This window comes from Myxococcales bacterium, assembly GCA_012517325.1.
Classification (GTDB): domain Bacteria; phylum Lernaellota; class Lernaellaia; order Lernaellales; family Lernaellaceae; genus JAAYVF01.
Genome location: JAAYVF010000006.1, coordinates 57672 through 115342 on the forward strand (window position 1 = coordinate 57672; position 57671 = coordinate 115342).

Here is a 57671-nt window from a genome sequence, read left to right on the forward strand (position 1 = left end):
GAAGAACGTCACCTGGAAGAAACGGCGCCGGATCGCGGTGGCGGATTGGCCCGAGTTTCTGCACGATGGTTCGTGCCGGCCGCCGGCGAACCCGGCGTGGATCACGCTGGCCGATTCGTTCGAGGACGCGGTCTGCCGCTTCGGCGCGCATCCGGTGGTTCAGGTGCAGTACATTCGCGAGCCCTACGTCAGCGAATTGGACGATTATTGTCGCATAACCTTTGATCGCTGTCTGACTTTCCGATCGGTGCGCGGCAGTTACGAACTCGTCGCGAACGAGAATTTGACTTACTTCGACAATACCGTGGATACCGCCTTTTGTTCGTGCGAGTCGCCGGTGATCCTGGAAATCAAAACGGAAACCAACGTGCCGATCTGGGTGCTCCGGTTGATCCGCCGCTTTGAGTTGATCCAACGAGGATTTTCCAAATACTGCAATGCGATCGAGGCCGCCATGGGATACACGGCTTGTTCGCTGCGCCGGCTCGCTTAGGCTGAATGCTGAAGAGAAGACGGATCAATAATTCGTGTACGCGGTCACCCGCAATTCCCGCCGCGCGGCGTCCAGCACCGCCAGAATGAAATCGTTTTGATCGCCGGTTTTGTCCAGGCATTCCCGCTTTACGGCATGCAACAAATTATCGCCGGCGGTCAGGCAGCGATACCAACCCTGTTGCGCGTCCAAGGGAAGACGCGGCGCCTGCCACGAAGCCAGGATTTCGTCGGCGCCGGGAATCGGGCGGATCTGTTCCGGCCGGTTCTGCTTCTGATACTGCTCGTTGAGGGTTTGCAGTCCCCGTTGTCGGCTCGCGACGCCGAGCATTTTTACCAGCAACTCGCGCGGCACGGGCAGGGGACGCCACGACGTTCCCTCGGTCGTTTGTCGGCGGAAAGCCTCGAATTGCGCCGGATCGAACCCGAAAGTGGCCTCGATGGTCAAACCTTCGCGGCCGAACCAGCCGGCCTGATCGGCGGGCGGCGAGGCTTGCAAACCGAGCAAGCGGACCTCCGACGGAATCGACAGACTGCGACGCAGGACCGCTTCGTCCGAGAGCGGATGACCGCAACCGCAGACAAAGCCGGCGAACAGAAACGCGAGCAGAAGCAAGGTCCGTGATGGCCCGATTTGCATTTTCACCTTCCTGGGCGCGGCGGCCGCCGGCGCGTCGAAATAAAAGGAGCCTCCGGCGACGGAGGCTCCCCAGTCATTCCGCGAAGAAACCCTAGTACCAGCAGCCAATCGCGGCGGTGAAGAACGCCTGATCCTCCTCGTCCATGAGGCCGCTGCGATCCAAGTCGCCGCCGTCGCACCAACTGTTGTCGACGGTGCAGGCGATGGAATTCGGCGGGCCGTAGGTCGCCCAGGCGGACTCAAAGAGCGTCTGATCCGCGCTATCCACGAGCCCCGAGGCGTCGAGGTCGGGCCGTTCGCAACCCAGCGCGGCCCACTCGCAATCCAGCACGTTCGGCGCGAGCACGCAGGCCGGCAACATCTTCCAGAGGTCGAGGCCGCCGAACCACTGGTGCGAAATGTTGGCGATCTCATGGAAGTCGCCGTCGAGCCCCACCGCTTCGTAGTTGTCGCCGAGGCGGCGCAACGGCTTATCGGCCTCGGTGGGGAAGCGCTCCCAGTACCGATCGTAGGTCAGCGGCCGATCGGCGTAGCCGTCCAATTCGGCCAGGATGCGTTCCCAGATGTACTCGTCGGTCATCAGGCCGCGCAGGGAAGAATCGGGGCGGTTCAACACCGCTTCGAAGCCTTCGTTGTAGTTTTCCTCGTTGACGAAGTCGAACGGGTCGAAATCGGCGTTGCCGACGCCGCCGATGTGGGCGTACAGCGCGGCCATGGTCAGGTAGTGTTCGGCCTGATTGGCCGCGTTGGTGTTCGGCGGATCCTGCGCCATGGCCCAGTCATAGACCAATTGCGAAGCGCGGCGCTGGATTTCGACGATGTGCCAAAGCGTTTCCTGCGAGGCGTGAAGCAATTCGTCCTTGCCGGCGGTGATGCGAGCGTAATAGACGACCGCGAAAATCGCCATTTCCGGCTGATCCAGCGCGTCAGCCAGATCGAGCAATACCGGCCATACCTCGTCCGGGTAGAGTTCCAGCACGGTGGCGATCAGATCCCACAACGGCACACCGAAAACTTCCAGGGTCAGGAACGAGCCGAAGGGCAGACCGACGAAAAAGTCGTCGATGTTGTGGCAGGTCTTGGTGATTTCCGGTGGCTGCAGGCCGAGCAGTTCGAACAACGCCTTGATGCCCAGAATCTCGTAGGAGCCGGGTGTCTCGACCGCCTCGTCGGGCGAGCTCAGACCGGTGGTCGACATCGCCTTGGCCATGTAGGACATCTGGCACATGTTCATCGAGCCCAGCCACTCGGGTCCTTCGTCGGTGCCGTCCGGCCGCAGTTCGCCGGCGACGATCAGGTGATCGGCGTCGTAAGGCTCGAACTCGCCGACGGTCATCAGGTTGTAACCGTTCTCGACGACCGAATCGCCGACCCGTTTACCGGAATTGCAGGCGCGTTCCGCCGAGGCGCGCACGTCGGCGTCGGCGTTCGGATCGTCCTTGGCTTCGCAGGCGGCGAAATAACCCATGGCGAAATCCGGGAAGTTGTCGCGCGAATTGTGGTTGCCCCAGAAATAGCCGGCGAAGGTGCCGAGCTGCGAAACCATGAAGGACGAGCAGCAGTTGGAAATGCGCAGGTAGTTGGGCATTTCCGCGAAGACAAAGGTCACCGCGTAGTCGGCCGGGTTCAGGATCGGCTCGATGTGGAAATAGGTGTCGGTCGGGTCGGCGCGCACGTTGTACACGCCGTCGGCGAAGAAGGCGTCGACGATTTCCGCCTCGAGGGAGGGATCGTACGCTTCGGCCGGATCGATGGGATCGCCGTCCTTGGTCCGCGTAATCGTGCCGGTCAGGCCGTCGATGTTGATGGTGAAACCGGGCCACCATTCGCGGCAGGTCAGGCCGGGGATGCCGGAGATTTCCTCGGCGACCGCCAACCCCTCGAACTGCCGGATCAGGGTCAAGGCCTGGTCGCGCCGGCCGAAATATTTATAGGCCTGGTAGACGTTGAACGCCGACCAGCCGAAGTCGTTGTTGTCCACGGGATGCAGCGCCACGTCGTAATTCGTGCCGCTTTTCGCGATGGCCGTCGAACCCAGCGTCATCGCGGGAACGACGTCGCCGACGAGCTTGAAGCGGTTGTAGGCCGGCAAAATGCGGGAAAGGCGTTCTTTGTAGTAAAGCCGGAACGCGTCCGCCTTGGCGTTCGGGTTTTCCCAGACCGTGAACGGCGTGGTGTCGTTGTCGTCATTGTCGTCGTTGTCGTTGTCGTTGTCGTCGTTGTCGTTGTCGTCGTTATCGTCGTTGTCATCGTCATTGTCGTCGTTGTCGTCATTGTCGTCATCGTCGTCGCCCGGCGGCGGCGTGAAATCATCGTTGTCGTCGTCGTCCGTCGTGCCCGGACGATCGTCGTCATCGTCGCCCGTGCTGCCGCAGCCGGCGAAAAACAACGCGAGAAGAACCAGAAGGGCGAATCCCCGGAAGATTTTTTTTCTCGACATGGCCGTTTCCTTGGATTTGGGTTGGCGTCATCCACAACCGCAGCCGGATTCGTCGCGGTCCGAATCGGCGGCCGACGATTGCCCATTCGGCGTATCATCGCCGTTATCGTTGTCGTTGTCATCATCGGATATCGCGTCGTCATCCGCGGCGTCGTCGTCGGTAGGCTGATAATCGGGATACCGGACGACGAAATTCCGTTCGTAGAGGTCGCCCAGCATCAGCCAGGGTGCGAGCCCGTAATACTCGCCCCGGGTCAAGTCCGCCCACGCCAGGCACTCGGCGCAGGGCGGGCGATGGAAAGTCTGCGTGTAGCCGCCCTCGTAGACGCGATAAAAAGCGAACCCTTGCGGGTATTCCTTGGTTGCCGGCGTCTCGACGTAGGGCACCCAGCCGGTGCGATCGTCGAAGTTGAGCCGCGCCCGGTGGCTGTGCCCGGCGAACAGGCCGACGAAATTCGGGTAGTTCGCCAGCAATTCGGTAAACTGCCGGCAATCGGCCGGATTCACCGCGTAAGCCAGCGCGCCGTGCAAGGCGAACGTGTGGTGGCTGAAAATCATCACGCGCCGACCGGCGTCGCGCGCATCATTTAATACATCCGCCAGCCAGGGGAATTGTTCGTCGGAGAGGTCGCCGCTGCCCAGTTCGTTGTTGGTGTCCAAGATGATGAACCGCAACGGGCCGTGGTCGAAGTAGTAATAGGTCGGGTCGATCCCGAGCACTTCCTTAAAATAGTCGTGCCCGTCGCGCGGGCGGTCGTGATTGCCGCGCGCATAATAAAGATCGGCGTCTAGTTCGCCGAAAATGGCCTGCGCGTCCGCGAATTGCTCGGCCTCGGCGGTCGAGGTGACGTCGCCTTTGTGAATGACGAAATCCGGCGCCAGCTCATTGATCGTCGCCACGGCCGCTTCGTTGGTGAAAAGCCAGTAGGGCCGGTCGGGATCGTCCCAGGTGAATCCAGGCGTCAACACCAGACCGCCGATGACGATCAGGCCGGCCGTTTCCTCGCCGACGTGCGTGTCGTTGAGCGTCACGAATGAAAAGAGGTAGTTGCCGGGCGGCGCTTGTTGCGTGTGAACCCAACCGGGCGAAAACGGATTTTCATCCGCGCTCGCCGGCGTGGTATCGAGGGAGGTCGAATAAAAATAGGTCGTATCGGGTTCCAGATCGTCCACCCAGACCAGATGCATGGCTGTCAGTTCGGCTGACTCTTCCCAGGGAGTCAAATCATCGGGATCCGCACTGTAATACAGAATCGACAGTGTCGGTTCGTCGGTTTTCCAGGCGACCGCGAACCCGTTTTCGCTGACCGAAAGCAGCTCTTCGTACTCGACTTGAGCGCCCAGAGCCAAAAAGGGGAGCAATAAAATAGCGCAAAAGACACATTTCCCGACACATCGTTTGATTGTTTCGATCATCCAAGAATTGAAACTTGATTTGAATGATCAGTCAAGAATTAAACGTGTTAAAAAACGACGATTGAGTTTCAAAAGCGCCATTTTCCGTTATAAAAAGAGCATGATATATAATATCAAGCACGACTTGATTTGTCGTTGGCCAAATGCCGATCTATTTAGAAAATGCACGAAAAATGCGAGAAAAAGAAAGAAAATAGAATATTGAAGACGATAGCTATATGAAAATAAATTCATGGATAAAAAAGAAGTAAGAAGAAAGAACAATGAGTGAATAGATAAAGAATAATAGAAAATGAAAATGTGGAAAAATAAAAATGCGAAATGAATGAACGTTGCCATGAAAAACAAGATAAATTAGTGTGACATGGCATTAAATATAAAAAAAGAAAAAAGAATTAATAAACACTAACATATTGAAAATATACAGGAATACAAATTTAAGTAAGGCAGAATTAAATTTCTATTGACAAGCAGTACACACATAATCTATTTAATGGCCGCACAAGGATTTGAATGAGTCTTCAGTGAGATATGTTCTTTCATGTAAATGGATCATGGCGCGCGATGGCTTGATGTCATCTTTGAAAATGCCTGAAGGTGAAAAACAACCGCCCGAAGGCGTTTGTTGACGGTTTCTACTGAATTAAAGCCAAGCAGTTACAACTTTGGTCATTCGCCAAGTCCAAAAAATGAACAACTAAGTGAATAACACCGAGTGTTTGCGACGGCCGATGCGGCCAACGGCCTCAATCTTTTGCGCCAGCATTCGTGTGTTGGGGTTTTCTTGCTTTTAAGGCTTATTTATCTCTTAAAAGAATAATTAAGCATGCAATGTTATGGGTTCCGGAAGAGGTGTCTAACAGCTTGAAATAAAATGGTTAATGTCAATCCGTTACATTTGATCGGTAGAGGTGTTGAAACAACACTGTTGATAAATTTGCGCCCACGCCGATCGGTGTCCTGTTTAGCCCCTTTTAATCCATACGACTTCTCCGAAAATAAAATCAATATAATAATCATATCTCATTATTTATACGAGGGTTTTCGCAACAAACCGGGAGGCGGGAGGGGAGAATGAAAGTCCTTTATACGATCATCCTGACGATTTTGACCATTTGTTTGCTTTCCATATCGGTTTATGCCACCGAACCCTGGTGTCAAGGAGTCCCGGGAGTCTGTATTACCAATGTTACTTCGACTGCATTTTCGGTATCTTGGACTACCTACGGTGTCGATGAGGAAGGCTATGTACGCTGGGGCACCAATCCCGGTTCCATCATAAACACCGCCTATGATGACCGCAGTGAGACCGCCTCCGAAGAAACGCACCATGTGACGATCCGGTATCTCTCTCCCGGGTGGACCTATTATTTTCAGGTCGTCTCCGGCGGATTGACTTATTCCGCTGCCGGTGGATCGCCATGGCAGCAAACCACCGGTGTGTCGCTGGCTCCGTCCGGATCGCCCGATACCAGGGCGATTCATTTTTATCAAAGCAATGGTTCGTCTCCAGCCGTCGGCACCCTGGTTTACGTCGTACTGAAAAACAACGACGGCGGCGGCACCAGCGGCACCAGCAACGTGCTTTCTACCGTGGTCACCGACTCGGCCAACGGCGGCATCTGGCTGTTTGACATCAGCCGTTTCCGAAATATCGGCTTGAGCGCCTATTTTCAATATTCGGCCTATGATTTGATTCAAATATTGGCCGACGGCGAGAGCGACGGTTACCAATTCGTCGAGCAGGAAGTCGGCGAGGTGCTCGACGACGTGGTGCTCGACGCGTGCGCCGGCTGCTATTTCTACGCCACCGGCGCCTGCTATCATCCCGATCAGACGAATCCGTCCAACGCCTGTCAAATCTGCAACACGGCGATCACCCGGGTGAACTGGTCGATCAGCCCTGCGACGGTGGTCTGCCGGAACTCCACGGGCATCTGCGACACCACCGAATATTGCACCGGCGCCACGATGGTTTGCCCGGTCGATTCGTTCGAGCCGACCAGCAAGGTCTGTCTGGACGCGAGCGGCCCATGCGATCTGCCCGATCATTGCGCCGGCACCAGCAATGCCTGTCTGCCGGAATACAAACCCCCAACAACCGTTTGCCGCGCCAGCACCGACAGCGAACTATGCGACAAAACCGAATATTGCCCAGGCAATGCGAACACCTGTCCGACCGATGAATTCTTCCCGTCCACCAAGGTCTGCAATGCGGCCAGCGGCGATTGCGATCTGGACGATCATTGCTCCGGCAGCGGGGCGACCTGCGTTGCCGAATACAAGGCGAACACGACGGTTTGCCGCGCCTCGGCCGACGGCGAGCTGTGCGATAAAACGGATTATTGCACCGGCACCACCGCGGTCTGCCCGACCAACGAATTCTACCCCTCGACCAAGGTCTGCGCCGCAGCCAGCGGCGATTGCGATCTGGATGACCATTGCACCGGTTCGAGCGCGGTCTGCACGCCCGAATATAAAGCCAATAGCACGGTCTGCCGCGCCTCAACGGACGGCGAACTATGCGACAAGACCGATTACTGCACCGGCAGCGCGCCGGTTTGTCCCGCGAACGAATTCTACCCGGCGTCGAAAGTCTGCCTGACGGCGAGCGGTGATTGCGACCTGGACGACCATTGCTCCGGCACGAACGCGAACTGCGTCGCGGAATACAAGGCCAATACCACGGTCTGCCGGGCCTCGACCGATGGCGAAGTCTGCGACAAAACCGAAAACTGCACCGGTTCGACCACGACTTGCCCGGTCGACGCGTTCTATCCGGCTTCCAAGGTTTGCGCCGCGGCGAGCGGCGATTGCGACCTGGACGATCACTGCACCGGCACGAACGCCACCTGCACGCCGGAATACAAGGCCAACACGGTCATCTGCCGCGCCTCGGTCGACGGCGAGGTTTGCGACAAGACCGATTATTGCACCGGCGGCGCGCCGGCCTGTCCCGCCAACGAGTTCTACCCGGCGTCAAAAGTCTGCCTAGCGGCGAGCGGCGACTGCGATCTGGACGATCACTGCACCGGTTCGAGCGCGGTCTGCACGCCCGAATACAAGCCCAACACCACGGTCTGCCGGGCGGCGCGGGACGCGGGGGCGATCGACCTCGATTGCGACGCGACGGAAAACTGCACGGGATCCTCGACCACCTGTCCGGTCGATGCCTTCCTGGCCAACGGCACGACCTGCAACGACGCCAATCAATGCACGAGCCCCGACGCCTGCAACGGCGCGGGCACCTGCGTGGGCACGCCGCATTCCGGTCCCTTCATCCAGGCAGTGGCTCCCGCCGCGGGCGCTTCATTGGCCGGCGGCACGACGGCCAACATCACCTGGAATTACGGCGTCTGCCCGAGCGGCGCCAACAACGGCGTCGACACGATTCACATTTTGGCGTCCGTGGACGGCGGGGCCACGTATCCGATCGAGGTGGCTGCCGCGGCGCCCGACGATTCCGGCTCCTACGCCTGGACTGTGCCGGCCATCAAGGAAACGGACTTGCGGCTCAAGTTGGAGGCCAAGAGAGGCACGACCACCACCGGCAACGATACCACCGACGGCGACTTTGCCGTCGAGATGCCGACGGATTTGAACGCCAGCATCAACCTCAACGACGAAGTCGTGCTGACCTGGACCGGCGGCCCGGCCGACGTGTACCTCGTTCAAGGCCAATACGACAACGAAGCCACCGGCTGGGCCCTCTTCGCGGAGGACGTCACCAGTCCGTGGATCGATGACGTGACGCCGAGCGGCAGCGACGTCTACTATCGCCTGACCAACGCCAACGGCACCGCTTATAGCGCCGAATTGATTGGCAAAACCTACAGCCTGCTGAATTACGGTTACGCCCTGGTGACGATGCCCTTCGAGCCGGCGACGGCGATGCACGCCCAGGATTTGCTGGATCTATACAACACCGACGGCGACTACGCCTCCGTGCTGATCCGCTGGGACAACGGGCTGCAATACTGGGACATCCACTACGACGCCTATCCCAGCTACAACAACTTCGCCGTCGGCGTCGGCGCCGGGTATTTCGTCAAGATCGAAGCGCCGGTGGAGCGGATTCGCGCCGGCCGGGTCGTGCAGGAACCCTTCACCACGCACTTGGGTTATGACTACGCGCTACTGGGATTCCCCACCGGCGAATGGCTGACAGCGCAGAGCGTACTTGGCGCGATGACCGGCTTCGGCGGCGTCGGCCATTCCATCTACAAATGGATTTCCTACAGCCAGACCTGGGACGTCCACTACAACCAATACCCGGGTTACAACAACTACGCGATCGAAACCGAGGATGGCTATTTCGTCCGCAATGACGCGGCGAGCGTCGACTACAAATACAATCCGCTGGAGATCGCCACCTCATCGACGCGCACCAGCATGACGATTTCCTGGGTCACGACCCTGCCGACCACCGGCTGGATCCTCTACGGGCCCTCGACCGGCGCCGTGTCCACCTTGGCGGCCGAGGACTTGGCCGGTTTGTTCGATCTGGATACCTCGCACCAGGTGACAGTCAGCGGTTTGACGGCCAATACCACCTATTACTTTGACCTCGTCTCTTCCGGGGCGGTTCGCACCAATCGCGGCGCGCACTACTCGGTCAAGACGCAGCCGTAAGGAATCAGGCAGCGAAAAAAGGAGCGAAAGATGTCTCGTGCAAAAACTATCGCGGTCCTCTTGGTTCTTCTCGGGGTCGGATTCGGCCTGGCCATTCCGGCGGCGGCGGCGCCCGAGGATCCCTGGTGCCAGGGCGTGGCAGGCATCTGCGTGACGAACGTCACCTCGGCGGCCTTCTCGGTGTCCTGGACGACGCTCGATGCCCCGGTCGACGGGATCGTCTATTACGGCGACAACCCCGGTTCGATCACGACGCCGGTCTGCGACGACCGCGGCTGCGGCTCGGACTCGGCCCATCAATACGAGACGCACCATGCCACTATCAAGGGTCTGGCCGCGAACAGCACTTATTATTTCCGCATCGAATCGGGCGGGGTGCCCTATCCGAGCGGCGGCGCATACTGGATGCAGACCACCGGAAAATCGCTGACGCCAGGCGCGCCGGTAGGGCGGATGATCAGCATTTTGCTCGATGACAACCCCCGCGAGGGCGCTCCTGATTCACTGGTTTACCTGAAGTTGATCAACAACGACGGTTCGGGATCGACCGGCGAAAGCGCCGTGTTCTCGGTGGTCATCACCGACCCGGACGGCCTGGAAAGCTTTTCGATCGACCGCATTCGCACCGCGAACAGTCAGGCCTTTTTCTCCTTCTCCGACAACGACCTGATTAAAATCTACGCGGACGACGAATCCTCGGGCTACGGATCCTATCAAGGGGCGGCCGGCAACGATTTCCCCGATATTTTGCTGGAAGCGTGCAGCGGCTGCTACATCTACGACGGCGTGACGAAAACCTTCGGCTGCTTCGCTTACGGCGGCACCGACGCTTCGCACGGCTGCCAGTATTGCTACAACAACGCGCCTCACGTCTGGTCGATTCGCGGCAGCGGGTATGAGTGCCGGGCCGCGGCGGGCGTTTGCGACGTCGCCGAACTATGCACCGGCACCGCCATTGATTGCCCGACCGATGCCTATCAGCCGAGCACCACGGTCTGCCGGGTCGGCTCGGGCGATCTGTGCGACCCGAGCGAAAACTGCCCCGGCACCGGCGTCTCCTGTCCCGCCGATACGATCCTGCCGTCGACGACGGTCTGCAACGCGGGTTCGGGCGACCTGTGTGATCCGGATGAAAAGTGCACGGGCATCGCGGGCCAGACTTGCCCGACCGATGCCTACCAACCGTCGACGACGGTGTGCAACGCCGGTTCGGGCGATCTGTGCGATCCCGATGAAAAATGCCCCGGGGTTCCGGATCAGGCTTGTCCGACCGATACCATTACCGCGGTGAACACGGTCTGCCGCGCCGGTTCGGGCGACCTGTGCGATCCCGACGAGAAATGCACGGGCATCGCCGATCAGGCATGTCCGACCAATACGGTTCTGCCGTCGACGACGGTTTGCAACGCCGGTTCGGGCGACCTGTGCGATCCGGACGAAAAATGTCCGGGAGTGGCGGGGCAGGCGTGCCCGACCGATACGTACCTGACGGCCGACGCCGTCTGCCGGCCCGGTTCGGGCGACCTGTGCGATCCGGACGAAAAATGTCCCGGCGTCGCCGACCAGGCTTGTCCGGCCAATAGCGTGCTGCCTTCCACCACGGTTTGCCGGACGGGTTCGGGCGACCTGTGCGACCCGGACGAGAAATGCTCGGGCGTCGCCGGTCAGGCTTGTCCGAGCGATACGGTTCGTTCCGCGGCGACCGTCTGCCGCACGGGTTCGGGCGACTTGTGCGACCCGGACGAAAAATGTCCCGGCGTCGCCAAAGAGCAATGCCCGACCGACACGGTGCTGCCGTCGACCACGGTCTGCAACGCCGGTTCGGGCGACCTGTGCGACCCCGATGAAAAATGCACCGGAACCGCCGGCCAGAGTTGCCCGACCGACCGCATCGAACCGTCGACCACGGTCTGCAATGCGGGTTCGGGCGATCTGTGCGATCCGGACGAAAAATGCACCGGAGTGGCGGATCAGGCTTGCCCGACCGATCGGATCGAGCCCTCGACCACGGTCTGCCGCGCCACGGCCGGCATCTGCGACGTTCAGGAACTTTGCTCGGGCGCGGCCGATCAGGCGTGCCCGGCGGACGCCAAACTCGGCGGTGAAACCACTTGCCGCGCCTCGGTCGCCTACTGCGATCTCGCGGAAGTCTGCGACGGTTCCAACAATGCCTGTCCGACCGATGTCTTCCGCGCCGCCGGCACAACCTGCGACGACGCCAACGCCTGCACCAGCGGCGATCAATGCAACGGCGGCAGCGTTTGCGCCGGTACGGCCGATCCGGGCGCGTATTTGCAGGTGTTGACACCGGCCCCGGCGGGAGTGTTGGCGGGCGGCATCGCCACCCCCATCACGTGGAATTACAACCACGGCGCGACCTGCGATATCGGCACCTATCACTACGACAATGTCCGCCTCTCCGCCTCGATCGACGGCGGCGTCACCTATCCGGTAATCATCGCCAACTCGGCCACCGACAACGGCACCTACAACTGGGCGATTCCGCCGATCAATGAAAGCCTCCTGCGCATCAAGGTCGAACCGCTCAAGGCCGGCGTCGTCAAGGGCACCGACGCCACCGACGACAATTTCGCGGTCTACATGCCGACCAACCTGGTGGCGACCAAGGATTACGCCGGCGACGTCGTGTTGACCTGGTCCGACGGCCAGCAAGCGGATGTCTATTACGCCTATAGCCCCTACGGCAACAGCGGCTGGTCCTATCGCGGCACCGCCACGTCGCCGTACACGGATCTGGGCTCCGCCACGGAAGATCACATCTACTTCCGCCTGAAAAACAAGGACGGTTCCTGGTATTCGCCCGAGGTCGTCGGCAAGGAAACGGTGATGCTGACCCAGGGCTTCAACCTGATCAATCTGACCTTCGAGCACGAAGGCACGAAGGCTCAGGATTTGCTCGACGAATTGAACGCGGGCGGGGTGCTGCGCGCCAAATCCGTGATCCGTTGGGATCCCGGCGCCCAGTGGTGGGACATCCACTACAACAGCTACCCGACCTACAACAATTTCACCTTGCAGATGGGGATGGGCTATTTCGTCGAGGTGTTGCAGGCGGTGAACTGGACGCTGGTCGGTTCGATCGTCAAGGAACCAATCCATTTCGCGCTCGGCTATGACTACAACCTCCTCGGGCTGCCGACCGGTGAATGGTCGAAGGCGCAGAACGTGCTGGACGCGGTGGATGCGCAGGGCGGCGTCGGTTACGCGATCTACCGGTGGGTGTCCTATGCCCAATGGTGGGATGCGCATTTCCGTCAATATCCCTCGGCCAACAACTTCGATATCGACAACGCCGAAGGCTATTTCATTCGCAACGACACCGCGATTCCGAGCTTCAAGCTCAACCCGATGCAAATCGCCGCGATCCCGGAAAGCAGCCCGCGCGGCTTCACGGTTTCGTGGAAAACGGTGATGAACGCCACGGGCTGGTTGCGGTACGGCACCGCTCCCGGTGCGCTCAACAATTACCTCGAAGTCGACGCGTTCGACCTGGCCACGGTGCACGGTGTCACGGTCCCCGTAGCGACGGGCGGCACCTATTACTACACGCTCGTGGTTTCGGGCATCGAGTACGACGACCGGGGAGTCCCGTTCCAAGTAATCGTCCCCTAAGGGGCGAGGGGAGCGTGAAGGTGAAAGGGAAAATGCAGGTTTTCGCGCGGATCATGTACCTGCCGTCGGATTCGTTGCGCGCCCGGCTCAACGGTCTCACGCCGGTCTGTAGTCACTGCGGTCAATGGCGCGACCAAAACGGCCATTGGCGCGACGTGACGATCTACGTACAGAAAGACGAAAACCCGCAATTCACCCACGGCATCTGCCCGGCGTGCCTGAAGAAGCATTTCCCCGAGGTCTACGCCGAAATGATGGCCGAGAAGCGCACGTCCGAAGCGGATGAACTGCGTCGAAAGATTGAGGAAGGTCAAACCAGGGAGGCCCGCGAAAGCGGTAAAAAACGCGGGCCTTCCGTTGAATTGTGAGCGGTGACATGCGGCAGGCAAACAACCAACGATTCGCTCCCACGCGAAGCCCCATGTCCCGGAATGTTTGGGCAATCTTTGCGGGAAGGATGAAGGAAGATGAAGACCGTTAAAATGCTGGCCCTTCTGATGTTGGTGGCCGCCGTGGCCGGCGCCGCCGTCTCCGGCGCGCTGATCCTGGCGGAAAAGGGCGTGATTCACGTCGATTCGCTCGCGGTTTCGGCTCCCGGGCTGCAAAACTCGGTGGCGGCTACCCAACCGGCGAATCAAGCGACGGTCCGCAAGGTGCGGTTCATCGACCGTATCCGCGGCCTGCGCGACGTTTTCAAACCGGTCAAGGAAGACCCGCAAACTCCGCCACCCCTGGAGGCGGCGCTGGGCGACTGGGTCGAATATTCCTCCCTGCCGCTCGCCAGCATTCCCCACAAAGCTTATTACCCGACTGTCATCTATGACGCGGCGGGGTTCGGCACCGCCACGCCTCTTTACCGGATGTGGTACGACGCCGCATCGAGCTGCGAACTCTATTCTTCGACGGATGGAATCACCTGGACCCGCGTCGGCTCGCTTTCCGGGTTGTCCGGCAATCAGGCCCATACCACGGTCAAGTATTTCTCCTCCGGTTTCACCGGCGCCAACAGCGGCACCAATCCGTCGTCGGCGACGATGAAATATCGCATCTGGTATTGGCATGATCTCGCGTACGCGATCACCGATATTTATTACGCGGAATCCGCCGACGGCTTGGTCTGGTACAACGATCAGCCTTTGCAGCAAGGCTCGGTAAAGGTGGTCGGTGAAAGCGGTGAATACAGTTCCGCTACCTGGAATCGCGGATCCTACGGATCGGTGGAAGTTCTTTACAATGCATCCGCGACCAATTCCGGCACCAATCCATACGATTATACCTTCGCCATGTATTACGACGGATCGAACGGCGGCAAGGAAAGCATTGGTCTGGCCTATTCGGCCAACGGAATTTTATGGACGCCCTATGATTCCGACGCGGACGGTTACGCGGACCCGGTACTGGCTGGGGCCGGCTATCAATGGAACGGCACCTGGGATTGCCCGGCCGGCTGCGCCTGGGATTGCGGCTATGTGTCGCGACCGACGGTTTTCAAGACCGCGACCGGCTTCGAGATGTGGTACTCGGGCGGCATTACCACGATGAACTTGGGCATCGGCCATGCCGTTTCCCGAGACGGCTTGGTATGGACGCGTGATCCGCGTGGGGCCATCTTCACCGTAAGTGACGGCGTCGCCTGGCGTGACGACCGCACGTATGCTTCCTGGGTCGTCAATGTAAATGGCGCACTCAAGATGTGGTTCTCGGGGCGCGATTACGAATCGCCCAACGAGTACCGCCTCGGTTTGGCGACTCCCGCCAACTGGACTTTCTTTGTCGATGGGTCGTGGTCGGGGAAAAGCGATGGCGAGGAAGTCGTCGCCGGCAGCGGCAAATATTACGGCTTCAACGCGTTTTCCAGCATTCAACGGGCGATCGACGTCGCCGCCAATGGCACGACCATCCAGATCGCGGCCGGAACGTACACGGAATTCGTCAACGTTAACAAATCAGTCACCTTGATCGGCGCCGACCAGAACGATCCCACCGCCGATCCAATGATCACCAATCAATCGTTGACGATTATTCAACCGCCCGCTACCGGCAGCGCGACGACCGATGCGGTTTTAAAAGTCGTTGCTTCGAATGCCACGATTTCACACCTGACGGTCACCGGCGATAACGGCGGGTTGCATGCCCGGTACGGGATTTACGTCGTCAACACGGGCGGACTGGGCCTGCATGACATAGTGGTACAGTACTGCACGGCCTACGGGTTTTCCAATGTTCCGTCCGGCGGCGATTACTACACCAGCGACTCGTCCAGCGGCAATACGCAGGGCGGGGGCATTTATGTCGAAGGCATATCGTCACCGTTACCGACGGCAATCACGCTGGACCGGAATATCGTCCACGACGTCTATTTTGGCATGTATCTCGACACGAGCGACGGCACGATCAGCAACAACTACGTTTACAACAGCGAAGCGGCGATCAGCACTTGGGGTATCGGCACCGGATCGACTACCCGGTACCTGATCGACAACACGATCGAAAACAGCGGTCGCGCGCTGTTGGTCAACGGAGTCAACAGCGGCAACCCGGTCGTCTTTTCCGGCAATAAAGCCACCAACGTCGTGCGCGGTCTCGAAGCGCGGTACTCGCGTCAGTTGATCACCATCGAAAACAATGAAATCCAGGCGACGACGACGGGTATGTTGTTGAAACCACAAGACATCGCCGATGGCTATCTGATTCGCAACAATACAATTACGGGCACCAACGCCGTCGGATCCATCGGGATCGACGCGTATGCCTACAATTCCATCTTCGGCACCGTGCTGACGGCGGTGGTCGAAAACAACGATCTGTCTGGTTTCGAAACGGGCATTCGCGCCTTTAAAGATCCTTCCTATATCGCAACCCGGACCATCGAATTGACGATCGGCGGTGCGGCGGGAAAAACGAACGTCATTCGTGCGACGGGGGGCGACAACCACTCGCTGCTTCTCCAGAACTGCAACAACGCAATCACGGCAACCTACAATGATTGGGGCGCCTATCCGGAATCCCGGATTCTCCATCAGGTCGATAACGGCGCGTTGGGACTCGTGACCTTCAATCCGTGGGCCGGCGGTTGTTACGTTGACGGAAATTGGTATGAGAACGGCGACGGAAACCCCGTGAATCCTTGCCAGGCCTGCAATTCGTCGCTGGACATTACCGTCTGGTCGAATGCGGCCGACGGTATCTCCTGCGAAGGCCTGCTGTTCTGCGCCGACGGCGAGACTTGCTCCGCCGGCGTTTGCGGCGGCGGCACGCCGATCGTCTGTTCGGATGGCGTGGATTGTACCGTCGATAGTTGCGACGAGGCGACGGATTCTTGCGAATCGACGCCGAACAACGCAGCTTGCAATGACGGCAATCCATGCACCGATGATGTCTGCGACATCGAAAACGGCTGTATGCTCGTCATGAACACGGCTTCTTGCGATGACGGTATTTACTGCAACGGCACCGACACCTGCAGCGGCGGCTCCTGCCACAGTGCCGGCAATCCTTGCCCGGAAAACGGCAATGTATGTGACGGGATGACTTCCTGCGATGAAGCCGGGGACCAGTGCGTCACTTCGGCCGCGCCGACCTGCAACGACGGCCTTTACTGCAATGGCGTGGAAACCTGCGATCCGGCTTCCGGTTGCGTCGCCGGCACGCCGCCGGATTGCGCGATCGACGATCACATTTCCTGCACCATCGACGCCTGCGACGAAGCGACGGATCAATGCGCGCACACGTACGATCCGGCGGTGAATCCTTGCGTGGTCTCCGCGGGCGGTAGCATCCAGACGGCGATCAATATCGTCAATCCCGGCACGACCATCCAGGTCGCGGCGGGTACCTTTGCCGAAAGTCTGACCATCAACAAGAAAATCATTCTGGAAGGCGCGGGCAGCGGCGACGATCCGGCGACCGCCACGATCATCGACGCGCCGGGAACCGGGACCGCGGCGCAAAAGGGCGCTTTCATCCGCGCCAGCGGAACTTCGGCGAGCGATCGGCTGACGGTGAAGGATCTGCGGTTCACCGACTCCTACGCCGGCATCTATTTCGACACGTCGGTCAGCCACATCGCCATCGATAACGTCGTGGCGACCGCCGGCGTCAACGGGCTCGAATTCGAGGCCGCCGGCGGCACCATCATCACCGTCACCGACCTGGCGGTCAGCGATTCGAGCTTCGATCACAACATTGAAGCCAACTCAGGCATGGGCATTCGGGTTTCCAAGCGGGCCACGATCGACGGCCTGCAGATCACCAACTCCCACTTCGATTTCAACAATCGCGGCTGGTACGCCCAGCGCACCACCACCGACGGCGTGACCGACATCACCAATGTGCTGGTGGAAGACTCCACTTTCGACAACAACGGCTACAAAGCGATCAACCTCGAAAAGCTGAGCAACGCGACATTTAGTCGGATTTCCGTCGACAGCTCCGGCGCCTGCCCAATCTGGTACAACGCAACACAACCCTGCAATGAATTTGCGGCGGGCCTGGAACTGAACCTGAAATACGCGAATTACGCGAACATCACCGTTGAAAATTCGACCTTCAACGCATCCGGCATGATGAGTTCGACGAGCGGCGCCGCGTTGGCCTTCAAGGCGCGCGACGACGGTAGTTACAGCGGCGCCAATGCCGCCACGCTGAGCAACGTCACCGTGCGCGGGAATTTCTTCAGCGGCAATCAAAATGCGCTCTTCCTCGGCGAACCCGGGAAAAACAACCTGACCCCCACGAACGTGGTCATCGAGCACAATTCCTTCACGGGCAGTCTGGCCAAGGAAATTCAGAACAATTGCCAGACGACGCCCAACGCCAGCGCGAACTGGTTCGGCGAAACCGACGGCGTCCTGGTCGCGGGTAAGCTGGCGGGTACGCTCGATTACACGCCGTGGCTCGATACCGGCGACGACCAATCGACCGCCCCGGGCTTCCAGGCCGATCTGTCTGTTTTGCATGTCGACGATGCCGGTGCGCAACTACCGAGCACGCTCGGCCGGATCAGCGAAGCGGTCGACCTGGTGTACCCGGGCGGCTCGGTGAGTGTCGAGGCCGGAACCTATGCCGAAAGCGTGGCGATCGCGAAATCACTGACTTTGACCGCTCCCGCTGGCGCGGCCAATACGTTTCTTACCGGCGCTTTGAACTCGGCAAGCCATCATTTTTATATGATGACGATCGACGCCGATGACGTCACCGTCGACGGTTTCGATATGAGCAACGCCGCTTTTACCGGAGGGTGGTATGCCTGGGCGATTTGGATCGGTTTGAATTCTGATTTGGATAACATCCCGACCAACGTCCGCGTCACCAATTGCGCGATCCATGATATCGGCACTTCGACTCGAGTTGATTCCACCAACGGCTATGGCCCCACCTACGGGCTCAATATTACCTTCGGAAAGCACATCGAAATCGACCATAACGCGGTTTACAACATTGCCAGGCAAAATCAGGAAGCGATCGCGATCGGCGCGGAAGCGTGGGATGGGACGCTGGAACTGTGCGGCACGGACGAGGTCAATATTCATGACAATGTCCTGCATGATATCGCCGGCGCCAGTTCCTATGGCATTTTTGTGCATACCGATTGTGCCGATACCGCGGTCAGTAACAATACGCTCACACTCGCGCCCACCAATCCCGTTGTCGGCATCATGGTCAATGACCAATGGACTCCCGGATCGGTGATCCTGGCCCACAATTCCGTATCCGGATCCCAATATGGTCTTCAGCTTTCGGCGATGCACCCGGTAACCTTGGTGGGGAACACCGTTACGGGCGCCAATGTCGGTATCCAGGTGAATTCCAACAACACCGTCGCGCCGACCATTCACGATGGCAATATTCTCGGGAATACCGCGTATGGCATTAAAAACCTGGCGAGCACGATGGTCGATGCCCGGAACAATTGGTGGGGCGATCCGAGCGGCCCCTATCATTCTCCTGACAACGTCACGGGAACGGGAAATCCAGTCACGGATCTGGTTGATTTCGGAAGCTATCTGAGTTCCGCCTATTCCTGCAGCCCCGATACCTGTCCGACGGGCACTTGCGAAATCGGCAGTTCCTGGTATTTCGCCGGCGAAACCAATCCGATTAACAGTTGTTTATTCTGTGACCTTGCGGCTCCCACGGTTTGGACCCCCAAGGCGAATGGCGCTTTATGCACCGACGACAACGCCTGCACCTCGAACGACACCTGCCAGGCGGGTGTCTGCGCGAGTGGGATACCATTGAATTGCGACGACAGCAATCAATGCACGACAGATACCTGCGTCGCGACTTCCGGTTGTGTCTTCACTCCGAAATCATGCCCGGGCGCGGAAACTTGCGATTGGGTGACCGGCGATTGCGAATCTTGCGCCGCCGGCGGCTGCGCGATTGACGGTGTCTGTTACCCCGACGGCACGACCAAGCCCGACAATATTTGCCTGGTGTGCAATGTGGCGGCCAATCCGAACGGTTGGACGAATAACAACGGCGCCGTTTGCGCGGATGACGCTAACGAATGTACCGAGGACACGTGTAATGCGGGTTCCTGCACTCACCCGAATAAAACGCTCGGCACCGCCTGCGGCACCGACTTCGTCGATTGTACCGATGATGTCTGCAACGGTTCGGGCGCCTGCACGCACGCGGCTAAATCGCAAACGCCGCCCTGGACGGTTTGCAACGTGACCCATGGCGGCAGTATCCAAAACGCCATAAATGCGACTCCGGCGGGCGGTACGGTTAATGTCGGCGCCGGAACCTATCCGGAAGCCTTGACCATCGCCAAAGCGCTTACTCTCCAAGGCGCCGGCATCGATCAATCAATAATCGATGACTCGGCAAACGCCGCTACGAAAACGGCCTTGGCCATTTCCGGCACGCTGACCGGCGATTTAACCGTCGATGGCTTCACCATGAAAATCACCTCCGCCTTCAACTGCGGCGATTACGTTTTCGGCATTACGGCCAAGGCGGATACGCACACCATCTATCTGACCCATAATAAATTTTTGGGTTCCAACCGTTGCGATGCCGCGTTGTACGCTTACAACCGCAGTGCGAACATCGTTTTTCAATACAACACGGTCACGAACGTTGGCTTTCAACCGCTGCTGTATGAATTGTATACCGGCGCTACCGATACCAGTCATAATTCCTTCGAAATGGGGGCTTATGGCATCGGCGTCATTTACATGACCTACAACGGAGTGAACGTCAGCGCCAAGCAAACCTTTAACGACAACACCTTTGATCTCTACACTCCATCTCCGGTCAACACGAACCCGTATGCCGGAGTGACTTTTATCGGCGGTTACTATTCCGTCGCGAATCGAACCGGCGGCTATTCGAGCATTGAGATCAAAAACAACAGTTTTCTCAATGCGCCGACCAACGTCAACGGAATCCGCTTGCGCAACGATAACAATGGCGATGGCCGTTCGGCCGCGCTCTCGGGTATCGATATTGAAGACAATCTCTTCGAGGGAAGCACCGACCCATCGGTGGTCAATAATCACGGAATCTATTTAGCCGGTTACATGCACGACATTCTGATCAAGAACAATAAAATTTCCGGCATGAACGATGCGGCGATCTATGGCATCCAGTCGCCTTATGGCACCACCGCCAATGTTCCGGGCGCGGCGATTGCCGCAAATCTCAATAACCTGGCCGACAACGCCTCGATCGTGACCTGGCCGGCCGCGACGACGGGCGCCGGGATGTTGGATCTCTCCGGCAACTGGCTTGGTTCCGATGATCCCACGATCGTTGCGTCTTTCTTCGATGTCGATCCGAATCTCGATTACACGCCGTGGCTCGATACCGGCGACGACCAATCGACTGACCCCGGTTTTCAGCCCGATCTGACCTATTTGCACGTCGGCGCCGCCGGCGCGCAGAGCGGTACGACCGGTCGCATCCAGGAGGCGATTGGTCTGGTGAGCGAAGGCGGCACCGTCGAGGCCCACGCGGGGTTGTATGACGAACGGATTCTGATCAAGAAAGCCTTGACCTTGCTCGGCGCCACGCATGGCGTCCCCAAGAAAGGCTATCCGATCCCGACCGGCTATGCCTACGATCCGGCGGTCGAAACCATCCTCAATCCCAGTACGGACATCATGTGGCCGGTAATCGGCATCGGCGGGTATGCGGCGATCGGCAACGTCAGTGCGACGTTGTTTTCTTTCGGCGGCAAGGTGACGCTCGATGGCCTGGTGGTCGAAAGCCAGGTCGCAGGCACCGGCGGTACCTATCCGCAGTACCGCGACTTGATTCAGATCGCCCAACACACCTCGGCGACTTCCGGTTTGGAAATCACCAACTGCGTCCTGGGCCCCAACACCAACGCCGCGCAAAACGGCACCTATGGGCGCAGCGGAATCTGCAACGCCGGCCCGACTTACGGCCACCTCAAGCTTCTGGTCAACAACAATAAAATATTCGACGCCAAGGGCGACGGTTGCGGCATCATGTTGGTCGGCCCGTACGGACCGACCTACCACGGCGGCACGGTGTACGCCGGTCACTACGCGGGTTCGATTATCGAAAACAACGAAATCACCGGCAATCACCGGTCGGGCATCGAATTGGCCGGCGGCGTACAAGGCACCGTGGCCGATCCAATGATCATCCGCGACAATATGATCACGAATATCGGTTGGCGCGACGTCTCCGAAAACGGAATGCTCAAGTATGGCAACGGCCTCACTTGCCAGCGCGCCGGCAGCGACAAGCTCAACGCCGATGCCGCGGGCTGCAAGTACCTGCTCGTGGAAAACAACGAAATCCGCGACAACGAAAAGAACGGCATCTACCTCGGCCCGATGAATGGTGAAATGACCTTCACGGGGAACTTGATCCAGAACAACGGCTCGGGCGCGGGCGGTTACCTGCGGTGGGACGGGGTGCGCCTCGACTTGACCGAGTTGTATTATTCGACGGCCAGCAACGGCGGCATCGGCGGGACGCCGGTCGGCTATCAAGGCGTAGCGTTCCCGGTCAATCTCGTGTTCCAGGGCAACAACATTCTGGATAACGACGCGACCCGGCCGACGCCCGCCAAATACGGCATTAAAGTTGTTCAGGTCGCGACGAATCCGGCCGGCGCGGTGGTCGCCACCGGCAACTGGTGGGGCGATTACACCGGGCCGTATCACGTTTCGACCAATACCGCCGGCCTCGGCAGTCCGGTTACCGATTACGTGCTGTTCGGCGTGGCGTCAAATCCGGGCGATCCGACCCAGGAGTGGAGCAAGGCGCCGAACGGCGGGCTGGAATGCCCCGGCTGCCTGATCGCCGGCGTCTGCTATCTCGTCAGCCAGACCGATCCGCTCAACGTCTGCCTGATCTGCGCAACGGCCGGAGCGCCGGCGTTCGCCCCGAACGACGGGGTTTCCTGCGATGACGGCACGGTTTGCGACGGCGCGGATGTCTGCAACGGCGGCACCTGCTCGTTACACGTCAATCCGCTCGATTGCGATGACGGCAACCTTTGCACCGACGACTCCTGCGAGGCGACGGCCGGCTGCCAGCATGCCGACAACACCGATCCCTGCGACGACGGCGACGCCTGCACGGTCAACGACACCTGCGACGGCGGCGCCTGCGCGAGTGGCACGGCGCGTAATTGCGACGACGGCCTCTATTGCAACGGTGCGGAAACCTGCGATCCGGCTGTCGGCTGCGTCGCGGCTTCGCCGATCAGTTGCGGTTACCTCGACGATCACATTTCCTGCACGATCGAGGAATGCGACGAAAACACCAACCAGTGCGTCACCCGTTACGACTCGAGCGTCAACCCCTGTGTCGTTACCGCGGGCGGCAAGATCCAAGATGCGATCAATATCGTCAATCCCGGCACGACGGTTCAAGTAGTCGCGGGAACGTTTGCCGAAAACCTGACGATTAATAAGTATCTCATTCTCGACGGCGCCGGCAGCGGCGCCGATCCGGGAGTCGATACGATCATCGATCCGTCAAGCGGCCACGGCATCACCATTGTTTCCGCCGGCAGCGGCGCGAGCGCGACCGATCGCACCGTCATCAAAGATTTACGGGTCACCGGCGCGGCGCAAGGCGTGCGTTTCGACTCGAACGCCACCATCAAATGGGTGACGCTCAATAACGTGGCGACCGTCGGCAACACCGAGCCGGGCATCAACCTTCGCGAAGTGTCGACTTACGAGGATCTGTTGTTCGAGGATGTCGTTTCGACCGGCAATTCCGCCGGCGTTCAGATCCAGAGCACCGCGACGGTCCTGGACGGGCTCACCGTCGACGGCGCTACTCTCTCGAACAATACTATCGCCGGCTTCTTGGCGCTCGGCGGAACCCTGACGAACGTCGCGATTAAGAATGCAACCGTTCAAAACAATGCGTCGGGGGTGGGCACCGACGCCGATATCGTTCTGACGGGATTCAACGGCAATCTCGAAATTTCGGATACGGCCGTCACGAGCAACAACGCCGAATCGGCCATCCGTGTATCCGGTAACGGCACGCTGGCCCCGGCGGGCACCATGTCGTTCAAAAACATCACCATCACCGGCCTGCAAGCCATGGTCGGCACCTATCCGTCGGCAGCCCTGGTGTTGACGCGGTACACCGACATGGCGGCCGTGTCTTTCGAGAACGTCATTCTCGATTCCTCCGCACCGGCGGGCCTGTTCCTCGGCACTCTATATCAGGCGACGACCCCGCCGGCGCTCGACCTCGACGGGGTGAGTTTCAGCGGCGCCTATCCGAAGTACATCCAGCTTGGGCGCCATGGCAATTCGACCAGTTACAGCAAAGCCAATGCGACGGTTGACGCCACCGGTGCCGTCTTTACCGGCGTCACCGATCCGTTCGCGATCGAAGACAAAATCGATCACCAATTGGACGATGCGGAACTCGGCCTGGTCACCTGGGTCGCCGACAACCTATACGTCACTCCGACCAGCGGCAGCATTCAGCGCGGCATCAATGCGGCTGGTGCGACCGGTTGGACGGTCAACGTCGCTTCCGGAACCTTCACCGAACGGTTGAATGTAAGTAAAAGCGTCGAACTGCGCGGCGCACAGTACGGCAACGACCCGACGCCGGTCGGAGAGCGCGATAATCCGCTGGTGGAGTCGATTCTGACGGATGTTGGGATGAGCGTGGTCAATCCAAATGTGCTGGTGGAGATCCCGCTCGGCGTTTCCGGCGTGAAGATCGATGGGTTCACACTGAAAAGTATTCATACCAGTCCCTACGCCGACTCCTGCATTGTTCGGGCCTGGGATGACGATCTTTCGATCCTCAACAACATCTTCGATGGTTGGCTGGGAATTCTTTACAAAGGCCATCCCAATACCGTCGGAGTCGATTTCGCGCAAAATCGCATGACCATCAATAAAAACGGCATCGTGGCGAATCAAGGCACCTTCAACAAGGTGACAATTGAAGGCAACACTTTCGCGCTCACCGGTTCCGGAGACGCAGCCGATGCGGCAGGCATCAACTTGAGTACCTGCGATGCCTGCACGGTTCACGGCAACAAAGCCAATGGTTTTACCGGCAATAACGGTCTCGGCGGCAGCGGCAACACCAACCTGACCATTACCGACAACGATTTTTCCGGCAATAAAACCGGAATAAATTTGTGGGGCACCACCAACCAGGTCACGATTCAAAACAACAAGCTTGACAACAACACATCGCGCGGCATCGCCGTCAAGGGAAAGAACATCACGATCGTTGACAACCAGATAACTGGTTGCGGCGACGCTGGTGTGTACATCAGCGAGAATGTCGGCACGACCGAAAACGTGGCCATTCACAATTCCAATATTTTCGGCAATGCCAATTACGGCGTGCAGGTCGATTTGACCAAAAGCTCGCCGGTCAGTGTTGACGCCACCAGCAACTGGTGGGGCAACTACACTGGTCCGCGGCATCCGAGCAATCCGAACGGACTGGGCGACGCGGTAACCGATCGCGTGAACTATGGCACCGTGCTGGCAAAACCGGCCGGCACTCTGCCGTGTCCTGGCTGCGAAGTGGCCGGCGTCTGCTATCTCGTCAGCCAGACCGATCCGCTCAACGTCTGCCTGATCTGCGCGACGGCCGGCGCGACGGCGTTCGTCCCGAACGACGGGGTTTCCTGCGATGACGGCACGGTTTGCGACGGCGCGGATACATGCAGCGGCGGCACCTGCTCGTTGCACGTCAATCCGCTCGATTGCAACGACGGCAATCCCTGCACCGACGACGCTTGCGATATGGTTGCCGGCTGCGTGAATGTCGCCAACGCGGCGTCTTGCGATGACGGGGTCTGGTGCAACGGCGCCGACACCTGCGAAAACAAAACCTGCACGGTCCACGCCGGTGATCCGTGTCCCGAAAACAGCAATGTCTGCGACGGCATCACCTCCTGTGACGAAGGCGCCGATCAGTGCGTGACGACCGCCGCGCTCACCTGCGACGACGGCAACCCCTGCACCGACGATTCGTGCGCACCGACGACCGGCTGCACCTTTAACAACGACGACACCAACACCTGCGACGACGGGCAGTTCTGCACGGACAACGATGCCTGCACGGCCGGCGTCTGCGGCGGCACGGCGCATAGCTGCGACGACAAGGTGACGTGCACGGACGATGCCTGCAACGAAACGAACGACACCTGCGATTACACGGCAAACGGCCAGGATTGCGAAGTCGGTTCGGGCGGCAACATCCAGAACGCGCTGGATGCCGCAGATCCGGGCGACGTGGTTCTGCTGGCCGACGCGATCTTCCCCGTCGACGATCCGCTCGTGATCAGCAAATCGCTGATCCTGCGCGGGCAGGGGACGGGAACCACCACGATCGACGGTGGCGCCAATCCGGGCGACTACGGTCAGACGTGCGACGCCGGCGGCGTCGGCGACAACTGGCCGCGCGGCATTCTGGTCACCGCGAACAACGTCACCATCGATCACCTGAAAATCAAAAACTTCCAAGGCGACCGGACCAATTGCTACGGCTACGGTGTGCTGGCGCGCGGCGCGGAAAGCTACAGCGGGGTTCCCGGTGGCACCATCCTCACCGGCTTGCACCTGCATGAGGTGGAATTCGTCGATACCACCCTGGGCGCGCGGCTGAGCGAAACCGACGGGGCGATCATCGAGGACAGCACGTACGAGGTGATCAACGGCGAACCGGCCGACAGCTTCCACTTGAATTACAGCACCAACGCGTTGATTCAAAACAACACCCTGACCGACGGCGACATCTGGGTCGCCAAGGGTTCGCACAACGCCCGCATCCTGAACAACCACATCACCGACGCGCCGGCCAACTGCATCTGGGCCGGCGTCAACTTCACCGGCCTCGATCTATCCAACTCGCCCACGATTGTCGGCAATACGCTGGACGGCTGCTTCGAAGGCGGCATCGTGTTATGGGGAAAAACCGGCGAAGTGACCACCAACGCGTTGATCGCCGACAACACGATCACCGGGGTGGAAGGTGGGCCCGCCGGATACGACGACCACGGCGGCATCAGCATCTTTGCCGGCGAATACACCAACCTGATCGTCCGCGATAACGATTCGTCGAACAACCTCGGCGACCAGGCGGGTCTGTACATCAGGAGCGCGAAACTGAATTCGGCGACCATCACCGGCAACAAGTTCTCGCACAACCTCGGCCGAGGCGTCTGGATCAACAAAGTCACCCGCGTCGCGGTCGACCTGCGCTACAACAGCATTTACGGCAACGCTTTGGGCGGCGTCGAGGTCGCCGCCGGATCGGGAACGGACGTCGACGCCCGCCAATCCTGGTGGGGCGACGCGACCGGTCCGTATCATGCCTCATTAAACCCCCACGGCTTGGGCAACAGCGTTTCCAATTACGTGTTGTTCGGCGATTACGACACCGCCGAACCCGGCACGGTGGCGCCGGCCTGTCGCGGCGACGCCGGACAAATCTGCCTGACCAACGTCTCGACGCGGCAGTTTACCGTCAGTTGGTCCACCTTCGGGGCCAATGAAAAGGGCTATTTGAAATACGGCACTTCGCCGACCAACCTGAATCAGACCGCCTCCGACGACCGGGGCGCCGGCATCTACGACGAAAATCACCACATCACGCTGGCCAGTCTGCCCACTCCTCCGGGAACGACCTACTACTACGAAGTCGTCTCGGGTGGCGTGACGCACCGCAACGGCGCGCAGCCGTTCAGCGTAACGACCGCGCCCTCGATCGGCATCCCGGCCTTCGACGACAAGATGATGCAGGTCTTTCTCCAGGACGGCGCGACAGCCTCCAAGGGCACCTTGGTGTACGCCAAACTGAAAAACGACCTGGCCGAGGCGCCCAATCCGTCGCTCGGGGAGAGCGCCTGGCTGTCGACGGTTTTGAAAGACGATGACGGCGGCGTCTGGGGCGTGCCGCTCGGCAACTTCCGCGAGGCCAATCTGGGCGCTTATTTCTCCTACGAAGGTACGGACAACATCTTTGTGTTCGCCGACGGCGCGCAGGATGGTTTCAGCACCTACGAGGGAAACATCGCCGACGACATCCCGTCGATCATCCTCAACAATTGTGACGGCTGCTTCATCAACCAGGTCTGCTACACCGACGGCACCAAGCCGACGCCGACCTCGCCGCTTGTCGACACCTGCGAAATCTGCGACATCACCCGTTCGCGCAGCACCTGGTCGCCGGTCGCGGCGGCCACTCTCTGCCGTCCGGAAGCCACGATTTGCGACGTCGCCGAGTCTTGCGACGGAACGCATACCTATTGTCCGACCGACGCCTTTGCCTCGACGGCCACGGTCTGCCGCCCCGTGGCGGGGATTTGCGACGTGGTGGAAATGTGCACCGGTACTTCCTCGGTTTGCCCGGTTGACGCCTTTGTCGCGCCGACCGTGGAATGCCGCGCCTCGAGCGGCATCTGCGATGTGGCTGAAAATTGCACCGGGACCGGCGCGCTATGCCCGAGCGACGAAGTGAAGCCCAGCGGGACGGAGTGTCGCGCCAAGGCCGACTTCTGTGACGTGGCGGAAAGCTGCGACGGTAGCGCGAAAACCTGCCCGGCCGATGCTTTCGCTCCTTCCACCTTGGAATGCCGGGCCGCGGCGGGTATCTGCGACGTGGCGGAAAACTGCACCGGTGGCGCGGCGGCTTGTCCGGCCGACGCCAAGCAACCCGGCGGAACGGAATGCCGCGCCAAGACGGCTTTCTGCGATGTGGCGGAAAGCTGCGACGGCACAGCGAATACGTGCCCGGTCGACGCGTTTGTCCCCGCCGGCACGGTCTGCAACGCCGCCAGCACGGATCCGGAGGAAATGTGCGACGCGGATGACGTTTGCGCCGGCACCAGCGCGGCGTGCATCGAAAAATGGAAGCCGAGCACCCAATCCTGTCGCACCGCCGTCAACAACTGCGACGTGACGGAATTCTGCACCGGCTCGTTGAAAACCTGTCCGGTGGATGGATTCCAACCGACCTCCTTCATGTGCAACGCGAAGGGCTCCGATCCCTGCGATGCCGACGATTACTGCGCCGGCGACAGCGCGACCTGCACCCCGATGTTCGCCCCGAGCAGCACCGTCTGTCGCGCGATCGGTTCGCAAGGATCGGCGGTGGATTGCGATATTGCCGAGTACTGCTCCGGCGACAGTCTGGGTTGTCCCGCCGACGCCTTCCAACCGGCGGGCAGCACCTGCAACGACGGACAAAGCTGCACCAGCCCCGACCAATGCAACGGGACGGGCGTCTGCGCCGGTCCGCCGAACTCGGGACCGTTCGTGTCCGTGACCGCGCCGGCCGTGGCGGCCAACTATCCGGGCGGCGGCGGAACGGCGAATATCACCTGGAATTATGGCGTTTGCCCGGTCGGCGGCAGCAACGGAGTCGCCGGAGTGGACATCAAAGCCTCGCTGGACGGCGGCGCGACGTATCCGGTGCTCATTGCGACCGACGCGCCCGACTCCGGAAGTTATGCCTGGACCCTGCCGGCCATCAACGAAAGCCGCCTGCGAATCAAGGTCGAAGCCAAGAAAAGCGACGGTTCGATTTCCGGCAACGACGCCATGGACGGCAATTTCACCGTCTACATGCCGGTGAGCATCGACGTCACCGTCGGCACCGACGGGAAGGTCACCCTGACCTGGGCCGGCGGCGCGGCCGACGTGTATTGGAGTACCAAGCCGTTCTCGGCCAATCCGGCCGATTGGCAGCTCTTCGCCCAGAACGTCACCAGCGGCTGGAAGGATCTCACCTCGGCGGCGATCGCCGACACGTATTACCGCCTGGCCAATACCGGCAAGACGGCGTTAAGCGCGGAGATCGCCGGCAAGACCAAGACCACGCTGGCCAGCGGCTACACGCTGATCACGCCGCATTTCCAACACGCCGGCACGATCAAGGCCCAGGACATCCTGGATCAGATCGGCACCACGGCGAAGTCGATTATGCGGTGGGACGCCGGCGCGCAATGGTGGAACATCCATTATCGCCAATATCCGACCTACAACAATTTCGTCATCGAGCCGGGCGTCGGCTACTTCATCGAGATCAACGGCGCCTCGACTTACTGGACGACCTCCGGTCTGTTGATTCAGGACCTGTTCACCGCGCCGTTTTCCTTCGATTACACCTTGATGGGCTTCCCGACCGGCGAATGGGAAAAGGCGCAAAACGTGCTGACCGAGGTGACGAACCAGGGCGGCACGGGCAATTCCATCTATGGTTGGGATTCGGGCTCGCAATGGTGGAACATCCATTACAACCAGTATCCGACCAACAACAACTTCGCGATCGAAATCGACGAAGGCTACTTCGTCAAGAACACGAATTACTCCGGATTGATCGCCGATTTCGATTTCAATCCGCTGGACCTCGTGGTTCTGAAGTACGCCGGTTCGTTCAATGTCAGTTGGACCTCGAAGCTGGATGCCACGGGCTGGCTGCTCTTCTACGGGACCAATCCGGCCAACACGCCGGTTGTCGTCTTTGATGACAGCGATCTTTATTTCGATCGCGACACCGAGCATTCGGTGACGGTCGAGGGACTCTCGGCCGGCACCTACTACTACGACATCGTGATGTCGGGCGTCGCGTTCAATCTTAATGGCAACCATCACGTGGTTACGCTGCCGTAGTGCGACGGCGGCAAAGGAGAGTGATGATGAAGACGGTATGGAAATGGATGGCAATTCTGACCCTGTTGCTCCTGCCCGCGGCCATGGCGATGGCCAGCGAGCCATGGTGCATGGGGGTGCCCGGGGTCTGCGTCACCAACGTCACCAGCACGGCGTTGACGATCTCCTGGACGACGCTGAGCCACAACGAGGTGGGCAGCGTGCACTGGGGCACGACGGCCGGCAATCTGGCGAACACCGCCTATGACGACCGCGGTTCGACGACCAGCGACGAAAGTCACCACGTGACGATCGGCAGCCTGGCGCCCAACACCACTTATTATTTTTCCGTCACCTCCGGCGGCACGGCCTACACCAACGGCGGTTCGCCCTGGAGCACCTATACCGGGCCCACCACCGGCGTGGTGATGCCGGAATTCATGGTGGTGGCCGTCTCGCTGGGTGACGCGGACACCGCGGCCGAAGGGACGATCGTTTACCTGCAATCGTACTCGGGGTCGGCCGAAAGCGCGTTCATCAGCCGGGTCGTCGATTCGAGCGGCATGGTCATGCTCGACCTGAACTCGTTGCGGACGGCCAATAACCAGGCCTTATTCACCTGGTTGGGAAACGACCTCTACGTCTACGCCGACGGACATTCCATGGGTTACCAGGTTTACGACGGCGATGTCCCGCCGGAAAGTCCGCCGCTCGGGCCGTACCTCGAAATGACGCTCAATGCTTGCGACGGGTGCTTCATCAACGGCGCCTGCTATGCCAACGGCGCCACCAATCCCTCCGGCGTCTGCGGCATGTGCGACATCACCAAGAGCATCACCTCCTGGTCGAACAGCCCCTCGTCGATCATTTGCCGCGCGGCCGCGAATGTCTGCGACGTGGCCGAATATTGCACCGGCTCCAGCCAGACCTGCCCGACCGATGCCTTTGCCTCCTCCTCGACGGTTTGCCTGGCGGCCGGCAGCGATCCTTGCGACGCCGCCGACACCTGCGCGGGAACCAGCGCGACCTGCGTCGCGAAGTATAAAAGTTCCAGCACCGTCTGCCGGTCAGCGACGAACGTGTGCGACGTGGCCGAATACTGCACCGGTTCAACGACGACTTGTCCGGCCGATGGTTTCGCTTCCTCGTCCACGGTTTGCCTGGCGGCGAGCGGCGACTGCGACCTGGCCGACTATTGCGCCGGGACCTCGGCGACGTGCGTGGCTTCCTATAAACCGTCCAGCACGGTCTGCCGGTCGGCGGTAAACGCCTGCGACGTCGCCGAGTACTGCACCGGCACGACAACGACTTGCCCGGCCAATAGCTTCGCTTCCTCGTCCACGGTCTGCCTGGCGGCGAACGGCGACTGCGACCTGGCCGACTATTGCGCCGGAACCTCGGCGACGTGCGTGGCTTCCTACAAACCGTCCAGCACGGTCTGCCGGTCGGCGGTGAACGTGTGCGACGTGGCTGAAAATTGCACCGGTTCGACGGCGACCTGTCCGGCCGACGCTTTCGCCTCCTCCTCGACCGTCTGTCTGGCGGCGAACGGCGACTGCGACCTGACCGACTATTGCGCCGGGACTTCGGCGTCCTGCGTGGCCTCGTACAAGCCGTCCAGTACGGTCTGCCGGGCATCGGCCGGCGATTGCGACGTGGCGGAGAACTGCACGGGCAGTTCCACGACGTGTCCGGCAAACGGCTTCCTTGGCAACGGGACGATCTGTCGCGCCGCGGCCGGCGATTGCGACGTGGCGGAGGCCTGTTCGGGTTCTTCGGCCGCTTGTCCGGCCAACCAGTTCAAAGCGCAAAATGAATCTTGTGAGGACGGCTCGTTCTGCACCGTGGACGACGTTTGCGACGGCGCCGGCAATTGCCAGACCGGCCCCGATCGCGATTGCGACGACGGCATCCCCTGCACGGTCGATTCGTGCGACGACAGCGGCGATCAGTGCGTCAACGACGAATACGTTTGCGAGGGGATCTTCCTGTCGCCCGATTGCCCGGGAACGATCACCGGACCGGGCGTGGAAATTCCGGTGGTCATTGACGAAGTCGACGGGGAAGACGAAATCGGCTTCAGCCTGGCGTTCGATTCCGATCAATTGACCTACGTCGATTACACCCTGGAAGGCGGCATTCTGGAGTCTTGGGAAGAGGACTTCGTCTGCGAATTGAATATCATGGCAAGTCAGATCGATTGCGCCGGAACCTCGGCGACCGGTCTGGATCCGGCCGAAATGGCGACCCTCGTCACCTTCACCTTCGATCCGATCGAAAGCAAGGGCGGCAAGCAAGCCGCCGTCAATCCCACCGCGTCGCTGACCATCACCAACGGGAAGTTCAGCCGGCCCGACCCGGGACCGCTGAGCGGAATCTGGGACGGATTGCTCGGTGGGCTGGAGAATGCCGAAAAAGCCGGCGCTTCCCTTGCCATGTTCGCGGTTCTGGATTTGGCGGGCGACTTCGCGCCGATGACCGGCGATAGCTGTGAATCCGACGTAGTGCTTGACGACGACGATGACGACAACGATGACAATGATGACAACGACAATGACAACGATGACAACGACGATAACGACGACAACGACGACAACGACGATACGGACGATGACGACGACAACGACGACAACGACGACAACGACGACAATGACGATAACGACACCTTCCTTCCGCCGCCGGGCGACGACGATACGGGCGCCGATGACGACACGAGATCCGGCGGATCGGGCGGCGGTTCGTCGGGTTGTGGCGCGTAATCACGACTGAAGTAAACGGCGGGCCGGAGAACTGGCGCCTCCGGCCCGCCCGATTTGTTTATCGGGACGGAAAGAAAACGGATCATGGCGGTAGCGTGGAATATCGGGATGAAGAAAGAAAAGTTTAAACAATCTGCGACAATTGTTTGTTCGGTGTGCAAGGGTCACGGCGTCTTGCGGGTGTCCACGGCGGAAGCCATCCCCTGGCAGGATCACCATCGGGGATTGGAAGAAGCGCTGCAACCGTTTGTCATTCGCAATTGTTGGGCTTGTGGAGGCGCCGGCCGACTCAACGTCACCGATGAGTACCGGAACAAACGGTTCGATTGACCTGCCGCGGGACTCCGACGGTTGGCCGGTCGGGGCGACCTTTCTTTTCTTCTTTTACCAAGATGAACGCGTGGTTATTCAGTCGGGCGGCCGCTCGTCGACGCCGATGTCGTATCCGGAGCCAAGCGGGCGGAGGTCGCGGTCCAGATCGTACCAAACCGGCCAGGCGGGAAAGGTCAACGTCGGATCGCCGCCGGTATCCAGGCAGGGGCTGCCGCTCAACAGATGATAGTCGCCGTTGTTCGGGTCGACAAAAAGCGGTTCGGCGTTGAGATTGTCGCTGGCCGAGAGACAGCCGGTCCAGCCGCACGCGTTCAGCGACGCCAGGTCGTCGGTGTAGGAGGTGCCGTCGTAAATCAGGTGCACGGTCGGCGTTCCCCAAAAATCGTTGTTCAACAGCGACGCCGAACCGCCGGCCAGAATTTTTACGGCGCAGGAAGAGGTCAGCCCCGTCCCGCCGTCCAGCACGTTGTTTGCCGCGGTGATCGCGGCTGCCGTCGTCACGGCGAAACTGTCGTGAGTGGCCGCGCCGCCCAGGAGAACGTTTTCGATCAGGGTTACCTGGCTTGCGGTCATCGGATAAACCGCGACCGTGACGATCGCGCCGTCGCCGCCGCTGATTCGATTGTCGGCCAGCAACACCCGGGCGTCGTTGCGCGCCGTGAGGCCGTAGGAATTATTGACGCCCTGGCCGCCGTCGAGGCGATTATTGAAAAGATAGGCGGTCGCGCCGTCGCGGACCTCGACGCCATAGGACTTCTGCGGCCCGACGCCGCCCTCGATATTGTTGTCGGCCAATAGCGCGGTCGCCGCCTCCTCGATGTAGGCGCCGTACGAATACAATGAGCCTTCGCCGCCGGTGAGAGTAAGCCCTTGAATCGCCGCGGTGCTGCCGGCGCTGACGCTCAACACCCGAGACTCGTCCGTGGGAGCAACGATGGTCGGATTCGCTACGATGTCTCGGGTCCAGTTCGTCGATTCGAAACCCCCGAAAAGCGAAACCGTCGTGTTCACGGCCTCGTCGTAGGTGCCGGCGGCGATAAAGACCACTTTGCCGGCTCCGGCCGCGGCGTCGATCCCGGCCGCGATCGTTTTTTTAGGCGCGATCATCGTGCCGGGATAGAAATCGTCGCCGCGCGGCGCAACGAAGATGCCGGTCGATTCGCTGATCGCCAGATCGAGGTCGTCGCAATCCTGATCGAGCCCGTCGGCGGGCAGTTCCAGGCCGTTCGGATTGGTCAGGGTATCTGAATCGTCGCAGTCGGTGTTGTCGAGGACCCACCCGGAAGGGCAGGCGTCCCCGGTGAAAACCTGACTTTCATCCGGATTGCCGTACGCATCCCCATCGAGATCCTGATAACAGGTGATGTAAACCGGCGTGGTGTCGTCGTTGTCGTTATCGTCGTTGTCATCGTTGTCGTTGTCGTCGTTATCATCGTTATCGTCATTGTCGTCGTTATCGTCGTTGTCATCGTCGTCGTCATCGTCCAATTGCCCGTCCGGCAGGCAAAGGGAAACCTTCGCGCAATTGCCCGTTTCGAGAATGCAGGTTCGGTCGGCGGGTTGAAGCTCGAAGGTGCAGTAGCGAAGGCAATCGTCCAAGTCCGACGCGGAAATCTGGTCGCTCAGGTAGCAATCGCCGATGATTTGGCAGGCTTCATCACAGGCCGTTTCGGTTTGAGACGAGTCGTCGTCGTCATCGGAACTACAGGCGATGAAAACATTCACCGCCAAGACCCCGGCGAATATCCAAAAGAGGAAAAAAAGCGAGGAAAATGATTTCATTGGATTTCCTGCTATTTCTATTTCTGGGATGGATGTGGAAAATTATTCTTGTCAATCACGTTGGTTAAAGATGCATTATTATCATATCCTAGTCAACAAAATTCGTCTTTAATAATAAAGAAATGTGAGTGTTGCCGTCGATTATTGGTGTTCGATCTGAAAATTTTAAAATATTTTTATGGCTTTTCGAATTATCAGAAAATTTCACGTTCGGCGGTTACCTGGACCGCCAGTTGCAGCCGGTCGCTTTGGACTTTCAGCGGGTCGCGACTGACGATGACGAGCGTATAGAAGGCATCGCCGCCGTCGAGCACATTTTTCAGGCGCTCGGTGATGATTTTCGCGCCGTCGGCCACCAGCAGATCCTCACCGTAAAGCTGCTGGTTCGGCATGATCGTCCCTTGGGCCACCAGATCGGTTTCCGGATTTGGCACGGTCTGGCTCGACAGGTACAGGCGAACCTCGGCGAGATTTGCGCCATCGTTGGCAATCGTGCCGGTCAGGCGCACCTCGTCGATCGACTTGATGTTTTTACGATATTGGCCGACTTCGGCGGGATCGAACATTTCCTCGGTGTGGCGGTACGCGGGCATCGAGGAGAAAAAGATCCAGTCCACGGCAACGCCTTCCTGGTCGCCGCCGGTCACTTGGATGATCGGGGTCAATTGGAAGTTCGCGCCCAGCGTGGCGAAAAGCTCGCGCAGTCGCGCGTCGATTTCCTCGGGCGTCTGGTCCAACTCATCGGCCCCGGTCAATTCGCGCGTTTCGCCCGCCGCCAGGGTGATTGAGCCGACTTCCCGGGGCGCCAGGTCCGGGTCTGATTCGCTGATCGCGAAAATGGTCAGTTGGGCGGCGAGGGCGCTCTTGTTGCGCAAATGCCCTTCGACGAAGAATTGCACATCGGCTTCGCCGCTCTGGTCGATGTCGATCCGGTCGGCGAGCGTTTCCAGGGATACCAGTCCGGTCGGGATCGCCTGGCCGCCACTGACGCGCACGGCTTCCACGATCAGTGCATGCTGGACGTTCCGTTCGCTGATGCCGTCGTGAAAAACACGATTGAGCGTCACGGATTTTTCCACCGTGCCGTCAAGCAGATCGGCCACTTCGCCGCAACCGGTGAGCGCCAGCACGGCAACCAGCATGATTAAAGCGAAAAAGCATTTCATCGAACATCCTCCCGCGACCGTTCGCGATTTCGAAAGGCGGGGAGGAGAAAGATGAAACGCTTTCTGAAGAACCCCAACTACTTTCGGCGGCCGGGCTGTCTTGAATCCTGGAATCGAGACCCCTAGCTTTGCGTCCTCATCTCGCGATGAGTTTGCCCTTTCGAGTAGCGACGGTTTGCTTTCAAAAGATCGTTTGTCATTTCTGACTTTACAATTATCTTATCGGCGTTTACGGGCATTGGCTTGAGAAAGAAAAGCAAGAATGGGATGGAATGGAGATGGAGAGGGAAAGTAATCTCTGAATGAATGGTCTATTTGTTAATAATAGCCAATATATTGATTAGTTTGGAGTGATATGTAAAGTAATATATTAGAATTCAAATGTAACATATTGATATATATGCACATAATGTTTATTTACGTCACGTTATCGCTCAACGGGAGGGAACATTTTATTATTAAAAAGCATTTATAGGTTGACGAGATGATGGGTTTGCATTCAATTAGGTGCGGGACGGGGCGGACTCGGAGCGATACAACTTGAAGAATATTCACGCGGAGGTCGCCTTGGCTTGGCATGCCCGGATTTTATTCGTTCTCTTGTCCGTCTTCCTCGTTTTCTCGTTTCTCGTCGCGTGCGCCGAAAACGATTCCTCGGATGACGATGACCAGCAGGCGTCGGATGACGACAACGATGCCGCCGCCGACGACGACAACCAATCCGATGACGATTCCGGATCCGGCGACCGCCTGCAGGCCGGCGCGGCTTCCGGTTACCTGCAAGTGCCGATCGGTATTTCGCTCGGCGGCTTCGCGGCGCGCGTCGGGTTTCAATCGCCTTACAATCAACTGATGGGCGGCTCGATCGGCTATTACGACCGGCCCAGCGTGAAGGCGGTTTCGCTGCAAAGCGGCGACCGGCGCCTGGTGATCGCCAAGGTGGCGATGATGGGCGTGACCGAAAGCTTGCGCACCCAGGTTGTCAATCAGGTGAAAGCGACGACCGGCGTCGACCTCGACCGTACGTTGATTCTCACCGCCACCCATACGCATTCCGGCCCGGCGCGGTTTTTCTTCGTGCCGGATATTTTCGGCCTCGTCGGCGTGGATGCCTACAACCAGGAAATGGTCGATCGGATCGCGGGTTCGATCGCCGCGATCATCGAGCAGGCGATCGCCGCGCAAAAACCGGCGCGGATCGGTTTCGGCTATCGCGAACCGTTCGACCCGCAGTCCCTCGTGACGCGCGACCGCCGCTGCGCCAACGGTCCCGGCGATTTCCGCGAGGATCGGCTCTGGGTCGGCCGAATCGAGGATGAGGAAGGCGAACCCATGGCGATGCTCATCGGCATGGCCATGCACGGCGTGGTTTACGGCTACGGCAGTTTCTACCTGACCGGCGATGCCCCCGAGGGCGTCGAGCGAGCTGTGGAAAAGCTCTACGACCACCCGGTGACGGCCATTTACCTCCAAGGCTCATCGGGCGACGTGGTGTCGCAGATGGGGAGCCCGCTCGGGCATCGCCGCGCGCAGATCGTCGAATGGATCGGCGCCGAGGTTGCCGAAGTGGTCGACCAGGTGCAGCGCGAGATCGTCACCGACGACCAGCCCGAGTTGAAGGTCATTACCCAGCGCTATCGCTATGATCGGCAGGAACTGGGTTACCTGCCCGGCGAATTCGGTTTTTACAATCGCGACGGCGAATTCGTCGAGTACCAGCGGGGCGCGATGGAATGCGCCACGCTGCCCATGGATCAGCATGGCAGCATCAATGATTGTGATACGCCCGAAACGAAAATGGTCGACGGTTATCTGGGCTGCCTGTTGAATCTCGATTGGTCGATCGCGGACGATGCGGTCAATTATTTGCAGCAATCCCCGATCACCGTCGCCCAGATCGGCGATCAACTGTTCTTTACCGCCCCGGGAGAAATCACCTCCCATCTGGCGGTCGATATCCGCACCAGCCTGGCCGCCCAACTCGGCATCCCGTACGAAAACATCAACACCCTGGGCTATTCGCAGAACTACATTTTCTACATTCTGCAGGATTGGGATTGGTGGCAGGGCGGCGGCGAAATGCAGGGGACGTTGTTCGGCTGGCGCTTCGGACCCTGGCTGCAAAAAACGGTCGGCAACCTGGCCGGCCGGCTGGCCGCCGACGATCTGGTCGTCCAGGGCGATCCGCAACCTTCGCTGTATCATGAAGCCCTGGCGCCCGTGGCGCCCGAGGCTTCCGAACGGCTGGGCGAAATCAACGTTCAGCCCGAGGCCGATCAATATCGCTTCAATACCGTGCGCTTCTCGTGGTATGGCGGCCATCCGGGTGTCGATTTTCTGACCGTGACGTTGCAACAGCAGATCGACGGCCAATGGCGCGACGTGCGCCGGGCGAACGGCACGGTTTACGACGACAAGGGCTGGGAAATGGCGGTGCGTCTGTTCCCGGCGCCCAGTTACAAAGAAGAGAAGCATCGCGATTCGCGCGAGTTCCAATATTTGGTCGAATGGGAAACGATGTGGGACGATCCGACCGGGCCGCTGCGCTTCAAGGTCGACGGCCGGGCGAAGGGCGCCGGCGGCATCAAAGCCTATCAATTGTTCTCCTCGGCGTTCATGATGCATCCCACCTATACCGTCGAGTTGACCGATCTGTCGGCGACGGTCGTCGACTCGGATCTCGTGATCAGCTTGGAAGCGGCTTATCCGCACGACCCGATCGGGACGCGGCGCATTCGCTCGGTGCTGGCGGGCGGCTCGCATCCGGCGATCGTCAGCGGCGGCGAGGCGACCGCGCTGGTTTCCGTCAACGGCGCGGCTGAGGTGCCGGTCGTCCTGACCTATAATCGGCAACAGCACCGCCTGGTGGGGATGCTCGCCGGCGTCGCCGCGCGGGCGACGGTCACGGTGCGCGTGACCGCGGGCGCGTTCGACGACGGGTACGGCAACCTCAACGCCGAGGAATTGGGACCGGTGGCGGCCAGCCGATAAAGAACATTTGATCTTCAAATGCGTTTGTTCGATACTTCAGCCGGACAATGAGGCCAGGTTGTCACCCGAAAGGCCGTGGCCGAGTGGCGCGGCCTTCTCGAAGGCTGGAATGAACCTTTCCACGAACCGGAACGCCGAGCCGGCACCGATCAATCGTTGGGGCATTGGTCCCAAGTGGGTGCTGTGCTGCGCCCTCGGCGCGGTCCCGCTGTTCATTATCAACGCGGTATGGCCCGGCGTTTTAGAGATTCATCTGGTGCCGCGGCCGGCGCTTTTGATCGTGGGATGCGTTCTCCTCTTGGTCGGCGTCCCGTTCCTCGTGATGGCGCTTTGGGTTCTCCATCGTGGTTTCGGTCACGACAAGTTGTTTACAAGCGGCGTCTATGGATTGTGCCGGCACCCCATCTACGCGAGTTGGATCGTCTTCCTCGTTCCCGGCGTTCTGCTGCTCGTCGGCTCCTGGATTTTTCTGCTGCTGCCGCCGCTGATGTACGCGAGCCTGCGATTCCTCGTTCGGGAAGAAGAAGCGTGGTTGGAGGCGACGTTCCAGGACGAGTACCGCGCGTACCGCCGGCGGGTGCCGGCGGTGTTCCCTGTGCCGCGCTTTTGGCGGCGCGACTGAGGTCGCCGGAGAAGGCGAACCGCCGCGCCGGCCGATAAAAAAATGCCGCGGATTTTCGTCCGCGGCATTTTTCGTTGCGGGAGGCGGATCAGCGGCCGACGATGACGAAATCGATGCGCGTGTTGCGCGCCCGGTTTTCCGGGGTGTCGTTCGGCGCGATCGGCACCTGATCGCCCAGGCCGATGGCGGTCAGGCGGACGGCGGCGATGCCTTTGCGGATCAGGTAATTGCGCACTTCCTGGGCGCGGGCCTCGCTCAACGTCGCGGCATTGGCCTGGCCGGCGGCGATGTGCCCTTCGATCTGGACGTTCACCTTCGGAAATTCGTTGAGGATATTGATCACGTCGCCGAGCAAGGCGCGGTCGGCTTTGGAGAGGGCCGAACTGCTCTCGCCGCCGAAGGTCAGGGGCGTCGGCAGGACGATCTGGTTTTCGAACATCACGACGCCGCTCGCCTTGCGCGCCAGCACGACTTCCGGGCAGCCGTCGTCGTCCATGAAACCGTTTTTCGTTTCCGGTTCGAGTGGGCAGGCATCTTTATTGTCGGCGAGGCCGTCGTGATCGGTATCGGCGTCCAGCGGGTTGGTGCGCAGTTCGTTCACTTCCTGCCCGTCGGTGAGACCGTCGCCGTCGGTATCCGGATTGCTCGGGTTGGTGCTGTAAACGCGCACTTCCTGCCCGTCGGAAAGCCCGTCGCCGTCGGTGTCGGCTTTGAGCGGATCGGTGTGGTATTTGTTGACCTCTTCACCGTCGGTGAGGCCGTCGCCGTCGGTGTCCGGGTTGGCGGGATCGGTCTTCGATTCTTTTTGTTCGTAGACGTTCGTCAACCCGTCGCGATCGTTATCGGCGTCGGGCGATTCGACCGGCGCCACGTAAGCCGCCTTTTTGGCCGGGAGATTGCCGTAAACCAGGGCGGGGTAGGTGTAGGAAATGCCGGCCATGCCGCGATACAACGGGCTGCCGATGCCGTCGGTAAAGCCCGCGCCGCCCGCGACCAGGAACTGCAAACCCATTTGGGTATAGAAACGGATGCCGATCAGCCCTTCGAGCGGCGTGGCGGGATCGATTTCATCGATGCCGTAATCGAGCGTCCGGCCGACCACCTCGCCGGTCAGGCCGACCCATTTGGCGAGAATGACGTCGGCTCCGGCGCCGCCGAACAATTGACCTTGCGGTTCCAGGCCGCTCGGATCGCCGAGGTATTTATAGCCGGCGTTCAGCGCCAGATTGACGCGCCCGAATTGCTTGTCGAGCAGCAACGCGCCGCTCATGGTCATGGCGTCATTGCCCGCGTAAAGATCGGCGTCGCCGGTCGGGAGGCTCGCCATGACGTTCAGGCCCAAGCCTACCCAACCCGGTTTGTTGGGCAGAATATTGAATTTCGCGCCGAGCCGCGCATCGCCCAGCGAACCGCCGGCGGTCTGCGAGGTTTCCGACAGGCCGGGCACGTTGATTTGATCCAGATCCTTGCCGGATACCTGCACGTAGGAGGCCGCCGCCATCAGGTCGACGCGTTTGAACAACCCGACGACGCCATAGAAATGACCGGCGATCAGCGTATCCACGGCGTCGAATTCGTCGCCGCTACGTTTCATTTCGAAGCGAACCGGGCCGGCCAGGTAATTGCCGACCATGCCCAAGGTGAACTGCGTATGGTCGAGAGTGGTCGTGGTGTACAAGCCGAGGAGATTGTGCGAACCGATCGCCGGCGGTTGGTTTTGCGCGTCGATGGCCCAGGCGAAAGAGGCGACGCCGACTAGAAACACCAAGGCAAGAACGGCCGACCGTTTCATCCTTTCAACTCCTTTTGCGAGCGCCCGAGCGGAGCGCGAAGACGAACGCCGCCACCGCCAACAACGAGGCAAAGCCCAGGTAATCCGGCGTCCCGCCCGTCATGCCGCATTCGCCGCAGAGATCCTCGTCCGTATCGTGGTCGCGGTCCGGGCAGCAATCCGCCAGTTCGAGCAGGGATTGCGTCGCGGCCATCCCGCCGAACGGATCGACGACCGTCAGGGTGATCAGGTTGGGGCCGCCGACGATGTAATGGTGGGAGATGGTCTGGCCGGTGCCCAGGCGACCGTCGCCGAAATCCCAGAAATACAGCAATTCGCCGCCTTCCGGATCGACGGAATCCGCGGCGTCGAAGGTGTAGGTGAATTCCTCGTTCGTCGGTGCCATGGTGAAGGAAACGATCGGCTGCTGGTTCGTCGGGTGCGGCCGCGAGGTGAGCATGGTCTTGGCTTCCTGACCCGGCGCGGGCGGGAAGTCGGCCGGTTTGGCTCCCGTGCCTTTCGCGGTGGCGCGGGCGTAAACCACCAACTCGCCGTTCTGGCCCAGGCCCAGATCGGTGAAGCTGAGCGGCAGTTGCGTCCGTTCGTCGAGGATCTGGTAACCGTTGGCGATGCCGGCCAGGTAGAACTCGACCGCGACTCCCAGATCGTCGGGCAGGGCGTTGGTGATGACGACCTGGGCGTGCGTGTAACGGCCGTCGTTGTTGAAATCCTCGAGCCAAAAATTGCCCGCCGGAATGCTTTGCACGTTCGCTGCGGCATTGAATTCCAGTGAAACAATGTTGCCGTTTTCCACCTGGACCCAACGATAGCCGTTGTATTCCAGATCGCCGCCGGTGCCGCGCGCGTTGCCGGCGCAGGCGGTGGTTTGCACGACGGTGAAGGGCTGCAGGGCCGAAAGACCGCCGACCGCGTCGCCGAAACGATCGGTCAGCGGATCGCCGGCTTGGAATTCCCAGATGCCGTCGAAATGATTGTGGCCGATGAACAGGTGCGTCACGCCGTGCGTCAAGGCCAGCGCCAGCAACCGGGTGCCGGTGTTGTCGGCGGGCGTTTCGTTGTGAATATCGTCGGTGGGATCGGAATCCCACTCGCTGGATTCGTAGTTCCAGTACTCCTCGCCGTCGCCGGCAATCGGGCTGGTCGGGTAGGGCTGGTCGGCGGTGTACGGGCCGCGCGGATCGTGGTGCATGAACAGCAGGCTGGTCTGCCCGCGGCTTTGGGCGTCGGCCAGATCCGCTTCGACCCAGGCGAGTTGTTTTTCGCTGAGGAAGCCGCCCCAGTTGTCGACCGGGGTGGCGACGACCAACTGGCCGGCGTGCCGGCGGGCGGGGTCGCCGTCATAGCTGTTGAGCACGACGAAATGCACCGAACCGACGTCGAAACTGTAATAGTTCGGCCCGTAAAAACGATTGAAAAACTCCAGGCCGTCCTGCCGGACATCGGGGCCGTTGAAGCGCGCGTAGCCGTCGTGATTGCCGTTGGTCAGAAACAGCGGCACCTGGGTGTCCTGGATGATGCGGTAGGACTCGTCGTTTTCCGCGACCAGAGCGGCATTGTAGACCATGTCGCCGGTGAACACCGCGAAGGCCGGCTGTAAAAGCGGCAACTCGTTTTTAATCTCGTTGGTGAAGATGGCATAGCCGCGCTCGCCGAGTCCGGAGCCCGGATAATCATGGGCGTTCCATTCGTTGTCATCGCCTATGGTGCGGATATCGGTAGGCTGGGCGTCGGTGAAATGCACGAAGGAAAAAGAGTCGCCGATTTCATCCTGAATCCGCACGGCGGCCGGTTGGAAATCCCAGAACAGGTCGGTCGAAACAACGATGGTGTAGAGATCCCGCGGCGCCGTTGCGGGGATACGGCAGGAAATGTGGTACGTGCTGGTGGCGTCGTCGAAGGCAATGGCCTCCAACGCCAGTTCGTAGCTTTGCACCACCCGGTCCCCGATGCGGGCGAACGAATCGTCGGGATTTTTAAAGCCGGTGCTGATCTGCAATTGCCATTCGTCGGGGTCGAGATAAGCTTCGTTTTCCGCGAAGTAGACGATCACCGTCAATTCGCTTTCCGGTTCGACCAGCGCGGGCAGACCGATTACCGGGTAAACGATGTTGCTGATCCGGCGGGGAATCGTGTCGGTGCTGGCCGCCGATTGGGTGGCGTAATTCAACCCCGGGCCGAAATCGGACCCATAAGGCCAACCCATCAGGCTTGTCATCCCGTCGGCGAACGCCGCCGAGCCACTAATAAGAATCATCACAGTCAACCAGATGGCCATGGATATACGAGATGGTGGCATCGATACTCCCGCCGCGCCTTTAATGGATAATTAACAATCGAAGCACTATAGGTAGGTTTGGCCTGAAGTGTCAAGGCAAGCGCGAAGCAAAAGGGCGGTAACTGTCAAGTGATTCTCCTTGGTTGGCCGGTCCAGGCCAGGGGTTTTCGGCGCCGATCGCTGGCGAAAACTGGCGCCGTTCGCGGGAATGATTATATTCCGGTCAGAAATCGACGAGGAGTGCAAACAGATGAACAAGATTTTTTTGGTTGCCTTGGCCGCGTTGCTCGGTCTGACGGCGGCCACTATTGCCATGGCGGCGGAACAATCGGTCTACTTGGGCGATAAGGCCCCGACGGCGTTCGATTCGCCGCAAGCGGTTGGCACGAAGGCGACTTGTCCGGTGACCGGCGACACGTTCACGATTTCGGCGCAAAGCGCGCATTCGGAATACCAGGGCAAGCACTATTACTTTTGCTGCCCCGCCTGCAAACCGCAGTTCGACGCCGATCCGGCGAAATACGTGAAGCCGGCAAAATAAACCGGTTATTGCGGTGGAATATCACCGAACGCACCGCGGGCAGCTAAAGCCTCGATTTCCGGTTCGTCCATTCCGGCTTCGCGCAAAACCATCAAGGTGTGTTCGCCCAGTGCCGGCGAGGGCGTGGTCGAATCGTCGACCGGCGGAGTGAAGCGAATCGGCTGATTCAACTGGGTGTAGGATCCCTGCACCGGATCGTCGATCCGGCGAAAACCCCGCCGGGCGGCGAATTGCGGATGCGCGGCCGCCTCGGCCAGCGTCAGCACCGGCTCGCAACAGCAATCGGCGTTTTCCAGCGCGGCCACCCACTCGGCCTGATCTTTCGACGCGAACAAAGCCACCAATTCGTCGAATACCGGATTGCCGGGTTTGGCGCGCGTGTACGCCTCGTCGCAGAGGTGCGGCTTTTCCACGGCCCGGCAAAAGGCCACCCAGAACTTCGGTTCCAACGCCGCCAGCGACATGAACCGTCCGTCGCGGGTGCGGTAAATGCGGTAGCAGACGAATTTCCCGTTGACGATCATCCGGGCCGGGCCGGGCAGGCGATTGTGGCCGATGTATTCGGCGAAGGGCAGGGCAAGCAAGGCCAGCGACGTGTCGGCCATCGCCAGATCCACCTGACAACCTTGCCCCGTATGCTCGCGGCGATAAACCGCCGACAGAATGGCGATCGCCAGATACAGCGCGCCGGAAAGATCGGCGACCTGCATACCCGAAACCACCGGCGTGCCGTCGTCCGCCCCGGTCAAACCGGCGGCGCCCGCCAGCGATAGATAATTCAAATCGTGGCCGGCGCGATCGCGATACGGACCGTTCTGCCCGTAGCCCGTCAGCGAAGCGTAGATCAATCGCGGTTGGACCGTTTTCAGTTGCTCGTAGTCGATCCCGAGGCGCGTCATGACGCCGGGCCGAAAACTCTCGACGAGAATGTCGTATTGAGCCAGCAACCGCCGCAGCACCTCGCGGCCCGCTTCGTTTTTCAGATCCAGGGCGATCGAGCGCTTGCCCGTGTTGTTGGCGAGGAAGTGGGCGCTGACCGTGCCGATCCGGGGCGGCGGATGGCGCAGGTAATCGCCGCCGGCCGGGTCCTCGACCTTGATGACCTCGGCGCCCAGATCCGCGAGTAGACGCGTGGCGAAGGGCCCCGGCAGCAGGCGGGTCAGTTCGAGCACCTTCAAGCCGGCCAACGGTTTGGGCGACGCGTTTTGGCTCATGAATCACCTCCGGGAGCGGCCGGGGCGGCGACGGCCGGCTGCTTTTTTCGCGGTCCGAACACATTGCGGATCACCAGACGGACCGCCGGAAACAGCATGCCGACGCCGACGATCAACGGAAACGACAACAGGTAGCTCAACGCCGGACGCCGGTAATAGAGCACGCCCGAAAGGAACGTGAAGATGACGGTCAGCAGGCCCCAGAAACGCAAGTAGCCGGGCTGGGTGATCGTCCGGTCGCGCCGGGCCGCGAAATAGCGGGTCAGCCGGTAGGTGATGTAGACGGTCGCGATCTGCAGCACGGGGAAGATCATCCAGGTGTCGCGGCCGGTCGCCTGGCCGATCAGCTTCAGCGGGTCGCCGAGGCCGTCGGCGGTGAACCATTGCAGGATGAAAATCAGAAACGATTCGCGGCCGATGAACTCGATGGCCTGGTTGAGCGGCCGGACGCTTCTGTACCAATGGCGCGCCGCGAGGATGGACAATCCGGCGACGCCCGACGACCAGAAGAGAAAGTCGATCTTGGCGCGGAAGAAGAAATCCACCCGCGTCCGCGGCACGTACCAGGGCGCATAGAAGGAAGCGGCGAGGAAGGCGACGAACAGCGCGATCAGCCACTTTTCGCTTTTCGTCCCGGCCAGGCGCATCACCACCGCGCCGATCAGAAACCACCCGACCCACGGCAGCAACGAAAAATGCACGAAGAGAAAACGCTCCCATAACGGCCAGGTCAACGTATCGTTGATGATCCGGTCGACCATCGGCTGCGCCAGGTAACCGTAATACTTATAACCGTAATCGATCGAAACACCGAACAGCAGAATGGAAATCACCAGCAGCGCCCAACTCGGCCAGCGGCGGCGCAGGACGATGTAGGAAACGGCGGTGCAGGCGGCGACGCCCTGAAAGAGTTCCATTTCGCCGAGTGTGCGGCGGTTGATCGAATAGGCGACGCCCAGCACGAACAGGGCTACAGCGGTCAGCAGGTAGACGGCCGAGGTTCGCCGCCAATCCTTTTTCAGGAGGTCGCGTTCGGCGGCCCGCGCCACGTTCATGCCCGAGGCCATGAAAAACCACGCGTAGAACTGGTGGATGACGGTGAATTGCACCGTCCAGAGCCGGTGCGTCGGCGGCAGGCCGACCATAACCACCGCGTGCAGAATCAACATAAAAATACAGGCGATGCCCTTGATCCAGTCCAGATCGTGGTCGCGGCTCATGTCCGGTTTGGCTTTGTCGGCAACGGTCGTCAAACTTGCCTCCGGGAAAATCCCTGGGTTAAGCCGGCTTCGGCCAGGCGCCTTTTCGTGGCCGCCGGAGAAACGAAATGCTAGGCGAGGGCGCCGGCGGCGTCAACGTCCGCGTTGCGGTCGCCGCCTTGTCTGGCCGAAACGATATCGGTACATTGAAACCGCGACGGAAAGGAAAAGCGAGTGATTCATCCCCATGAATTGGCCGCGCGGGACGACCGGCTGACGCGCCGCTTACGCGCGCTCGGCGTGACGGCGGGGGCGACCGTCTACACGGCGACCGACCTGACCCGGCTGCCGATGCCCGACCTGGAGCGGCAAATCTTGCGCCGGCTGTCCCCGCGCGAACGACAGGATCTCTGGCTCGATTGGGTTTACGAATCGATCCGCGCGGCGGTCGGCCCGGCCGGCACACTGGTCGTGCCGACATTTTTCTACGATTACGCGCGATACAACCGGCCGTTCGTTTATGAGGAATCGCCGAGCCAGGTCTGTAATTTCAGCGAACACATCCGCCGCAAACCCGGCGCCTGTCGCTCGCTGCACCCGCTTTTTTCGCTCACCGCGCTGGGCCCCGCCGCCGAGGCGATTTGCGGCGCCACGGGCCATAGCGCCTACGGCGAATGCTCGGCTTTCGCGCGGTTGGCGCCGCGGGGCGCGCTCTTCGCCTTTCTCGGGGCGACCCTGGGCGACGCGCTGACTTACGCGCATCACCTGGAACAGCTTTACGGCGTCAATCACGCGTTCAACAAGGTTTTCGAAGCGCCGGTCTATCGCGGCGGGCGGGAAATCCCCGGCCCGTGGTACGCCTTCGTTCGCTATCTCGGGATGAACATCGAAATCGATTTGCATCCGTTTGAAACCTACTTGCGCGACCGGGGGTTGCTGCGGATCGACGCGACCGAACGCGGTGAGATTCAGGTCATCGAAGCCGCGACGGTGCACCGCGAGGGCCTGGACTGTCTGGCGCGCGACGCCTGTTTTTTCCTGCAACGACCGGTTCGCGTTCATTTCAAGCAAGACAACCTGGTGATCCGTGATACCCAACCCGACGCCTTTCTGGTCGGTTTGCTCAGCGAGGACCCGAAAAGCCATGTTTCCGAATGATTTGTGGCAAACGATGTGCGAGATCGCGCCCCTGCGCCGGTATTTCGTCGCCCCCGATTACGATCAGGCGCTGACGCTGCTGCGCCGGCACCTCAATTTCCGGCTGCTGCAGTTCACCAACGAAAACCCGGTCAACCATTGGCGCATCCCGCCCGGTTGGATCCTGGACGAGGCCGCCATCTACCGCGACGGCAAGTGCCTGTACGACGCGTCCCGGCATCCCAACCAGGTGATCGCGTTGTCCCTGCCGTTTCAGGGCACGGTGACGCGCGAGGTCCTGCGCGAACATTTGCATTACGATCACCGCCACGACGATTGGATTCCGTTCCATTTTCGCCAGATGTATCGCCCGTGGGATCGCACCTGGGGATTCTGTGTGCCCAAGACCTTCTACGATTCCCTGGCGCCTGGCGAATATGAGGTCCGCATCCGCACCAAGGAATACGACGGAACGCTGAAGGTCGCCGAGGCGGTGTTGCCCGGCCGGCGCGAGGAAACGATCGTGTTCGTGGCGCACCTGGATCACCCCGCCGCCGCCAACGACGATCTGGCCGGGGTGATGGCCGGCGTCCGCCTGATGCAATTGCTGGCGGCAAAACCGCGCCGTTTCACCTACCGGCTGGTCGTCGTCCAGGAAATTCTCGGTTCCGAATACTACCTGAACCAACTGGCGCTGTCGGGCGACCGCGATCGCCTGCTCCTCGGCCTGTTTCTGGAGATGCTCGGCAGCCGGACGCCGCACTGCCTGCAGCGGTCCTTCCAGGGCGACACGGCGATGGATTGGGCGATGGAGGCCGCCTTGCGCGAGGCGGGTGAGGAATTCCGGGCGGTGCCGTTTCGCGAATCGGTGGGCAACGACGAGGCCAACTGGGAAGCGCACGGCGTTCCCATGCCGCAGTTGTCGCGCTATCCGTATCCCGAATACCACTCCGACCGCGACGACATGAGCATCATCGATCCGGACCGCATCGAGGCGTCGGCGCAGATCGCGTTGCGGGCGATGGAAAAGCTCGAAGAGCTGTTCTGGGTGCGCAAACTTTTTCGGGGCAGCTATTGCGCCAGCCACCCGGAGTACAACCTGTACATCGATCCGGGGCAGGCGGCGTTTGCGGACGTTCCCAAGGAGGAGATCATCCGTTTGCGGCGGCTGATGGACCTGATTCCGATCGTCATGAACCAATGGCAAGCCGGCGAATTGCTGGCGCGGAAGCTGGGACTGTCGGCAACCCTCGTCATCGATTACCTGCGGCAGTGGGTGGACAAGGGATTGTTGGAAATTCTGTAGGCCCGACCGCCGGGCGGTTCATCATTCCTTTTCCAACAGCTCGAACAAACCGTACACCGGGCTGAACACCCAGGCGATTTTCCGCCCGCCGAACGCCGTCGCCGGCACCGGCGCGACCAGCGGATGAAAACCGTTGCGCCGGCCGGCGGCCAGCGCCGTGGGCAGGTTCTCCACCTCGTAGCACAGGTGCAACAACCGGGCGTCCTTGCGCAGGCTCGCCAGCACCGGCGAATCCTCGCCGACCGGTTCGAGCAACTCGATCGTCATTCCGTTGGCGCGAATGAAGGCGATCCGCACTTTTTGTTCGGGATCATAGACCGGATCGAGGTCGGGATGCGCCGCCGCGATGGACGTCACGGCCAGACCGAGGTGATGGAACGCGGCGGTTTCGCCGAAAAAGTCGACGGTTTTCATGCGACCGGATCCTTGACGATCAATTCGATGCCCGGCGGCAGCGGATATTCACCGGCCAGCGGGAAGACGAAAACGGCGTCGGTTTCGGCGGCGAATCCCGAACGTTGCCGGAAAAATTCGAGGCACGGTTTGTTCTTCGCGGTTTCCCGATACTCGGCGACGAGCCGTTGCCGGCCGATTTTCCGGCCGTAATCGGCGAGCACGTGCAGCATGACTTCCTCGATTTTTCGGCCCATCACCCGGCAACTCAGGATGAAATCGACGATCCGGCCGGTATCGCCCTCGATCGCCAGGGAGGCGATGCCGGTCAATCCGGAGTCGCCGAATTTGTCCCGCACGCGGAAGGTAAACAACCGATGAGCCGGCTGGGCGGCCCACGCGGCCAGCTCCCCTTCGGACAGCCGCCGGGTGGAAAGGTTCATTTGATTGGTCTTGTTGAAAAGCTGCACCGTGCGCGTCAGATCGGCGTCGCCGAGCGGTTCGGCGATCACCTGAATTCCCAGCGTCCGCAGCCAGTCGTCCAACGAGCCGATTTCTTCCTGCACCTGCCGCCGCTGGCGTTCGGCGAGGTACATCCGGGCGCGGTCGCGATCCTCGTCGCTGATCGCCGGTGAATCGAAGCAACGCAGACTTTGCAGGGCGCTCTGATAAAAAAGCTTGTCGGCCGGCCATTCCGGCACCAGCACTTCCGGCAGCGCCTCGCGGACCCGCGCGCGCTCGACGGGGTTGTCGTCGATGAAAACGATCGACTGCCGGCCGAGGTTGAGTTCCGCCGCCAATTCGCCGATGTTTTGCGCCTTGTCGCGCCAGTTGATGCGCCAGCCCGCGAAATCGTCGAGGCGCAGAACCATTTCGGGATGGTTCCGGATCGCTTCGAGGGCGATCGCCTCCTCGTTTTTACTGACGATGCCCAGCAGGACGCCGCGGTTGGTGAGCGCCTTCAGGGCGCGTTGAAAATCGACAAAGGCCTCGCCGACCGGATCGTGTCCGCCCAACGCCAGGTTTTCCCAGCCGACGTCGCCGACGATGCCGCCCCAAAGGGTGTCGTCCAGATCGATGATCACCAATTTACGCGCCAGGCCGAGCAGGGCGTTCAATGCCGCCTTGAGATCCTGCGCGGCTTCCTTGAAAACCTCGGTGCCGAACTCGATCTTGCCCAGGTACCAATGCTTCGGGCTATAGGCCTTGGCGCCGACGGCTTGCAACCAGCGAGCCGCCGGCAGCAAGAAGATGTTTTTCCGCGCGGCCAGCCGCTCGCTCAGCCGGGCGTTCAGGCGATCCAACCAATAACGGGCGCCTTGCCGCGGTTCGTAATCGAGCAACCCGGTGCCGCGGTAGGAAGGGGGCAGCGTCCAGGTCGGGACAAAAACCCATTTGACCCGCGCGGCCAATCGTTCGATCAGGTCCGCGTAGGCGTCGAGTTCCGCCGACAAAGTGTCGCCGGGGACATGCTCATAATCCAGCAACCGGGCGACGGAAGGAATCGCTCCGGTCGGGCGGGTCCAGACCAAGGCAAAATCGGGCCGGTCGGCCCAGCCCGACCACTGATCGTCCAGGATGACCTGCGCCAACTGGCCGTACGGCGCCGCCATGACGGTCAGCCGGGGCGGGGCGGTGTCGTGAGAGAGCAGATCGGCCAGATTTTGCAGATTGAAGTCCGAAAGCAGAACGCCGCGGAGGTCGTCCCGGCTCATGGCGTCGGCTCGCCGAGTTGGCTTTTCAGATAATCGAGCAGCGACGATACTGTCGCAAAGGGATTGAAGCTGTTAATATTGAACTTCTTGTCTGAAAGGATCAGTTCCACTCCTAACAGATCCTCAATGGCGCCTTCCAAGGAGACGATGAAATTCAACAAGCCCAGCGAATCGAGCGGCCCGGAACGGCTGAAGAGCGACGCTTCCGCGGTTTTCGCAATCCGCTTTTCCGGCGGCCGCAATTCGTTGATATCATCGATGGCGCGGTAGACGGCATCCCGGATGGTTGCGGACATGGCGTTTTTAAGCCTCCGTTGCTTGCAGGAAAGTCGGCCTTGGAATCGACCTCGTTTTTATGATTGTATACCGATTCCGGCGTCATTTTGCAAAACGCCGTCGGGAAAGAAAGGCTGATGAGAAACGACCGCTTTCGCTTGTCGTCCGATCCGGAATATGGATTCATTCATCTGGACCCCTTGCCGACCCCCGAAGAACTTGCCCGATTTTACCGTGAATGTTATTACGAATTGGTAGCCGGCGGCGAACGCTTTCCGGAGGCCGCCCGTCGGCAGGCGGGAGGGGAGGCGATGGAATTGGAAAAGCGTTGGAATCGAGCCACACTGTTTGCCGACATTCGCGATCTTCTCGCCGGCCGGGTCGCCGGCAAGAGGGTTTTGGAGATCGGAAGTGGATTCGGCGATCTCTTGGCCTATTTACGAGAGAATGGTTTTGAATGCGTCGGGATCGAACCGGCGGCGGTCGCGCGGGCCGAGGCAATAAAGCAAGGATGTTCGGTTTTCTTTGGCACTTTCGAGGAATTTTTGGCGCAATCTCCGGTCCCCACCGGGTTCGACGCTTGTTTGCTGCTCAATGTGCTGGAGCACGTTCCGGACCCGCGGATGATCCTTCGACGCGTGCGGGAATTGTTGGCCGCGGGAGGCTCGATTCTCGTTTGGGTGCCCAACGATTTCAGCGAATTACAGGAAGCGGCCCGCCGGAAAATCGGCGGCGATCCCTGGTGGGTGGCAATTCCCGATCACATCAACTATTTTTCTTTTTCTTCGTTGGAAGCGCTGTTGGTCGGGGAGGGCTTTCGCGTTCGGCACCGCCAGGGCGATTTTCCTATGGAGATGTTTTTACTGATGGGCGAGGACTATGTCCATGACCGTTCGCGGGGCGCGGCTTGTCATCGCCGGCGAATCGAATTGGAAATGGCGCTGCCGACAGATTTGCGGCGGCGCTGGGGTCAAGCGCTGGCCGAGGCGGGAATCGGCCGCAACGCGTTGATCGTTGCCGAGAAAACAGCAGAATAAAAATTCGGGATCGGATTCATGACCGTGACAACCAGCCATTCTCCGGTAAACAACACCCGCCAGAGCTATATCGACATGCTCAAGGGATTGAGCTGTCAGATGCTGATTTACGGCCATACGATCACCATGCATTTCGGCGACGCGAATCGGGCGGAGCGAATCGCCTTTACCCTGATCAACCTGGCGCCCGGGCTTTTCTTTTTCGCATCCGGCATGAACGTCGTCAATTTTTACGACGCCCACGGCCAGCAAAAAAACTTTCGCGCGACGCCGTTTTACCTTTTATCGGCTTTGGCCTTGTTCGTTTTGAGCATTGCCTATTCGATCAACCGCGACAACCTCTACCTGATGCAGATTTTTCAGGGCGTCGCCATGACCACGGCCTTCACCTATGTTTTGGTACGCCTACGACTCCCGAAGTGGGCGCTGGCGGTCGTCGGTATCGCGCTATATGCCTTCTGGCTGAGCCGCTGGCAGATGATGAGCGGCGATCTGGCCCGGATGCGCGGTCTGGATCCCAGCATCATCTACGACATGCTGGATCCGTGGATCAAGTCCCTGCCACCGGCCATTCGCGTCTTGTATTTGCACTTTGCTTTTCTTCCCTGGGTCACTTTCGTGATCCTGGGCGCGGTTTGGATGCGCAGCCGCCAGCAGCGGCCGGACCGCTGGCCGCTCTGGATCATTCTGTCCGTGTTGTCGATCTTCTGCGGGTTCGTCACCCTGCGGATGCCGCGGTGGCGCCAGCCATTGTTGCTGGATAACGTCGCGGACATGCTGTATCGCAACGTCCCGTTTCACTTCCTCGTCTGGTTGGGATTGATCGGTTTGTTTATGCTGGCGGCCGAATTCCACTACGCCGGGGCCGGCTCGCTGCGCTCACGTCCGTTGCGTTGGCTGGGCGGTTACCTCGAACTGTGCGGCCGCGAATCGCTGACCTTCTTCGTCTGGCATTGGATCGTCCTGATTTTCGTGCACGCCCCATTTTATTATCTGCTGGTCGTCGGCGGCATCCGCTTCGCCGGCCTGGCCATCCACGCCACCTGGATCGGCACGATTCTGGTCAACATGCTGGTTTTTCCTTACGTGGTGCGCTTGGGGCAGCGCTGGCGGCGGCGGCGCTTCTTTACGGCGCAAGCGCTGATGGTTTGGTTTTTCGGCACGGTATTGGGGTATTTCGCTTTGCAGTTGCCGCGGGCGCAAACGTTCTCGCCTCTGGCGATCTGGTTTTCGTTCCCGGCTTGTCTGGCCTTCGCCTTTTTATATCCCCGGGTTCGCGAAAAGCTGCGCGGTCGATTTACGGACACGCCGGCGACCGGAGCGGCCGCTCAAGAAAACTGAAAATGCTTGCGCACCGGACGGCTGACGTCCCAGGTGCATTTCAAACCCCGGGGAAAAACGACCAGATCGCCCGGCCCGAATTCGACCGTTTCGCCTGCCGCCGTCGTCACCCGCACCTGCCCTTCGAGGATGTAGCAGGTCTCGGTTTCGTCATATTCCCAATCGAACCGGCTGATTTCGCATTCCCAGATGCCCCAGGATTCGACGTTCAAGCGGCGTAGGGTTTCCGGCGTGGGCTTTTCAACGGAAATCATCGACATGACGGTCCTCCGACTAGCGCGGCATTATTGCCGGCGAAAGGCCAGTTGTTCCAACAGCGAGCGCAGGACGCCGCCATCCTGCCAGTTTTTTACGGCTGCCAGGCGCGCTTCGATGTCGTTCATCCAGGCGAGTTGATGTTCGGCGACGATCGCCGGCAGGTTGGTTTCGCGGATGATCGTCAGCAGCCGGGACGAATCGAATTGCCGCGTGGTCAGGCAGGTGCGCAGGTAATCGCCTTGTTCCGGCGTTCCCAGGCGCAGAAGCTGTAAATAGGGGTAGGTGTGTTTCCCCTCGCGCAGGTCGCGGAAAGCGTCCTTGCCCGTCGCGGCCGGGTCCAGGCTGAAGTCGAGCATGTCGTCGGCGACCTGGAACAACCGTCCGATCAACAAACCGGCCTCGCGCAGATTCTGTCGTGCCGTCGCGTCCAGGCCGGCCAGAATCGCCGGCAGTTCCAGGCACAGCGCGAACAAACTGCCCGTCTTCCGCTCCACCACGAAGAAATAGCGCTCCAGGCTGGCGTCTTCCCCGTCGAGCGGCACCGAGTCGGCCAGTTGCCCCGAGGCGAGATTGACCACCTCGCGGCTGACGGCTCGGTACACCTCGAGATTGTCCTGCCGGCAAATGAGGTCCATCGCGCGCGTGAAGCAGATGTCGCCGATCATGATGGCTATCTGGGGGCCGTTTTCCACGTGCAGGCAGACCTCGCCGCGCCGGGTTTGCGCGCCGTCGATCACGTCGTCGTGAAACAGCGAGGCGTTATGGATCATCTCGATGGCGGCGCCGAGCACGGGCAGGCGATCCGGCGGTTGTCCCAGGGCGGTCGCCGCGTGATAGAGCAGGCGGGCGCGGACCTGTTTGCCGGCCAGCGGCAACTGCGGCGCGCGCACGGCCGGCGGATAGAGGTGCTGAATGTGGCCGGCTTCCGCCAGCCACTGGTTGACTTTTTTCAGGTAGAGTTCCAGTTCCTGATCCCATTGCATCATCTGGCACATCCCATCAGCAGACCCAGACTGCATAGCAGCCCGGCGGATAAATGCATCATCAGGGCGTCGGCTTGCGCGGCGCGGATCTTTTCCTCGTCGTCATAGTGGCGGATCGCCAGCGCGACGCTGCCGATGGAGAGCGGCAGGGCCAGCAGGACGACGACGAAGGAAAGTGGCGCCCAGCCGCGTTGAATCATCCAGAGCGACCACCCGAAGACGAACAGATTGAGCATGGCATAGCCCCAGCGCGCCCGGCGTTTGCCGAGCCGCACCACCAGATTTTTCTTGCCGGCCGCCCGGTCAGTCTCAAAGTCAGTGTATTGGTTGATCCACAACAGCAGCGTGATCAAGCCGGCGATCGGCAGGCTCAGCCAGAAAGCGCGCCAGGTGATTTCTCCCGTCAGCACCACGAACGTGCCCAACGCCGGGGCAGGGCCCAGAAAGAGGAAAATATCCAGTTCGCCCAGGCCGCGATACGCTAGGCGCAGGGGTGGCGCGGTGTAGAAATAACCACCGATGAAGCCGAGCACCGCGATGGCCAGCATGAGCGGACGGCCGCGATCCATCCGCAGAAAAAGGACCAGGCCGATCGCCGCCGCGACGAGGAAGCAGGACCAGAACCACCGGCGGACTTGATGTGGATCGACGCGGTCGCGGGTCAGGGCGTCACCGCCTCCGGAGTAGGGCCGATCGCCGGTTTCCGGACGGTCCGCGCCCGAGCGAAAATCGAAGTAGTCGTTCGAAAGGTTGACCCCCAGATGCGCGGCGGAAACCCCGAGCAGGCACAACGCGAACGACAGCCAATCGAAACGCCCGGTTTCGTAATAGGCCAAGGCGCCGCCGAAGGAGACGGGCACCAGGGTGCAAGTCAAAAACAGGACGCGCGATTGCCGAAGAAAATCGAGGACGATGTTTTGCTTTCCCATGGTTCGCGAAAATCCAGTAATGAATAAGAGAACGTTCGAATCAACTTAGCTGCTTTGCGTTCAATAATAAATCCCGCTTTTTCGGAAGCAAGAGAGCGGTCATCGCTCCGGCGCCGTCGCGCGCCATTGGCGTAAAACCTCGTAAACGATGATCCCGAAAGCGGTGGCGACGTTGATGCTGTTTTTGTAACCCAGCATCGGTATGCAAACGCGGTGGTCGCAAAGGGCAAGGATGTCCGGTGCGATGCCCGTGACCTCGTGGCCGAAAACCGCCGCCACCGGTTTCGGCCAACGGAATTCCGCGTGCGGCACGGCGTTTTCGACCACCTCGACGGCCACCAGCGGAATTCCCAGCCGGTGCAAGCCGGCCAAGGCCTCCCGGGTGTCGCGGTAGTGGGTCCAGGGCACGTATTCCATGGCGCCCAAGGCGGTCTTGGCCAGTTTGACGTTCGGCGGATAGGTGGTTAGCCCGCACAGGTGCAGACGCTCGACGGCCGCGGCGTCGGCGGTACGGAAAATCGAGCCGACGTTATAGGCGCTGCGCAGATTGTCGAGCACCGCGTGAAACGGTTGCCGCGGGCCGGCCGCCGGCTCTGCCGGATGGCATTTTTCGTAATAGGGCTCGATTTTGGCCATGACCGCCCGCCTTTCGGATGACTGGGTATAGAAAATCCGCCGCCGTGGGTCAAGCCGGTCGGAGTGATGAAATTAACTTGTCAGGAAAAAGCAGCGTCGATATGATCTCCCCCAACTACCGGGGGCCGGTGTTTGCATTCCGTCCGCTTATTGCGCTGGGTCGCCTTCGGCCTGCTTCTCGTGCTGACCTACGGCACGGCGGGTTACATGTCCCTGGCCGGGGCCGATTTCGTCAACGCGCTATACATGACCGTCACCAGCATCACCACCGTCGGTTTCGGGGAAATCATTCCGCTGGACCGCACCGGCCGCATTTTTACCATGAGCGTGATCTTTTTCGGCGTCGTTCTGATCATGATGGCGATCGGCGTGCTGACGCAGATCGCCGTCGAAGGAACGCTACGCCGCGTGCTGGAGAAGCGACGCATGACCAAACAGATCCACCGGATGCAGAATCATTACGTGTTGTGCGGTTGCGGCCGCATCGGCAAGTACATACTGGAAGAATTGCGCAAGGTCGAGGCGCCGGTCGTCGTCATCGAGCAAAACCTGGAAGTCGCCGACCAGTTGAATCGGGACGGCGTGTTGTGCATTCACGGCAACGCCACCGAGGAGGAAACGCTCGAAAAAACCAATCTGGAGC

At 60.3% G+C, this 57671-nt stretch carries 31 protein-coding genes and 1 riboswitch (2 of these 32 cut by a window edge); of the genes, 15 read left to right on the forward strand and 16 right to left on the reverse strand.

What is annotated here, in order from left to right; all coding sequences use genetic code 11:
- Window positions 1-493, forward strand: partial view of a polyphosphate polymerase domain-containing protein gene (locus tag GX444_00750; protein NLH47109.1) — the 3' portion only. 281 nt of this gene lie to the left of the window's left edge; the window shows 493 of its 774 coding nt (coding positions 282-774); its start codon lies off the left edge, out of view; it ends in the stop codon at window positions 491-493.
- Between the two features lie 24 nt (window positions 494-517).
- Here GX444_00750 and GX444_00755 read toward each other — a convergent pair whose 3' ends face one another.
- From GX444_00755 to GX444_00765, 3 genes are all read right to left on the reverse strand, one after another.
- The gene (locus tag GX444_00755) at window positions 518-1132 is read right to left on the reverse strand and encodes a hypothetical protein (protein ID NLH47110.1); all 615 of its coding nucleotides are present in this window, start codon (window positions 1130-1132) and stop codon (window positions 518-520) included.
- 91 nt (window positions 1133-1223) lie between these two features.
- On the reverse strand, window positions 1224-3572 hold the full coding sequence (locus GX444_00760; protein NLH47111.1) for a hypothetical protein: 2349 nt from the start codon (window positions 3570-3572) through the stop codon (window positions 1224-1226).
- Between the two features lie 27 nt (window positions 3573-3599).
- A complete protein-coding gene (locus tag GX444_00765) occupies window positions 3600-4934 on the reverse strand; it encodes a metallophosphoesterase family protein (protein NLH47112.1) in 1335 nt (444 codons plus the stop codon).
- Window positions 4935-6062: 1128 nt separating this feature from the next.
- Here GX444_00765 and GX444_00770 point away from each other — a divergent pair.
- The 6 genes from GX444_00770 (at window position 6063) to GX444_00795 (ending at window position 33432) form a co-directional block, all read left to right on the forward strand.
- A complete protein-coding gene (locus GX444_00770) occupies window positions 6063-9620 on the forward strand; it encodes a hypothetical protein (protein NLH47113.1) in 3558 nt (1185 codons plus the stop codon).
- A gap of 30 nt (window positions 9621-9650) precedes the next feature.
- Entirely contained in the window at window positions 9651-13253 is a 3603-nt protein-coding gene (locus tag GX444_00775; protein NLH47114.1) for a hypothetical protein, read from the forward strand.
- A gap of 20 nt (window positions 13254-13273) precedes the next feature.
- Complete coding sequence (locus GX444_00780; GenBank protein NLH47115.1) at window positions 13274-13621, forward strand: hypothetical protein; 348 nt, start codon at window positions 13274-13276, stop codon at window positions 13619-13621.
- A 99-nt stretch (window positions 13622-13720) separates the two neighbouring features.
- Window positions 13721-30364 (forward strand): hypothetical protein, encoded by a 16644-nt coding sequence (locus tag GX444_00785; GenBank protein ID NLH47116.1) that lies wholly within the window; start codon window positions 13721-13723, stop codon window positions 30362-30364.
- Between the two features lie 26 nt (window positions 30365-30390).
- The gene (locus tag GX444_00790) at window positions 30391-33102 is read left to right on the forward strand and encodes a hypothetical protein (GenBank protein ID NLH47117.1); all 2712 of its coding nucleotides are present in this window, start codon (window positions 30391-30393) and stop codon (window positions 33100-33102) included.
- A gap of 84 nt (window positions 33103-33186) precedes the next feature.
- A complete protein-coding gene (locus GX444_00795) occupies window positions 33187-33432 on the forward strand; it encodes a hypothetical protein (GenBank protein ID NLH47118.1) in 246 nt (81 codons plus the stop codon).
- 78 nt (window positions 33433-33510) lie between these two features.
- On the opposite strand, the gene GX444_00800 is transcribed toward GX444_00795, so the two are convergent.
- Together GX444_00800 and GX444_00805 are read right to left on the reverse strand one after the other, a co-directional pair.
- Window positions 33511-35217 carry a right-handed parallel beta-helix repeat-containing protein gene (locus tag GX444_00800; protein ID NLH47119.1) on the reverse strand — a complete coding sequence of 569 codons (1707 nt, stop codon included), beginning with the start codon at window positions 35215-35217 and terminating at the stop codon, window positions 33511-33513.
- 194 nt (window positions 35218-35411) lie between these two features.
- Window positions 35412-36383, reverse strand: coding sequence for a hypothetical protein (locus GX444_00805; GenBank protein NLH47120.1), 972 nt, complete (start codon window positions 36381-36383; stop codon window positions 35412-35414).
- Between the two features lie 82 nt (window positions 36384-36465).
- Window positions 36466-36550, reverse strand: a riboswitch (cyclic di-GMP riboswitch).
- Window positions 36551-36950: 400 nt separating this feature from the next.
- Between GX444_00805 and GX444_00810 the strand changes: the two genes are divergently transcribed.
- Complete coding sequence (locus GX444_00810) at window positions 36951-39374, forward strand: hypothetical protein (GenBank protein NLH47121.1); 2424 nt, start codon at window positions 36951-36953, stop codon at window positions 39372-39374.
- Between the two features lie 109 nt (window positions 39375-39483).
- Window positions 39484-39996, forward strand: coding sequence for an isoprenylcysteine carboxylmethyltransferase family protein (locus GX444_00815; GenBank protein NLH47122.1), 513 nt, complete (start codon window positions 39484-39486; stop codon window positions 39994-39996).
- A gap of 88 nt (window positions 39997-40084) precedes the next feature.
- Here GX444_00815 and GX444_00820 read toward each other — a convergent pair whose 3' ends face one another.
- Together GX444_00820 and GX444_00825 are read right to left on the reverse strand one after the other, a co-directional pair.
- A complete protein-coding gene (locus GX444_00820; protein NLH47123.1) occupies window positions 40085-41788 on the reverse strand; it encodes an OmpA family protein in 1704 nt (567 codons plus the stop codon).
- A gap of 4 nt (window positions 41789-41792) precedes the next feature.
- Window positions 41793-44042 carry a hypothetical protein gene (locus GX444_00825; GenBank protein ID NLH47124.1) on the reverse strand — a complete coding sequence of 750 codons (2250 nt, stop codon included), beginning with the start codon at window positions 44040-44042 and terminating at the stop codon, window positions 41793-41795.
- Between the two features lie 334 nt (window positions 44043-44376).
- Here GX444_00825 and GX444_00830 point away from each other — a divergent pair, with 334 nt between their 5' ends.
- A complete protein-coding gene (locus GX444_00830) occupies window positions 44377-44604 on the forward strand; it encodes a YHS domain-containing protein (protein ID NLH47125.1) in 228 nt (75 codons plus the stop codon).
- A 5-nt stretch (window positions 44605-44609) separates the two neighbouring features.
- Here the strand turns inward: GX444_00830 and GX444_00835 are convergent, their stop codons facing one another.
- Both GX444_00835 and GX444_00840 read right to left on the reverse strand, forming a co-directional pair.
- Window positions 44610-45818 carry a CoA transferase gene (locus GX444_00835; protein ID NLH47126.1) on the reverse strand — a complete coding sequence of 403 codons (1209 nt, stop codon included), beginning with the start codon at window positions 45816-45818 and terminating at the stop codon, window positions 44610-44612.
- On the reverse strand, window positions 45815-47071 hold the full coding sequence (locus GX444_00840; GenBank protein NLH47127.1) for an acyltransferase: 1257 nt from the start codon (window positions 47069-47071) through the stop codon (window positions 45815-45817). Before GX444_00840 ends, GX444_00835 begins: the two co-directional genes overlap by 4 nt.
- Window positions 47072-47251: 180 nt before the next feature.
- Between GX444_00840 and GX444_00845 the strand changes: the two genes are divergently transcribed.
- Window positions 47252-48175 carry an AAC(3) family N-acetyltransferase gene (locus tag GX444_00845; protein ID NLH47128.1) on the forward strand — a complete coding sequence of 308 codons (924 nt, stop codon included), beginning with the start codon at window positions 47252-47254 and terminating at the stop codon, window positions 48173-48175.
- Window positions 48162-49460 (forward strand): DUF4910 domain-containing protein, encoded by a 1299-nt coding sequence (locus GX444_00850; GenBank protein NLH47129.1) that lies wholly within the window; start codon window positions 48162-48164, stop codon window positions 49458-49460. The genes GX444_00845 and GX444_00850 overlap by 14 nt, the downstream gene beginning before the upstream one ends.
- A 21-nt stretch (window positions 49461-49481) precedes the next feature.
- On the opposite strand, the gene GX444_00855 is transcribed toward GX444_00850, so the two are convergent.
- The 3 genes from GX444_00855 to GX444_00865 are packed head-to-tail and all read right to left on the reverse strand — an operon-like array spanning window position 49482 to window position 51864.
- Window positions 49482-49874 carry a hypothetical protein gene (locus tag GX444_00855; protein ID NLH47130.1) on the reverse strand — a complete coding sequence of 131 codons (393 nt, stop codon included), beginning with the start codon at window positions 49872-49874 and terminating at the stop codon, window positions 49482-49484.
- Window positions 49871-51568 (reverse strand): HAD-IIIC family phosphatase, encoded by a 1698-nt coding sequence (locus GX444_00860; GenBank protein ID NLH47131.1) that lies wholly within the window; start codon window positions 51566-51568, stop codon window positions 49871-49873. The genes GX444_00855 and GX444_00860 overlap by 4 nt, the downstream gene beginning before the upstream one ends.
- Window positions 51565-51864 carry a hypothetical protein gene (locus GX444_00865; GenBank protein NLH47132.1) on the reverse strand — a complete coding sequence of 100 codons (300 nt, stop codon included), beginning with the start codon at window positions 51862-51864 and terminating at the stop codon, window positions 51565-51567. The genes GX444_00860 and GX444_00865 overlap by 4 nt, the downstream gene beginning before the upstream one ends.
- An 87-nt stretch (window positions 51865-51951) precedes the next feature.
- Here GX444_00865 and GX444_00870 point away from each other — a divergent pair, with 87 nt between their 5' ends.
- Together GX444_00870 and GX444_00875 are read left to right on the forward strand one after the other, a co-directional pair.
- Entirely contained in the window at window positions 51952-52881 is a 930-nt protein-coding gene (locus GX444_00870) for a class I SAM-dependent methyltransferase (GenBank protein ID NLH47133.1), read from the forward strand.
- Window positions 52882-52899: 18 nt separating this feature from the next.
- Window positions 52900-54222, forward strand: coding sequence for a hypothetical protein (locus tag GX444_00875; GenBank protein ID NLH47134.1), 1323 nt, complete (start codon window positions 52900-52902; stop codon window positions 54220-54222).
- Here GX444_00875 and GX444_00880 read toward each other — a convergent pair.
- From GX444_00880 to GX444_00895, 4 genes are all read right to left on the reverse strand, one after another.
- Window positions 54210-54482 carry a cupin domain-containing protein gene (locus tag GX444_00880; GenBank protein ID NLH47135.1) on the reverse strand — a complete coding sequence of 91 codons (273 nt, stop codon included), beginning with the start codon at window positions 54480-54482 and terminating at the stop codon, window positions 54210-54212. The two genes, GX444_00875 and GX444_00880, sit on opposite strands and share 13 nt — an antisense overlap.
- 24 nt (window positions 54483-54506) lie before the next feature.
- The gene (locus tag GX444_00885; protein ID NLH47136.1) at window positions 54507-55466 is read right to left on the reverse strand and encodes a polyprenyl synthetase family protein; all 960 of its coding nucleotides are present in this window, start codon (window positions 55464-55466) and stop codon (window positions 54507-54509) included.
- Window positions 55463-56392 carry a prenyltransferase gene (locus GX444_00890; GenBank protein ID NLH47137.1) on the reverse strand — a complete coding sequence of 310 codons (930 nt, stop codon included), beginning with the start codon at window positions 56390-56392 and terminating at the stop codon, window positions 55463-55465. Before GX444_00890 ends, GX444_00885 begins: the two co-directional genes overlap by 4 nt.
- A gap of 99 nt (window positions 56393-56491) precedes the next feature.
- Window positions 56492-57028 (reverse strand): RNA methyltransferase, encoded by a 537-nt coding sequence (locus GX444_00895; GenBank protein NLH47138.1) that lies wholly within the window; start codon window positions 57026-57028, stop codon window positions 56492-56494.
- Between the two features lie 132 nt (window positions 57029-57160).
- Between GX444_00895 and GX444_00900 the strand changes: the two genes are divergently transcribed.
- A protein-coding gene (locus GX444_00900) for a potassium channel protein (GenBank protein NLH47139.1) crosses the window boundary here: on the forward strand, window positions 57161-57671 show its 5' portion. It continues 503 nt past the right edge of the window; the window shows 511 of its 1014 coding nt (coding positions 1-511); its start codon is at window positions 57161-57163; its stop codon lies off the right edge, out of view.

Coding starts and splice junctions, on each gene's coding strand:
- GX444_00875 (NLH47134.1), top strand. CDS start 52,900: ATGACCGTGACAACCAGCCATTCTCCGGTAAACAACACCCGCCAGAGC.
- GX444_00880 (NLH47135.1), bottom strand. CDS start 54,482: ATGTCGATGATTTCCGTTGAAAAGCCCACGCCGGAAACCCTACGCCGC.
- GX444_00885 (NLH47136.1), bottom strand. CDS start 55,466: ATGATGCAATGGGATCAGGAACTGGAACTCTACCTGAAAAAAGTCAAC.
- GX444_00865 (NLH47132.1), bottom strand. CDS start 51,864: ATGTCCGCAACCATCCGGGATGCCGTCTACCGCGCCATCGATGATATC.
- GX444_00855 (NLH47130.1), bottom strand. CDS start 49,874: ATGAAAACCGTCGACTTTTTCGGCGAAACCGCCGCGTTCCATCACCTC.
- GX444_00825 (NLH47124.1), bottom strand. CDS start 44,042: ATGATTCTTATTAGTGGCTCGGCGGCGTTCGCCGACGGGATGACAAGC.
- GX444_00820 (NLH47123.1), bottom strand. CDS start 41,788: ATGAAACGGTCGGCCGTTCTTGCCTTGGTGTTTCTAGTCGGCGTCGCC.
- GX444_00860 (NLH47131.1), bottom strand. CDS start 51,568: ATGAGCCGGGACGACCTCCGCGGCGTTCTGCTTTCGGACTTCAATCTG.
- GX444_00785 (NLH47116.1), top strand. CDS start 13,721: ATGAAGACCGTTAAAATGCTGGCCCTTCTGATGTTGGTGGCCGCCGTG.
- GX444_00770 (NLH47113.1), top strand. CDS start 6,063: ATGAAAGTCCTTTATACGATCATCCTGACGATTTTGACCATTTGTTTG.
- GX444_00800 (NLH47119.1), bottom strand. CDS start 35,217: ATGAAATCATTTTCCTCGCTTTTTTTCCTCTTTTGGATATTCGCCGGG.
- GX444_00790 (NLH47117.1), top strand. CDS start 30,391: ATGAAGACGGTATGGAAATGGATGGCAATTCTGACCCTGTTGCTCCTG.
- GX444_00775 (NLH47114.1), top strand. CDS start 9,651: ATGTCTCGTGCAAAAACTATCGCGGTCCTCTTGGTTCTTCTCGGGGTC.
- GX444_00815 (NLH47122.1), top strand. CDS start 39,484: ATGAACCTTTCCACGAACCGGAACGCCGAGCCGGCACCGATCAATCGT.
- GX444_00795 (NLH47118.1), top strand. CDS start 33,187: ATGGCGGTAGCGTGGAATATCGGGATGAAGAAAGAAAAGTTTAAACAA.
- GX444_00895 (NLH47138.1), bottom strand. CDS start 57,028: ATGGCCAAAATCGAGCCCTATTACGAAAAATGCCATCCGGCAGAGCCG.
- GX444_00805 (NLH47120.1), bottom strand. CDS start 36,383: ATGAAATGCTTTTTCGCTTTAATCATGCTGGTTGCCGTGCTGGCGCTC.
- GX444_00850 (NLH47129.1), top strand. CDS start 48,162: ATGTTTCCGAATGATTTGTGGCAAACGATGTGCGAGATCGCGCCCCTG.
- GX444_00835 (NLH47126.1), bottom strand. CDS start 45,818: ATGAGCCAAAACGCGTCGCCCAAACCGTTGGCCGGCTTGAAGGTGCTC.
- GX444_00760 (NLH47111.1), bottom strand. CDS start 3,572: ATGTCGAGAAAAAAAATCTTCCGGGGATTCGCCCTTCTGGTTCTTCTC.
- GX444_00755 (NLH47110.1), bottom strand. CDS start 1,132: ATGCAAATCGGGCCATCACGGACCTTGCTTCTGCTCGCGTTTCTGTTC.
- GX444_00830 (NLH47125.1), top strand. CDS start 44,377: ATGGCGGCGGAACAATCGGTCTACTTGGGCGATAAGGCCCCGACGGCG.
- GX444_00890 (NLH47137.1), bottom strand. CDS start 56,392: ATGGGAAAGCAAAACATCGTCCTCGATTTTCTTCGGCAATCGCGCGTC.